Below are 41120 nucleotides of genomic sequence, written 5' to 3' on the forward strand. Positions count from 1 at the left end.
CAAGACCGGCACCCTCTACGACGAGGCAACCGCCTGGTCGCGTCACACCGAGTCGCTTGCTGCTTGACAACTAAAGCTCCTGGGATGTCTTTCCTCGCTACGTCTCCAGAAAACCTCACAGGTTGAAAAATTGCAACGAGTGTAAAAAATAACCGGGTGCACTATAGTGCCGCCATGGCTGAGGGACTGCGAGAGCGCAAGAAGCAGCGCACGCGCCAGGCGCTGATTCAGGCGGCGATGCGCCTGTTCGAGGAGAAGGGCTTCGAGGAGACGACGCTCGCGGAGATCGCCGCGGAGGCCGACGTGTCCACGCGCACGTTCTTCAGCTACTTCGCCGGCAAAGAGGACGTGCTCTTCTACGACGCCGGCGCCCGCCTCGAAAGGGCGCTGGCACGGCTGTCGGCCAGACGGCCCGGCGACACGGTGGCCGACCTGCTGCTGCAGCTCATCGACGACAGCATCGGGCAGGCCATCGCGGGCGCCGGCACGTTCGACGCCGCCGCGGTGCGCGTGCGGCTCGTGCTGACCGTGCCGTCCCTTCAGGCGCGGGCGCTGCACGTGCTGCTGGACAGCCAGCTCACGCTGGCCAAGGCGCTGCACGAGGCGTTCCGCGACCGGCTCACCCTCTCCGAGGCGGGCGCGACGGTCGGCGCGCTGATCGGCGCGATCATGGTGGCGGTGATGACGGACGTCGACGAGGACCGGTCCGTGGAGGAGATCATGGCCACCGTACGCCGGGCGGGCGAGATCGCGCTGGCCGGGCTGCGCGCGCTCGGCTAGCACCGGCATCCGGTGAGAGGCTGTCTCCAAGAACCCCGAACGAGCGGAGAGGAGCGCGCATGGCGCGCATCGGGCGACCGGCCGGGCTCGTGCTGCTGGCCCTGGGCCCCGTGCTGGCGGCGGCGTACGCGGGCGCCGGCCACCTGGGCGTCCGCGCGGCGGTGCGGGCGCAGATCGCCGACCCCAAGTGGGAGGGCGGCACGATCGACGACTCGGGCATGACGTCCACGGGCACGGACGCCTGGCAGATGATCCTGCTCACGGCGCTGCTCGCCGGGCTGGTGGCGCTCGCCTACCTGGTCATCGGCCTGCTGCTGCGCCGCCCGCGCAGGGGCCGCACGGCGCTGCTGGTGGTCTCGGGCGTGCTGGTCCTGCCGTACACGCTGGCCTTCGCCGTCGCGCTGATCAACCCGGCCAGGGCGCTGGCGGGCCTGACCGGGCAGTCCGGGTTCGTGGCGGGCCTGCCCGGCTGGCAGTCGTACGCGGCGTACCTCATCCTGATCGGCGGGCTGGCGCAGGCCGCCGGCATGGTGATGGCCGCCGCCGACGGCAGGCGCGCGGCGGCGGCCGGGAAGGGCCAGGAGAGCCCGCAGAGCTCAGCGGCCGAGGCGCGGAGCTAGCCGCGGAACCTGCCCCTGACGTGCACCGGCATGCCCTTGCCGAGCAGGCCGGGCAGCTCCTCCGCGACGTTCATCGGCATGCGGACGCAGCCGTGCGAGGCGGGATGGAGGGGCACCGACAGCGCGCCGTGGAAGGCGATGCCACCGTTGAAGAAGATGGGGTTGTAGAGCTGGCCGAGGTAGGACTTGTGCCACCCGCTCACCCGCCACGTCGTCCGGTAGTCGCCGGTGGGGGTGCTGGCCGAGCCGCAGAAGCGCTGCTTCCTGCCCTGCCAGGTGGTGGTCTCGCAATAGGGGATGTTGCTGCCCGACGACACGTGGGTGATCAGCTTCACCTTGCCGCGCACGTACAGGACCATGACCTGCTTGGTGAGGTCGACCTCCGCGCGGGTGGGCCGGCCGTTGCGGGCCAGCACCCGCGGCGCCTTCGGCGTCTCCAGCGCCTGCCAGGTGCGGCGGGCGATGGTGCTGGTCGGCTTGATGCCGTTGACCTTCTGGAACGCCCACACGGCGGCCAGCGTGGTGCCGCCGTAACGGCCGTCGGCCTTGCCCGGCCGGTAGCCGAGCTCGGTCAGCCGCTTCTGCAGCCACTTGACCGCCGATCCCTTGGCGCCCAGCCGTAATGTCTTGCGGGGCGCCTCTGCCGCGGGCTCGGGCTCGGCGGAAGGGGCGCTCTTCGCCGCCGCGGGAGGCGCGACGGAGGCGGCGGAGCCGCTCGGGGGCGGGGCGGCCGTACGCGACGCGATCTGCGTTCCGCACCCCGAGACGACGACGGCGCCGGCCGTCAGGAGGGCAGCCACCCCGGGCAGCCGTGGAAACCCCACAGGTACCACCTCTCACATTCCGTACATAACTGATCACGGGACCCTACACCAGGACCCTTGTGGGAGTAATCGGGCGGCCAATCTGTTTAGAGTGTCCCCATGCCTGAGAAGTTGCCGTCGAACGCCGTCGTCGTCGAGTCCGCGCTGCGCGAACGCGGAGCAGACGGCGAGATCGTGGTCCTGCCGGAGAAGGCCCCCACCGCCGCGGCGGCCGCGGCCCAGCTGGGTTGCGACGTGGGCGCCATCGCCAACAGCCTGATCTTCGACGCCGACGGCGCGCCGCTGCTCGTCCTGACCAGCGGCGCCCACCGCGTGGACGTCGAGCTGATCGCCCGTACGGCGGGCGCCGAGCGGGTACGCCGGGCCACGCCGGAGTTCGTCAGGGCGGCGACCGGCCAGCCCATCGGCGGGGTGGCCCCGGTCGGGCATCCCGCTCCGGTGCGGACGCTGGTGGACAACTGGCTGAGCAAGCACGAGGTGGTGTGGGCGGCCGGCGGCCACCCGCACACGGTCTTTCCGACGACGTTCGACGAGCTGGTGCGGATCACCGGGGGTACGCCGGTGGACGTCGAGTAGTGTGCGACGGGTGATCGAGTTTCGCGGAGCCGGTCCGGCCCAGTTCACCGAACGGCTGGACACGGTGATCGACATTTACACGGCGGCCATGAACCCGCCTCTTGACCAGATCACCGGCCGCCAGACCATCATGCGCAATCACGCGACATATCCCCATTTTCAGTGCTATTTCGCGGAATTGCGTGATTCATCCCCAGATTTGGCAGCTCCGGAACCCCGGATCGTGGGCTTCGCCTACGGTTTCAGGGGTGCGCCGGGCCAGTGGTGGCACGACGTCGTCGTCCGCGGCCTGGCCGACCGCATCGGCCAGGAGGCCGCGCACGCCTGGATGGGCCACGCCTTCGAGCTGGCCGAGATCCATGTGCACCCCGACTACCAGAGCAAGGGCATCGGCCGCCAGATGATCAGGACGCTGTGCGCCGGGCGTCGCGAGCGTACGGCCATCCTGTCGACCCACGACCAGCCCACGGCGGCCCGCCACCTTTACGCCGGCATGGGCTTCATGGACCTGCTCACCAGGTTCGTCTTCCCCGGCGGCCACGAGGAATACGCGATCGCGGGCCGCCGCCTCCCCCTGACCTGAGCAGCCGGGCGAGCTGAAGACGGCGTGACCCCAGGTTTACCGGCGATGACGCACGGGCACCATTCATGACAGAAAGTAGCCGACCCTTTACCCACCGTCTAGTGTCCCCTGCCCGTCACCCGCCCGGTCCCCCTGCGGGCGGGTGGCGGGCCATTTCTACGCGGGCCATTTTTACGCGGCGCAGGTTCTACGCGGGGCAGGCTCTACGCGGGCAGGCTCGCGAGCTCCAGCCGCTGGAACACCTCACGCGACGCGCTCGACCGGTTGAACGTGATGAAGTGGATGCCGGGCGCGCCCTCGTCGAGCAGCCGCTGGCACAGCTCCACCCCGTGGTCGATGCCCAGCCGCCGCACCGCCGCCGGGTCGTCCTTGACCGCCTCGAAGCGGGCCGCCACGTCGGGCGGGAACGGCGCCCCCGACAACTGCTCGGAGCGGGCGATGGTGCTCATCTGGGTGACCGGCATGATGCACGGGATGATCGGCGTGTCACATCCCCTGGCCGCCACCCGGTCGCGCAGCCGCAGGTAGTCGTCGGCCTGGAAGAACATCTGCGTGATCGCGTAGTCGGCGCCCGCCTGGCACTTACGGACGAAGTATTCGGTGTCGGACTCGATGGACGGCGAACGCGGATGCTTGTAGGGGAAGGCCGCCACGCCCACGCAGAAGTCGCCGGACTGCCGGATCAGCCGCACGAGGTCCTCGGCGTAGACGACGCCCTCGGGGTGGGGCACCCAGTCGGCGGTGGGGTCGCCGGGCGGGTCACCGCGTACGGCGAGGATGTTGCGCACGCCGGCGTCGGCGAAGCGGCCGACGAGGTGGCGCAGCTCGCGCACGGAGTGATTGACGGCCGTGAAGTGGGCGACCGGGGTGAGGGTGGTGTCGTGGGCGATGCGCTCGACGATGTCGACCGTGCGGTCGCGGGTGGAGCCGCCCGCGCCGTAGGTCACCGAGACGAACGTGGGCCGCAGCGACTCGAGCTCCCTGATCGCGCGCCACAGCTGCCGCTCGCCCTCGTCGGTCTTGGGCGGGAAGAACTCGAACGAGAACGACCGGGCACCGGAGGCCAGCATGTCGCGGACCGTGGGGACGCGATCGGGCCGGATGGAGGGTCGACCAAGAGCCATGCCGACAAGGCTACCCCGACAACCTCCGCGCGCACCGGCCAGAGCGGCACCTGGAGATCGAAGCCGAGATCGAAGCCCGCTCCCCCGGCCACTAGTCTCAAGGCATGACCACTGACGCCGCCGGCATGGAGATCCTGCGCGCCCAGGTGGAGCGCGCGCTCGCCGAGTTCGTCCAACGGAAGCTCCCCGCCGGGGGCGAGCCCGAGTTCGCGCCGTTGCGCACGGCCGCCGACGCGTTGCTGTCGGGAGGCAAGCGGCTGCGGCCCGCGTTCTGCTACTGGGGGTGGCGGGGCGCAGGGGGCACCGACGTGCCCGCCGTCTTCACCGCCGCCGCCTCCCTTGAGCTGCTGCAGGCCAGCGCGCTGGTGCACGACGACGTGATGGACAAGAGCGACCTGCGCAGGGGCATGCCGTCGGCGCACCGCCGCTTCCAGGCGATGCACGAGGAGGCGGGCTGGCACGGCTCGTCCGGGCAGTTCGGCGAGGGCGCGGCGATCCTGCTGGGCAACCTGCTGCTGCTCTGGTCGGGCGAGATGTGGCGGACGTCCGGGCTGCCGCGCGAGGCGCTGGACGCGGCCCGGCCCGTCCACGACCACATGCGCAGCGAGCTGATGTGCGGCCAATACCTCGACCTGCTGGAGCAGGCCACCGGGGAGAACACGTTCGACTCGGCGCTGCGCGTGGCGCTGTTCAAGAGCGGCAGATATTCGGTGGAGCAGCCGCTGCGGCTCGGCCTGGTGCTCGCCGCCCGCGAGGAGGCGCCGTGGATGGACGAGCTGTGCACCGGCTACGGCCAGCGCGTCGGCATCGCCTTCCAGCTGCGCGACGACATCCTGGGCGTCTTCGGCGACCCGGCGCGGACGGGCAAGCCGGCCGGTGACGACCTGCGCGAGGGCAAGCGCACGATGCTCGTGGCCCGCACCCTCGCCGCCGCCTCCCCCGCCGCCGCGGCCACCGTACGCCGGCTGCTCGGCGACCCCGGCCTGGACGAGGAGGGTGTGGCGGAGCTGCGCGGCATCATCGAGGGCACCGGGGCGCTGCAGGAGTGCGAGGACCTCATCTCCGGCTATCTCGGCCAGGCGCTGGCCACGCTCGACGCGGCGCCGGTCACGCCTGAGGCGCGCGAGGCGCTGACCGAGCTGGCGATCGCGGCGACGTCCCGCAAGACCTGACCCCGCCGAGCCCGCGGATAAGCCGAGCCCGCGGATAAGCCGGGTCCGCGGATAAGCCGAGTCCGCGGATAAGGAGGCGCCCGCGCGGGGAAGCGCGGGCGCCTCGCAGGCTCAGCGGGCCGGCCCCGCGGCCAGCCGCTTGGCGAACTCGGCGGCGGCCGCGCCCGGGTCGTCGGCGTCGGTGATCGCGCGGACGACCACCACGCGGCTCACGCCGTACGCCATCACCTCGTCGAGGTTGCCCAGGTCGATGCCGCCGATGCCGAACCACGGCCGCGAGGTGCCGAGCGCCGCCGCGTGCCGCAGCAGCGGCGGCCCAGGCGCCGGGCGGCCCGGCTTGGTCGGCGTCGGCCAGATCGGGCCGCAGCAGAAGTAGTCGACGCCCTCCTCCACGGCCGCGGCGGACGCCTCGGCTGCGGAGTGGGTGGACCGTCCGATGACGACGTCGTCGCCGAGTATCTCTCGCGCGACAGTCAAGGGAAGGTCGTCCTGCCCCAGGTGGAGCACGTCGGGCCGGGCGGCGTAAGCGATGTCCGCCCGGTCGTTGACAGCGAGCAGTTTTCCGTGCCGGTCACAGGCGTCGCGGAAGACGTCGAGGAGGGCGAGTTCTTCGCGTGCCTCCAGGCCCTTCTCCCGCAGCTGGATGATGTCCACACCGCCGGCCAGCACCGCGTCGAGGAACTCCGCCAGATCGCCGCGGTCGCGGCGGCCGTCTGTGCAGAGATAGAGGCGGGCTTCAGAAAGCGAGGGCTTGGGCACGCCGCTTGACCTCTGTGTGACGGCCCGCCCTGATCGCCTCGATGGGCGAGCCTGGCAGTGACTCGTCGGGGGTGAAGAGCCAGCGCAGCGCCTCGACGTCGTCGTAGCCGGCGTCCTGGAGCACGGTGAGCGTGCCTGGCAGGCCCTTCATCACGTCCTTTCCGTCGAGGAACACCGCGGGCACCTGTGGCCCGCCGCTGCCACGGCGCACGCCGAGCAGCTTGTGGTCCTTCAGGAGTTGCTTGGCCCGCCCGATCGAGAGATCGAGGCGTGAGGCCACTTCGGGGAGGGTGAGCCACTCGTCGACGAGCTGGTCGGTCTCCCGGTCGATCTGTGCAACAGAAAGCGTCACGAAACCACAACTACCACATGCCGTCCTTGCTCAAACAACACAATCTCGTAGGGCCACTTGTGGATCTACCAGGCGTTCCGTGTCCAGCCGGTGACCCGCCTCGATGATGCGCCGGCCCTGCACGAGATCGCGCGGCCGGTCCACGGCCAGCACCGCGGCAAGCCTATCGTCCGCCGTGAGCCAGACGGCCGACCACTTGCCCTCGGGCTCGCCCCGGTGCACGATCCGCTCGCCCGACGCGTGGTGGCCGGCGTATTGGAGCATGTGGCCGAACTGCTCCGACCAGAAGTACGGCACCGGGTCGTAGACCGCCTCCTCCCCCATCAGCGTCGCGGCGGCGACCTCGGGGGCGTTGATCGCGGTGTCCCAGTGCTCGACCCTGAGGCGGGCGCCCCAGCGGCGCGACCACCAGGCGGCGCAGTCGCCCACCGCGACCACGCCGGGCAGCGAGGTGCGCAGGTGCTCGTCGGTGACGACGCCGTTGTGCAGGTCGATGTCGGCGTCGGCCAGCCACTCGACGGCCGGGCGCACGCCGATGCCGGTGACGACGACGTGGGACTCGACGAACTCGCCGCCCACCAGGCGGACGCCGCCCTCGTCGACCGACTCGACCATGGTGCCGAGGCGCAGGTCGATGCCGTCGTACCAGGGGATCGTGCGGGCGCCGAGCTCCGTGCCAATCGCGCTGGCGAGCGGGGCCTGGGCGGCCTCGATGACCGTCACCGCGCAGCCCGCGCGGCGGGCCGCCGTCGCCACCTCGGCGCCGATCCAGCCCGCGCCGATGACCGTGACCCGCGCGCCCGGGACGAGCATCACGCGCAGCTCGTGGGCGTCGTCGAGGGTGCGCAGGACGTGCTGAGGGCCGTCGCCCGGCAGCCTGATCGGGTCGGCGCCGGTCGCGATGACCAGGCCGTCGTAGTCGAGCTCGCCCTCGGTGGTCTCCACGACGCCCGCGCGCAGCGACTTCGCCGCGACCCCTGGACGGAAGTCGACCTGGAGCCGCTCGAGGTCGGTGTCGATGAAGCTGGTGTCGGCGTCGCCCTTGAGCACCGCCTTCGACAGCGGCGGGCGGTCGTAGGGGCGATGGCGCTCCTGGCCCAGCAGCGTCAGGCGACCGGCATAGCCGCGCCCGCGCAGGGCCTCCACCGTGCGCACTCCCGACAGTCCCGCTCCCACCACCACGACATGCTCCACGGTCATGACCATAACGGGGGCGGTGCGTGGACCCGGCACCGAGGCCGTAGGCTGTGGACGGAAAGACGCGCGGGAGTCCGGCCGTGACCGGGCTGAGAGGAAGGCTGCAGCGGGCCTTCGACCGCAAGACACCTGATCCGGATCATGCCGGCGAAGGGAGCGGATCATGGATGTGATCGTGGGCGGCGGGGTCGTCGGGCTGTCCGTGGCCTGGCGGCTGGCGCGCGAGGGGCGGCCGGTCACCGTCGTCGACCCGGCACCCGCCTCCGGGGCCTCCCACGCGGCCGCCGGGATGCTGGCGCCGGTCAGCGAGGTCACCTACACCGAGGCGCCGCTGCTGCGGCTGGGCGTCGCGGCCCTGCGCCGCTGGCCCGCCTTCGCCAGCGCCCTGGCCGAGGACGCCGCCCTTCCACCCGCTGGGCCCGAAGAGGTGGGCGGGCTGGATCTGCGGGCCGAGGGGACGCTGGACGTGGCGTTCGGGGCCGATGACATGGCGGCGCTCGATGAGCTGGCCGCGTTCATGGAGAAGCTGGACCTGCCGGTCGAGCGGCTGACCGGGCGCGAGTGCCGGCGGCTTGAGCCGATGCTGGCCCCGTCGGTGCGCGGCGGGCTGCTGGCGCCGGGCGACGCGTGGGTGAACCCGCGCCGGGTGACGGCGGCGCTGCTGGCCGCCCTGGAGCGGCGCGGCGTCCCCGTCGTGCGGGCCCGCGTGAGCGAGCTGGTCCGCACGGACGGCGCCGTCACCGGTGTCCGCCTCGCCGAGCCGCCCGCCGTACCCGGTGAAGGCCGCGGTTCCGCACCCCTCGCCGCCACGGGCGGACGAGCCGGAGGTGAGGTGCTGGCGGCCGGGCGGGTGGTGCTGGCGGCCGGGGCGTGGAGCGGTGAGCTGGCGGAGGTGCCGGTGCGGCCGGTCAAGGGCCAGATCATGCGCCTGCGCTCGCCGCAGCCGCTGCTCACCCGCTGCGTACGCGGCACCGTCCACGGCTCGCCGGTCTACCTCGTCCCCCGGGGCGACGGCGAGCTGGTGGTCGGCGCCACCCAGGAGGAGCTGGGCTACGACACGAGGGTGACCGCGGGCGGCCTGTACGAGCTGCTGCGCGACGCCAGGGAGCTGGTGCCCGGCGTCACCGAGCTGGAGGTCGCCGACGTGGTGGCGGGGCTGCGTCCCGGCACGCCCGACAACCTGCCGGTGATCGGTCCCGGCAGGACGCCGGGGCTGACGTACGCGACGGGACACCACCGGGGCGGGGTGCTGATGGCCCCGCTGACGGCGGCCATCCTGATGGGCGAGGAGAGCGAGCTGGCGGCCCTGTGCTCGCCGGGGAGGTTTCAGGAAATTTCATGATTATTACCATCAACGGGTCCGCGCACGAGCTGGCCGACGGCACCACCGTGGCGCAGGCCGTGCGTACGCTGACGACGGCCACCACCGGAGTGGCCGTGGCCGTGAACGACGAGGTGGTCACCCGCGGCGCCTGGGAGACGACGGCGCTCAGCGACCGTGACCGCGTGGAGGTGCTGACGGCGGTGCAAGGTGGATGAGCTGATCATCGCCGGCGAGAAGTTCTCCTCCCGGCTCATCATGGGCACCGGCGGCGCCCCTTCGCTGGAGGTGCTGGACCAGGCGCTGGCGGCGTCCGGCACCGAGCTGACCACGGTGGCGATGCGGCGGCTCGACCCCGCGGCCCGGGGTTCGGTGCTCGACGTGCTGCGTGCGCGCGGCATCAAGGTGCTGCCCAACACGGCGGGCTGCTTCACCGCGGGCGACGCCGTGCTGACGGCCCGGCTGGCCAGGGAGGCCCTGGGCACGAACTGGGTCAAGCTCGAAGTGATCGCCGACGAGCGCACGCTGCTGCCCGACCCGATCGAGACGTTCGACGCGGCGGAGCGGCTGGTGGCCGACGGGTTCGTGGTGCTGCCGTACATCGGGGACGACCCGGCGCTGGCCCGGCGGCTGGAGCAGGCCGGGTGCGCGGCCGTGATGCCGCTCGGCGCGCCGATCGGCTCGGGGCTCGGCATCCGCAACCCGCACAACATCGAGCTGATCGTGGAGGCCGCGTCCGTCCCGGTGATCCTCGACGCGGGCATCGGTACGGCGAGTGACGCCGCGCTGGCGATGGAGCTGGGCTGCGACGCCGTGCTGCTGGCCACGGCCGTGACGCGGGCGCAGCGGCCCGACCTGATGGCGGCGGCCATGAAGGGGGCGGTGGTGGCCGGGCGGCTGGCGGCACAGGCGGGCCGCATCCCGCGCCGCCGCTACGCCGAGGCCTCCTCACCGATGACCCCCTGAGCCGCCCGCCCGGCCTCGTGAACGGACGCCGACGAAGCCTCCACCGGAGAGTGGGCGTCTGAGCCGTGACCAGAACCGGGCGGCGGAGGCCCGGCCCCTGGTCCCGACCGCCGGGAGGGGCATCGACGGCACCATGCGCCCCGGCGACACGCCGGGGCCACTGCCGCATCGCCGTGACACACGGGACGAGAACGTCTCCGCATCGGTTTCGGGCGCTAGGGCCATGCCGGTGGCAAAACGCCCGTAAACTCAGCGGGGTGGACACGACGACTGCGGACCCCCTGGTCGGGCGGCTCCTCGATGGGCGTTACCGCATCGAGGGCCGGATCGCCCGGGGCGGTATGGCGACCGTCTACCTCGCGCTGGACGTCCGGCTCGACCGGACCGTCGCGCTGAAGGTCATGCACCGCTCGCTCGCCGAGGACCCGGCGTTCGTCAGGAGGTTCATCGGCGAGGCGAAGTCGGTCGCCAGCCTGTCACACCCCAACGTGGTGCACGTCTTCGACCAGGGCACCGACAACGACGTCGTCTACCTGTCGATGGAATACGTCCCTGGCCGCACCCTGCGCGACATCCTGCGCGAGCGCGGCCGGCTGCCGGCCCGTGAGGCGCTGGAGATCCTCATCCCGGTGCTGGCCGCCCTGGGCGCGGCCCACCAGGCCGGCATGGTGCACCGCGACGTCAAGCCGGAAAATGTCCTGATGACCGACGACGGCCGGGTCAAGGTCGTCGACTTCGGCCTGGCCAGGGCGATCGAGGCGACCAACCAGACCCGCACCGGCGTGCTGATCGGCACGATCGGCTACATGGCGCCCGAGCAGGTGATGACCGGCGCCGCCGACGTGCGCAGCGACGTCTACGCCGCCGGCATCATGCTGTTCGAGCTGGTGACCGGCCAGCAGCCCTACGACGGCGAGACCCCGATGTCGGTGGCCTACCGCCACGTCCACGACACCGTGCCCGCGCCGTCCTCGGTCTATCCCGACGTGCCGCCGCTGATCGACACGCTGGTGGCGAGCGCGACCGCCCGCGAGCCGCACGACCGTCCCGCCGACGCGACCGCGATGCTGGTGGCGGCGGTGGAGGCCCACCGCGTGCTGCCGCGCATGACCAACCCGCCGGGCACGGGCCCGGGGATGGGCACGGCGGTCTATAACGCGCAGCCGGCGTCAGGGCCCATCCCGTTCGCCGCGTCGGCCCCGTCGGTGCCGCAGGCGGCGCCGGCCCACACGATGATCCAGCCGCGGACCGAGCTGCCGGCGAAGCGCCGGCTCCGGCCGAGCTGGTTCCTGGCGGTCCTGGCCGTGGTGATGGTCGTCGCGGTGGGCCTGACCGGGTGGTACTTCTCGCTGCCCGAGCAGGTGAAGGTGCCCGACCTGGTCGGCAAGGACCTGGAGCTGGCCGAGAAGGACCTCGTCGGCGCCGGGCTGAAGGTGCGCAAGGGCGAGAGCCAGTACGACGAGAAGATGGCCGAGGGCCTGGTGCTGAGCAGCGACCCGGTGGCCGACACCGAGCTCGACAAGGGCTCGACGGTCACGCTGACCCTCTCGCTCGGCCCCGAGCGCATCGTGGTGCCCAACGTCACCGGCATGAACGGCAACGACGCCCGCGCCGCCATCGCCAGGGCCGGGCTGACCGTCGGCAGCGTCAAGCGGCAGCCCAACCAGCAGGTCGAGCGCGACAAGGTGATCCGCACCTCGCCGCAGGTGGGCGAGAAGATCAAGAAGAGCGCGAAGGTCAACATCTTCGTCAGCGCCGGGCTCACCATGCCCGACGTCAACGGCATGCCGAAGGACGAGGCGGCCGGCTTCCTCAGCTCGCAGGGCTTCCAGGTGCAGGTCAACGAGGTCGACGACGACGCCGAGCCGTGCACGGTCATCGCCCAGACCCCGAAGGCCAAGTCCGAGGTCGACAAGGGCACGCCCGCGATGATCACGGTGGCGCGCTGCCAGACGCCGTTCCTCGACTGGTTCAGGGGCGACAACGAGGCGCGCGACGACCAGCAGTTCTCGATGGTGCCCGGGGTGATCGGCAAGAACGTCAACGACGCCAAGTCGGAGCTGGAGGCGCTGGGGTTCCGGGTGCGGGTGCAGCGGCTGGGCAACGGCGGCGTGGTGCAGTTCCAGCGGCCGCTGCCCAACAGCGAGCGCCCGCCGGGCAGCACGGTCATCCTCTGGCAGTGAGCGCCGATCCCCCCGGCGGGGATCGGCGCTCAGCGCACATGAGCGGGCCACGAAGGGCCCTGAGGGGTCAGACCAGGTGGCCGTGCAGGCGGACGCGGGCCAGGCCGCCGTCCGGGTAGATGTCCACGCGCACGTGCGTGACGGGTGTGTCGGCGCCGAGGCGGAAGCGGTGCGGCGTGTCGGGCTGCAGGCGCGTCCTCGGCAGCAGCTCCACCTCGCGGTCGCCGTCGAGCCCGGTGAGCGCGACCGCGCCGGGCGCGTTGAACAGCAGGTTGGTGGTGTCGATCTCGGCGAGCCTGACGACGCCGCGCCCGGCCAGCCTGATGACGATCCAGTCGTTGCCGCCGTCGCGGCGCCGCGCGGTCTCCCAGCCCTCCGCCTGGTGGCGGGCCAGGCCGGGGGCGATGACGTTGTTGGGCGCGGAGTAGAACTCGTCGGAGCACGCGGTGACCAGGCCGCCGTTGGCCAGCGCCGCCAGGTCGATGCCGAGGCCGTCGTGGAGGGACAGGTCAGGACGTACCTCGCCGTGCACGCGCAGCCGGGCGACGCCGCCGTCGGGGTGGATGTTCAGCCGTACGTGGGTGTAGCGGGCGTCGTCGGTCACCGGGAAGAGGTGCTCGGCGTCGCCCTTGAGGTCGGACAGCGGCACGATCTCGGTCCAGGGCGCGGCGAGCACCTCGGCCGGCGACGGATGCCCCGCCACCGACGTGGCCTCGACGGACGCCCGGGGCGGATAGTTGCCCTTGAACCAGGCCGTGTCGATCACCACGCCGCGGATCACGCCGGGCAGCCCGAGGCGGACCAGCGCCCAGTCGTGGCCGGGCTCGCGGCGGCGGCGGGTCTCCCAGCCGTCGTACACCTGCCCCTTGTTCCCGAACGTCTCCGGCATGAAGCCGGGGCGTCCTGGCTTGATCAGGCTCTCCTTCTCGGCGAACGACTCGTCGCTCGCGGCCACCACCGAGCCGCCGTACGTGCGCAGGGCCAGGTCGGGCAGGCGGGTGAAGCCGTCCATCTATCGCGCTCCCAGCAGGAATCGTCCGTGCGGCGCGCCGTCCACCGGCCGGCCGCGCAGCCAGGTGGTCAGGACGGCGCCCTTGAGTGTGCGGCCGTGGTAGGGGGTGACGGGGTTCTTGTGGTGCAGGCGGGCGGCGTCGATCAGGGTGTCGGCCTCGGGGTCGAACGCCACGAGGTCGGCGTCGTGCCCGGCCGCGATCGCGCCCTTGCCGGGCAGCGCGGCCAGCTCGGCGGGGGCGGCCGACATCCAGCGGGTCACGTCCGAGAGCGTGTGGCCCCTGCGCGCGGCCTCGGTCCAGACGGCGGCCAGCCCGAGCTGCAGGGAGGCGATGCCGCCCCACGCGGCGGCGAAGTCGGGCACCTTGAGGTCGGCGGTGGACGGCGAGTGGTCGGACACCACGCAGCTCAGCACGCCCCTGGCCAGGCCGTCCCAGAGCAGGTCGCGGTTGTGCCCGGAGCGGATGGGCGGGCAGCACTTGTACGCCGTCTCCCCCTCGGGCACCTGCTCGGCCGCCAGCGTCAGGTAGTGGGGGCAGGTCTCCGCCGAGACCGGGACCCCCTCGGCCCTGGCCGCCTCCAGCACGTCGAGGCACTCGGCGCTGGAGACGTGCAGGACGTGCACCCGGCAGCCGGTCTCGGCGGCCAGCCGCACGACGCGCTCGACGGCGCTGCGCTCGGCCGCGCCGGGCCGGGAGTCGAGGAACGCGCGGTAGCCGGGCCCGTCGGGCTCGCCCAGCAGCGCGGGGTCCTCGGCGTGCACCACCATCAGCCCGCCGAACCCGGCGACCTCCGTCAGCGCCGCGCGCAGCTCGCCCGCGCCCAGCGGCGGGAACTCGTCGACCCCCGACGGCGACAGGAAGCACTTGAACCCGCGCACCCCGCGCTCGTGCAGCGGCCGCAGGTCCTTGAGGTTGCCCGGCACGGCGCCGCCCCAGAACGCGGTGTCCACGTGGCACTGCCCCTCGGCGGCCCGCAGCTTGACCTCCAGCGCCTCGGTGCTGACCGTGGGCGGCAGGCTGTTGAGCGGCATGTCCACGATCGTGGTGACGCCTCCCGCGGCGGCGGCCCTGGTGGCCGAGTCGAAGCCCTCCCAGTGGGTGCGGCCCGGCTCGTTGACGTGGACGTGGCTGTCGACCAGGCCGGGCAGCAGCGCCAGGTCGCGCAGGTCGACGTCCTCGGCGGCCTCCAGCGGCGCGGTGTAGTCGTGCAGGGCGGCGATCCGCTCGCCGCGCACGGCGACGGCCGCGGCCCGCTCGCCCTCGGGCGTGACGGTCCTGCGGGATCGGACGACCAGGTCGAACGGTGTCATTCGCCCTCCGGGAACCGCTCGGCGGCGATCCTGGCCGCGAGGCGTTCGAGCAGCGGGCCCGCCTCGGCCATGCAGCGGCCGGTGTCGGGCTCGAGGTCGGTCAGCGCGTACGCGGCCTCGATGCCCGCGCTCTTGAGGTCGGCCTCGGAGAGCGTGGTGCGCCCGCAGACGGCCACCACCGGCACCCCCGCCCGCGCGGCCGCCCGCGCGACGCCCGCCGGGGCCTTGCCGCGCAGGGTCTGCTCGTCTAGCGAGCCCTCCCCCGTGATCACCAGGCGAGCGCCCTCGACGTGCCCGGCGAACCCGAGCAGGTCGAGCAGGTAGTCGATGCCCGGCCGCAGCTCGGCGTGCAGGAAGGCGAGCGCCGCGAACCCGACCCCGCCGGCCGCGCCCGCCCCCGGCGCGCCCGCGACGCCCATCGCGCGCGGGACGTCGTCGTGCTCGACCGCGCCCATCAGGCCGTGGGTGGCGGTGGCGACGGCGGCCAGGCGGGCCAGCCCCGCCTCCAGGGTCGCGACGTCGCCGGGCGTGGCGCCCTTCTGGGGGCCGTAGACGGCGGCGGCGCCGTGCGGGCCGAGCAGCGGGTTGTCCACGTCGCTCGCGACCACGAACTCCACGCCGGAGACGTCGAGGAAGCCGGACATGTCGATGCGGTCGAGCCGCTTGAGCGCGGCGCCGCCGGGCGGCAGGTCATCGCCCGCAGCGTCGATGAGGCGGGCGCCGAGTGCCTGGGCCAGTCCGGCGCCGCCGTCGGTGCAGGCGCTGCCGCCGAGGCCGAGCACGACGCGCTTGGCGCCGCGGCGTACGGCGTCGGCGATCAGCTCGCCGGTGCCGCGGCTGGTGGCGGTCAGCGGTTCGAGGCCGCCCGGCAGGCGGCGCAGCCCGGACGCCTCGGCCAGCTCGACCACGGCGGTGCCGGTGGGCCGCCAGGCGTACGAGGCGGGCACCCGCTGCCCCGTCGGGCCCGTGACCTCGATCGTGATCCGGCTGTAGCCGCCGGCCACGGCGGCGTCCACGGTGCCGTCGCCGCCGTCGGCGACCGGCAGCTCGACCGTCGGCACGCCCAGCCCCGCCGAGACGTGAGAGGCGACCTCGGCGGCCGTCAGTGACCCCTTGAACTTGTCGGGGGCTACTAGAACGTGCTGAACCACTACGAACTCCCGCCTGATGATGAACAATGTGCTGACACGCCTTCCTGCCCGGTGCGAGCGGGCAGGAAGGCGTGACTCATCATCACATCCCGCCCTGCCCGCCTCACGCGCCGGGGGAAGCCGGTTCCATCAGGGCCTGCCGCCCGTGCCCAGGCACGCCGGCCGGGCGGGCGGGAGCCGTCCGTCAGGAGAGGGTGCCGTCCGTCAGGAGAGGGTGCCGTCCGTCAGGAGAGGGTGCCGTCCGTCAGGAGAGGGTGCGGATGAACTCCTCCAGGGAGTAGCGGCCGTCCTGGTCGTAGTCGGCCTCCTGGCTCATCGCCCCGAGCGCCTCCGCGGGCAGGTCGGGGAAGTGCCGCTTCAGCTCGGCCTCGGTGATGTAGCCGTCGCCGTCGGTGTCGATGGCCGCGAAGGTGCTTTTGAGCTGCGCCAGCCGCTCGTCTGGGGATTCCGCCGACACGGGACCGCCTTTCCTGTTCGTCCGGATATCTCCACACTAGTCCCCGTGCACCCGCCGGGCGGCGGTGACACCGCGCTCCCCGGCCAGCCGCAGCAGCCGCCGGTGCGCATCGGCGCCCGCCCGTCCCGCCGCGTCCTGCGCCACCGTGCGCAGCTCGCCGCCGGCGACCACCGTACGCCCGCCCACCAGCACCAGCTCCACCGGCGGCGGAGGCCCGAAGACGAGCGCGCAGACCGGGTCGGTGACGGCTGCGTGGAACGGCCCGCCGGCCCGCCACAGCACCACGTCGGCCAGCTTGCCCGGCTCCAGCGTGCCCAGCTCGTCCTGCCTGCCGAGGTTGCGCGCGCCGCCCAGCGTGGCCAGCTCCAGCGCCTGCCGCGCGGTCAGGGCCTGCGGCCCGTAGCGGGCCCGCTGGAACAGCAGCGCCTGGCGCATCTCCCCGGCCATCGGGGTCAGCTCGGACGAGGCGCTGCCGTCCACGCCGAGTCCGACGTTCGCGCCCTGCCGGAGCATCTCGGAGACGCGCGCGACGCCCGCGCCGAGCCGCCCGTTGGACGAGGGGCAGTGGGCCGTCCCGGTACGGGTGGCGGCGAGCTTGGCGATGTCGGTGTCGCTCAGGTGCACGGCGTGCGCGAGCCACACGTCGGGCCCGAGCCAGCCCAGCTTCTCCATGTAGTCGACGGGCCGCAGCCCGAACTGCTCCAGGCAGTGCTCGTCCTCGTCGAGGGTCTCGGCGAGGTGGGTGTGCAGGCGTACTCCTTTGTCCCTGGCCAGCGCGGCGGACTCGGTCATCAGCGCGCCGCTGGCGGAGAACGGCGAGCACGGCGCGACCGCCACCCGCAGCATGGAGGAGCGCGACGGGTCGTGGTAGGCGTCAACGGCCTCGGCGGTGGCGGCCAGGATGTCGTCCAGCTCCTCGACCACGACGTCCGGCGGCAGCCCGCCCTGCGAGCGTCCCCGGTCCATGGAGCCGCGCGCCGGGTGGAAGCGCAGCCCGATCGCGCGGGCGGCCTCGATCTCGGCGGCGAGCAGGTCGCCCCTGCCCTTGGGGAAGATGTAGTGGTGGTCGCTGGAGGTGGTGCAGCCCGACAGCGCCAGCCAGCCGAGCGCGGCGGTGGCGGCGCCCTCGACGACCTCGGCGTCCATCGCGGCCCACACCTCATAGAGCGCCACGAGCCACTCGAACAGGGTGGCGTCCTGCGCCAGGCCCTGCGAGGCCCACTGGTAGAGGTGGTGGTGGGTGTTGACCAGGCCGGGGGTGGCCAGGCAGCCCGCGCCGTCGACGCGCTCGGCGCCGGGCACGTCGGGGGCCTGACCGGGGCCCAGCTCGGTGATCGTGTCGCCGTCGATCCTGAGGAAGCCCGACGGGATCTCGGGGCCGGAGACGGGGGCGATGTGGACGTTCTCGATGATCAGCGTCACGGCGCCGCCTTGCGCTCGGCGGCCAGGCGTACCGCGTCGAGGATCTTCTCGTAGCCCGTGCACCGGCACAGGTTGCCCGCCAGCGCCTCCCTGATCTCCGCGTCGGACGGGCGCCGGACACGTTCGAGCAGGTCGTGGGCCTGGACGATGAGCCCGGGCGTGCAGAAGCCGCACTGCACCGCCCCGCTCTCCGCGAACGCCTCCTGCACCGGGTCGAGCCGGTCGCCGTCGGCCAGGCCCTCCACCGTACGGACCTGCCGCCCCTCCGCCTGACCGGCCGCGACCAGGCAGGAGCAGACCGGCACGCCGTCGAGGTAGACCGTGCAGGAGCCGCACTCGCCCTGCTCGCAGGCGTTCTTGGAGCCGGGCAGGCCGAGGCGCTCGCGCAGCACGTACAGCAGGCTCTCGCCCTCCCAGACGTCCTCGGCGATCTCCTCGCGGCCGTTGACGGTGAACGTGACGCGCATCACGCGGCCCTCTTTCCCAGATGGTCGGTCCACGCCCAGGCGAGCGTGCGGCGGGCCAGCACGCCGATGGCGTGCACCCGGTAGGCGGCGGTACCGCGGACGTCGTCGATCGGGGCGGCGGCCCGCGCGCACAGCTCGCCGAACCGCCTGGCCAGCGCCGGATCGAGCGGCGACTCCCAGTCCAGCTCGGCGGCCAGCAGCTCCTCGGCCTCCAGCGCCCGGCGCGGGGTGGGCGCGGCCGAGCCGAGCCCGGTGCCGACCCGCCGCTCCCCCGGGTGCAGCGCGATCGCGAACGAGCACACCGCGATCACCATCGCGTTGCGGGTGCCGACCTTGGAGAAGTACTGGGGTCCCGTGGCGGGCGGCACGTGCACGGCCCTGATCAGCTCGTCCTGCTCCAGCGCGCTGCGCTTGACGCCCAGGTAGAACTCGGTGGCCGGGATCATCCGCACGCCGCGGTCGCGCGACTCCACCTCGACCACCGCGCCCGCGGCCAGCAGCGGCGGATGGCTGTCGCCCGCCGGCGAGGCCGCGCCCAGGTTCCCGCCGACCGAGCCGCGGTTGCGGATCTGCGGCGAGCCCACCGTGCGCGCGGCCTGCGCGAGCCCCGGCAGCACGTCGCCGAGCCGGTCGACGACCACCGCGTACGGCACCCCGGCCCCCAGCCGGCACATGCCCCCGGTCATCGACCAGTCCCGCAGCTCGGCCACGCCGGTGAGGTCGAGCAGCGCGGGCGGCCTGCGCACGCCGAAGTTGATCTCCACCATCACGTCGGTGCCGCCCTGGATGGGCACCGCGTCGGGCCGGTCCGCCTTGGCGGCCAGCGCCTCCTCCCACGTCGTGGGGCGCAAGAAGTCCATCGGTGTCTACTCCCAGGCGAATCCGGCGTCGGGTGCGTCCGCACGCAGCACACTGCCCTCGATGAGTCCGTAAGGACGGTCGGCGGCGTGGAAGACCTCGTTGTCGTTGTCCAGGCCGAACGGCGACAGGTCCACCGCGAAGTGATGCTTGTTGGGCAGGGCCAGGCGGACCTCGCAGATCCCCTCGCAGGTGGTGATCGCGCGCTCGCCCATGGCGTACAGGGTCTGCTGCAGCGAGCGGCTGTGGGTGTGCGCGAAGGCGTCCAGCAGGGCCTGCCTGACCTGGCCGTACGACGTCGCGTACGAGGGGGTGTCGCCGTCGTGCCGCCACCGGGCGGTGACGGCGGTGGCGAGGACGCGGTCGGTGGTCGGCGGCAGCGTGGTGTACTCGTCGACGGCGTAGCCGTGGAACTCCGAGCCGGTCGTGTTGAGCACCACCAGGTCCTTCAGGCCCGACACGACCGTGGTGCGGCCGTCCTCGTCGTGGTGGACCAGGCAGGTGCGCACCTCGGTGCCGTCGCGGACGAACGAGTGGGGGCCCTGCCGCCGCCAGGCGTACTCCTCGATCTCCACCCTGGCGTGCCTGACGGCCGGCTGGGACGCCACGAAGTGCCTGGCCAGCCGCTGCGCGAACGCCTCGATCTGGCCCACCCCGTGCTTCCTGGCGAAGGCGTAGACGGTGTTCTTCTGCGTGTCGGTGGGCAGCACGGCGGCATTGTCGCCGGTCAGGTGCACGGCCTCCATGTCACCCGACAGGGACATGCTGACGTTGACGTCCTTGAGGTGGTGGACGGGGCCGTCCCTCACCACGTGGACGAGCCTCGTCTCCGCCTTTCCGTAGCGGTTGGCGCCAAGCTTGACGGCCATCTAACTCCCTCGGTACGTGCTGTAGGCATACGGGCTGAGCAGCAGCGGCACGTGGTGGTGCGCGGCCGGGTCCTTGACGGTGAAGGTGACGACGACCTCGGGGTAGAACGTGTCCTCCAGGTACGACCCGGTGTCGAAGACGATCCGGTGCACCCCGGCGCCCGGGTTCCAGCCCTTGATGCGGCCGTCGTCGTCGGTGCGGCCCTCGGCCAGCACCCGGCCGTCCTGTTCGAGACGTACGCGCAGGCCCGCGGCGGGCCGGCCGGTGACCGCGTCGAGCACATGGGTGGACAGGCTCATGCCCCCTCCTTCATCAGCTTGGCCAGCCGCAGCCGGGCGATCGCGGCCAGCTCGGCGCGGACGACCTCGCGCTCGCGTTCCTCGTCGTTGGCCAGCCGCTCCTCCAGCCTGGCCAGCAGCTGCGCACCGGTCAGGCCGGTGGCGCAGACCAGGTAGACGTGGCCGAAGCGGCGCTCGTAGGCGCGGTTGGCGTCGGCCAGCGCCGCGCGCATGGCGTCGGGAACGCCCGACTGCTCCTGCCGCGACCAGGACGCCTCCCTCCCCTCCCCCTTCGGCCGCTCGCCGATGCGGGGGTGGGCGCTCAGCGCCCGCAGCACCTCGTCCCAGCCGAGGTCCCGCACGGCCGTGCTCGCGGTGTCCAGCAGTTCGTCGAGGTCCCCGTACGGCCTGCGCCCCGCCACCTCGCCGGCGAAGACCGGGGAGGCGCAGCAGGTGAGCAGGTCGGCCACGGCCTCGGCCCTGGGCCGGGCGTTGAAGCTCGCGAGTCGGTCGGCCATAGCAGAAGTACACACAGCGGTTCCGTGCCCGGTCCATCCGCCAGAACTCCCAACTCACGGCCACGAACCCGGGCACTTTTCGTGTCATGCTCCAATCGCGCGGAGCGCGGTCGTGCGCGGCGGCGCTGATCTGCGGAAGTGTCGGCCGGCGGCCCTAAACTGGGTGCCATCATGACCCCAACATCCCTGATCGGCGGGCACGTGTCCGTCACGGGCGGCCTGGCCAAAGGCGGGCTGTCCTACATGGCCGAGATCGGCGCCGAGATGATCCAGGTGTTCGTCACCAACCCGCGTGGCTGGGCGCTCACCGAGGGCAAGCCCGACCAGGACGCGGCGCTCGCCGCCTCCGGCGTGCCCACGTTCATCCACCTGCCCTATCTCGTCAACTTCGGCTCGCCCAGCCCCGAGACGCTGGCCAACTCCGTCGCGATCGTGCGCCACACGTTGCGGCGCGGGGTCGAGACCGGCGCGCGCGGCGTGGTCGTGCACACCGGCTCGGCGGTCACGCAGTCGCGCGACGACGCGATGCGCCAGCTCCATGAGCATCTTCTGCCGCTGCTCGACGAGATCCCCGAGGGCGGGCCCGACCTGCTGCTCGAGCCGATGGCCGGCCAGGGCGCCATGTTGTGCGCCACGGTCCAGGACCTCGAGCCCTATCTCGCCACCCTCGACTGGCATCCCCGGGCCGGAATCTGCCTCGACACCTGCCACGCCTTCGCCGCCGGACACGACCTCGCCGCCGAGGGCGGGGTGCAGGAGACGTTCGACGCGCTCCACGCGATCGCGCCCGGCCGGCTCAAGCTCGTCCACGCCAACGACTCGAAGGACGTGTGCGGCTCGAAGAAGGACCGCCACGAGAACATCGGCGCCGGCCACATCGGCGCCCAGCCCTTCGCCGACCTGATGCGCCACCCGGCGGTCGCCGGCGTCCCGATCTGCATCGAGACTCCGGGCAAGGCCCCGAAACACGCCGAGGACATCGCCCTGCTGAAGAAACTCCGCGACGGCTGACCTCTTCTGCCGGAGCTCGGAGAGTACGAGCGGCCGGAGGGCGCGACGCCGCAGAAGAGGCTGCCCGTCGCCCGGGTCGGCCGCTGTCCGGCGTGCGGTGGTGGGAAGGCCCGGGAGTGTGAGGGGCCGACTCAGGGTGTGGGGTGGTGTAACGGGATGAGGCGCCCGGGAGAGCGGTGGCCGTGACAGGGGCGCCCGTTCGCGCGATGCGGCCGCCCCCGCGTGCCGGATCGCGGGGCCCAGAATCGCGGCCACGCGGGCGCCCCTTCACGGATCGGCGTGTCGGGCCCTACCCCCCGGTCAAGGGCCCGGCCGCCGCGGCGACCTGCGCGTCGCCGGTGAAGCCGGCGCATCGAGCCTGTCGTGAGCCCCCCGGCTCGTCCCTCCCGATGCGCCGGGATGGCTTCCGATGCCGAAACACTACGGTTGCGATCTTGTGGGGGATACCCTGTTCACGTACAGCTCGTTGAGCGGTCTGTAGTCATCGCCATACGGAGAGTGGCCACACGGCCAGCGGTCATCCGGGCGCGACGAACGGTAGCAAGGGGGGCCCGCAAGTCACCCGGGGAGATGCATCCTGACAATCGCCCAGCCCGCCCCCCGCGCGGCCGACCCATGGTGACCAGGGAAATCATTACCATCACCGCGCAGGCTTCGCACGCCGCAACGCCCACGGGACACGATGCGGGCACCCCCGGCTTCACGCCCGCCCGCTCCCCCGAAACGACCGCCCCCATCACACCCCACCGGCGATCACGCCCACCGCGACCGCTCCGCCCGCCGAGTCGACGGACCCCTTACGGCAGCGTGCCGCGGTGGTGGCGGACGAGCTGGTCGCGGACCTGGCGGCTGTGACGTCTGCTGACCTGGAGGGTCTCGGTGCCCACGGTGAGCGTCACCCGGCCGCCCTCGAAGCGCAGCTCGCTGACGTGCCGCCCCGAGACGAGCGTGCTGCGGTGGATGCGGATGAACCCGGCGTCCGACCAGCGCCGCTCCAGAGCGGCCAGCGACATGCGGACGAGGTAGCTGCCGTCGACGGTGTGCAGGCGTACGTAGTCGCCCTTGGCCTCGGCGAACCAGACCGCCTGCTGCGGCACGAACCGGGTGCGCCCGCCCAGCTCGACCGGGATCACGTCGTCCTGCCCCGGCTCGGGCGCGGGACAGGTGGCCGCCTCCAGCCGCCGCACGGCCTCGGACAGGCGCTCGGCCCTGACCGGTTTGAGGAGGTAGTCGACGGCCTCCAGCTCGAACGCCTGCACCGCGCACTCCTCGTGGGCGGTGACGAAGACCAGCCGGGGCGGGCTGGGGAAGCCGCCGACCAGCCGGGCGAGGTCGAGCCCGTCGAGGCCGGGCATCCGGATGTCGAGGAACACCCCGTCGAGCCGCTCACCGCCGCCGATCATCTGCACCATGTCCTGCAGCGCCGTGACGCCGTCGGCCGCCGTCGTGACGTGCTCGATGCGGTCGTCCTGGCGCAACAGGTAGGCGAGCTCCTCCAGAGCAGGCACTTCATCGTCGACGGCCAGCACTCTCAGCATGTCCACCACGCTGTCGTATGAAAGCAGAGGTCACAAGAGACACGTCAGCATAGCGTAATCATTCGACCACAGAAAGAGACTTGGGGACCCGCAGCCGCACCTTCGTGCCCGCTCCCAGCGCGGTCTCGACGACCAGCCCGTAGCCGTCGCCGTAGATCTGCCGCATGCGCAGGTCCACGTTGGCCAGCCCGATGCCGCTGCCCTCGCGGGCCGGGTCCTCGTCCAGCATGCGGCGGGCGCACTCGGGGTCCATGCCGGCGCCGTCGTCCTCGACCGTGATGTGCGCCTCGGGGCCGGCGTCGCGCACCACCACCCGCACCTCGCCGGGACCGCCGCGGCCGCGCATGCCGTGCTTGATGGCGTTCTCGACCAGCGGTTGCAGGCACAGGAACGGCACCGGCACCGGCAGCACCTCGGGCGCGACCTGCATGCTGAAGCGCAGCTTGTCGCCGAAGCGGGCGCGCTCCAGCAGCAGGTAGCGGTCGACGCAGGTCAGCTCGTCGGCCAGGGTGGTGAAGTCGTGGGCGCGGCGCAGCGCGTAACGGGAGAAGTCGGCGAAGTCGAGCAGCAGCTCGCGGGCCCGCCGCGGGTTCGTCCGCACGAACGAGGCGATCGTGGTGAGCGCGTTGTAGACGAAGTGCGGCGAGATCTGGGCGCGCAGGGCCCGCATCTCGGCCTCCATCGCGCGCTGCCGTGAGGCGGCCAGTTCGGCGAGCTCCAGCTGGCCGGACACCCACCCGGCGACCTCGGTGACGGTACGCACGAGCGCCGCGCTGACCTCGTCGTCGAAGGCGGCCAGCGTGCCGACGACCGTGCCGTCCACGGTCAGCGGCACCACGACCGCCGCGTACGGCTCGTCGGGGAAGACCTGGGCCCGTCCGGCGGCCAGCGCGGCCGTGGCGTGGCCGAGCACGCGGCCGGCGCCCGGCCCTTCGACGGCCAGCACGGCGTCCGCCGAGGTGAGGGCGACGGCCCTGGTGCCGAGGAGGGTGTGCAGGTGGCGTACGGCCTTGCCGGCGGAGTCGCGGTCGAGCCCCGCGCGCAGGGCAGGGGCGGCCATCGCGGCGACGTGCAGCGTGGCGAACGTCGCCGCGTCCGTCCTGCGCGGCGGCGCCTGGCGGCGGCGGGCGAACGCGTGGCCCAGGAGGAAGGACAGGCAGGCCAGCGCCACGCACCCGGTGGTCAGCATGCGGGAAACCGTAGCCGCAAACGCACGGTGCACGGGGGCGAACGGAGGGTGAAGTCAGTCGGGGCCTTCGCCGGGTTCTTCCTGATAGGAGTAGCGCTGCTCACGCCACGGGTCGGCGACGTTGTGGTAGCCGCGCTCCTCCCAGAATCCGCGGCGGTCCTCCAGCAGGTATTCGATGCCGCGCACCCATTTGACGCTCTTCCACGCGTACAGGTGGGGCACCACGATGCGTACGGGGAAGCCGCGGTCGGCGCTGAGCGGCTTCTCCTCGAACTCCAGGGCGAACAGCGTGCCCGGCGCGGCGAAGTCGGACATGCGCAGGTTGGCGCTGTAGCCGTACTCGGCCCAGATCATCACGTGGCGGACGCCGGGGTCGGGCGGGGCGGCCGCCATGATCGTGGCCGGGGTGACGCCGCGCCATTCGTTGGCCATGAGCGAGAACTTGGTGACGCAGTGGAAGTCCTCGACCCGCGTGTCACGGGGCAGCCGCTCGAACTCCGGCCAGGTGAAGCAGTGCTCCTCGCCCGACGCGGTCGCGCCGAACACCCGGAAGTCCCAGCTCTCCGGTTTGAACGCGGGCACGCGGCCGTAGTGGATCACGGGCCTGCCGCGTGGGACGTACTGGCCTGGAGGCAGGCGCGACTCCTCCACGAACACTCCCTTCACCGCTCTCGCGTCTCGTGGCCATCCTGCCATCGGCCGTCGCGTGCCTCGGCAGCGGGTGCGGTGCGCTATCGTTTAGGGCTATGCGCGCAGCGTTCCTGTTTTGGTATGGCGACGGACCCGAGTCCGTTCGCCATCTGACGCTGCACTAGCAGACAGGCGAACGAAAGGCCCCGGGTCCTCAAGGACCCGGGGCCTTTCGTGTTTTCCGGAGAAGGAGAGCGGCAACATGGTGATCGTGATGGGCCCTGAGGCCACCGCGGACGATCTCGCGGCGATCGTGTCGGTCGTCGAGGCGGCCGGGGTGGAGGCGTTCGTCAGCAAGGGCGTGCGCAGGACGATCGTCGGCCTGGTGGGCGACGTGACGCAGCTCGACGCCGCCGCCCTGCGCGGCATGGGCGGGGTGCGGGACGTCATGCGGGTCTCGACGCCGTACAAGCTGGTCAGCAGGGAGAATCATCCGGAACGTTCCACCGTGCACGTGGGCGGCGTGCCCATCGGCCCCGACACCGTGACGCTGATCGCGGGGCCATGCGCGGTGGAGACGCACCGGCAGACGCTCGACGCGGCGCGGATGGCGCAGGCGGCCGGCGCGGTGCTGCTGCGCGGCGGCGCGTTCAAGCCGCGCACCTCCCCGTACGCCTTCCAGGGCCTCGGCGAGAAGGGCCTGCGCATCCTGGCGGACGTGCGGGAGGAGACGGGGCTGCCGATCGTCACGGAGGTCGTGGACGTCCGCGACGTCGAGCTGGTGGCCTCCTACGCCGACATGCTGCAGGTCGGCACCCGCAACATGCAGAACTTCGCGCTGCTGCAGGCGGTCGGCGCCACCGGGCGGCCGGTGATGCTCAAGCGTGGCATGACGGCCACCATCGAGGAGTGGCTGATGGCCGCCGAGTACATCGCGCAGCGCGGCAACCTCGACATCGTGCTGTGCGAGCGGGGCGTCAGGACGTTCGAGACGGCCACCCGCAACACGCTCGACGTCTCGGCGGTGCCGGTGGCGCAGCGGCTGTCGCACCTGCCGGTCATCGTCGACCCGTCGCACTCGGGCGGGCGGCGCGACCTGGTGCTGCCGCTGACCAGGGCGGCCGTCGCCGTGGGCGCGGACGGCGTGATCATCGACGTGCATCCGCAGCCCGAGCAGGCGCTCTGCGACGGCCCGCAGGCGCTCGTGGACACCGACCTGGGCGAGCTCGCGCAGATCATGACGGACTTCCCGCCGCTGCTCGGCAGGACGGCCGCCACCACCGCCACCCCGGTCACCGCCTGACGTTCACCGCCTGATGTTCACCGCCTGACCGTCACCGCCTGACCGTTACTGGCGCCACCTCCGCCCAGCCATCGCCTGACGCCAGGCAGGGCAACGGCCACCGCCTGACGCCTCGCCGAAGCGATCCCCGGCCCCGCCGCCGCGGGGTCCGGGGAGCGGCTCACAGGCATGTGCTCCTGAATCTCAGAGCGTGTACTCCTGGATGGAGTCGGCGAGCTGGACGCACAGCTCCTCGGCGTCGAGCCGCTTCTCGATCTGCTTGAGGTCCTCGATCTTGGCCCGCGTCTCGGCCCGCTTGGGCGCGAGCAGCGAGCAGCAGTCCTCGTCGGGCAGCTCGGAGATCTCGAGCGTGCCGATGCGCCGGGCCTCGGCCATGATCTCCGTCTTGTCCCACCCGACGAGGGGCCGCAGGATCGGCAGGTCGACGGCGTTGTCCTGGGCGGTGATGTTGGCCAGCGTCTGGGACGACACCTGGCCGAGCGCGTCGCCGGTGATCAGCGCGGAGGCGCGGATGCGGTGGGCGACCTCTTCGGCGGTCTTGAGCATGAGCCGCCGCTGCGCGATCACGGCCAGGCGGTCCTGGCCGGAGGTGCGGATCGACTGCTGCGCCTTGCCGAACGGCACCACCCACAGGCGCGACTTGCCCTGGAACCGGTCGAGCTTCTTGACCAGCGCGTACGCCTTGTAGATCGACTCGGAGGTGGTGAAGGGGATGCCGGAGAAGTGCAGGAAGTCGACGTGGAGCCCGCGCCGCATCATGCGGTAGGCGGCCACCGGCGAGTCGATGCCGCCCGACATGAGCACGAGCGCCCGCCCGCTGCTGCCGACGGGCAGGCCGCCCTGGCCGGGGATGCCGCCGGTGAAGACGAACACCTCGTCCCTGTCGACCTCGATGAAGATGGTCAGCTCGGGGTTCTTGAGGTCGACGGGCAGGTTGTACTCGTCGTTGATGGCGCCGCCGACGAACCGGTCGAGCTCGTTGGAGCTGAGCGGGAAGCGCTTGTCGCGGCGGCGGGAGCGGACCGCGAAGGGGGCGCCGCGCTTGGCCGCCTCGCTCTCGCCGGCCAGCTCGAGACCGGCCTTGAGCACGGTGTCGGGGTCTTTGGCGACCCGCCAGGCGCGGTGGATCCAGACCAGTCCTGGCACGTCGGCGACCCGCTCCGCGACGGCGTCGGCCTGCTCGGCGGTGGCGCCCTTGGGCAGGAAGATCGCGACCACGCCGTGCCGCCTGCGGACGTCGACCTGGATGCCGACGCTCTGGAGCGCGTCACGGATGTTGCCGATGAGGCGGCGTTCGAACAGCTCGCGATTCTTGCCCTTGAGGACGATCTCGCCCAGCTTGAGCAGAACGCACGGCTCGCCCAGGGCGGACATCGTCATGGTGGAACCTCCGGGGAAGATGGGGAACGCGGCCGTTGATGGCAACGTCGCGACCCATCGAGTTTAGTCCGCGCCGCGCCCTCCTCACCGTCCTCACTCTGCCCTCACTCTGCCCTCACTCTGCCCTCACTCTGCGCGGCACCCGCACCCCGGAGAGTTATGAGGATGTCTCATGTTTCCGACAGTGCGATTTGACAGATAGTTGCAATATCCATGCGAATGGGACATCCGGGATGGCAAAATCCGGGAACCCCTAAATCGCAAGGACCGATAGATGACCTCCGCTGTGGATCACTTCACCTACGGACTGCTCACACCGCTGCTCGCCTACGTCATGTCCTGCATGGGCTCCATGCTCGGGCTGCGGCTGACCGCGCAGGCGCACGCTTCGCGCGGCGGAGCACGCGTGCGCTGGCTGCTGGGCGCGGCCGTCTCCATCGGCGGCACGGGTATCTGGGTCATGCACTTCATCGCCATGATGGGCTTCCAGGTGGAGGGCACCCAGATCAAGTACGACGTCTGGCTGACCGCGGCCTCCGCCCTGGTCGCCATCGTGGTCGTCGGCACCGGCCTGTTCCTCGTCTCCTACGGCGGCGGCCGGTGGCCTGCGCTGCTGGGCGGCGGCCTGCTCACGGGGCTCGGCGTGGCCTCCATGCACTACCTCGGCATGTACGCGATGAAGATGTCCGCCCACGTCTCCTACGACCGCGTGCTCGTCGGCGTCTCCGTCGCGATCGCGGTGGTGGCGGCCACGGTCGCGCTCTGGTTCACCACCCGGGTCAGGAAGCCCATCTGGATCACCGGCGCCGCGCTCGTCATGGGCCTCGCGGTGGCCGGCATGCACTACACCGGCATGTACGCCATGCACGTCACGGTCGACCCGGTGATCGGCGACGTCGCCGGCGCCGACGCGCTGGACTTCCTCGTCCCGCTCATGACCGTCATCAGCCTGATCACCCTGACCATGCTCCTCATGGTGATCCTGTCCCCGTCGGAGGAGGAGCTCACCGAGGACGCGGAGCTGCTCGCCAAGCTGGAGCTGCGCCGGCGCAACTCCGAGCAACAGCAGCAGCTGGCCGCCTACCCGGCGCCGCTGGCCGCTCCCGTGCCCGGCCGGCCGCAGCCGATGCAGGGCCGCCAGCAGCCGATGCAGCCGATGCCGCCCACGCAGCCGGCCCAACCGCAGCCGGTCCAGCCGCAGCCGGCCCCGTCGCCGCGCCAGCAGCCCGCGCGATCCAGGGGCAGGCGCCGCTAGGAAGAAACGCAGGAGGCGTGAGCAGGCGCGGCTGAAGGCCGTGCCTGCTGATACTTGCGCGAAGAGCTGAGCCCCACTCATACTCCCCTCATCGATGCGGTAAGGGGATGGGTGGGGCATGTCGCCGATCGAGCATTTCTCGCACGGGCTGCTGACGCCCCTGCTCGCGTACGCCGTCTCCAGCGTGGGCTCGATGCTGGGGCTGCTGCTGACCGCGCGGGCACGGCTCACCGGCGGCCGTGAGGCCAAGTACTGGCTGGCCGGCGCGGCCGTCGCGATCGGCGGCACCGGCATCTGGACCATGCACTTCGTCGCCATGCTGGGCTTCTCCGTGCCCGGCTCGGTGATCCGCTACGACGTGCCGCTCACCGTGGCGTCGGCGCTGCTCGCGATCGTCGTCGTGGGCGCCGGCCTGTTCCTCGCCTCGCACGGCGGCGAGCGGCCGAGCCGCCTGATCGCGGGCGGCGTGCTGACCGGCGCAGGCGTGGCCGGCATGCACTACCTGGGCATGGCCGCGATGAACATGTCAGGCCACGTCTCCTACGACCCGCCCGTCGTCGCGCTGTCGGTGCTCATCGCGGTGGCGGCGGCGACGGCCGCGCTGTGGTTCGCGCTGCGGGTGACCGGCGCGCTGAAGATCGGCGGCGCCGCGCTCGTCATGGGCATCGCGGTGGCCGGCATGCACTACACCGGCATGGCGTCGATGTCGGTGCGGACCCACTCGGACATGGTGCCGGTGGCCGGCGCTCAGGGCATCGACTTCCTGCTGCCGCTCATCGTCGGCATCAGCCTGGTCACGGTGGGGCTCCTGCTCGCCGTCGTCCTGTCGCCGTCGGAGAAGGAGCTGCGCAGCGAGGCGGAGTTCAAGGAGCGGCTGCGCCGCGGAAACGCCGAGGGCGCGCCGGAGGTGGATCTCTTCGGCACGCCCCGCGGTTGAGCTATGTCATGGGTACGGCTTGCGGCGCACAGGTGGGCCGCCGACGTGACGCGGCGCAAGCCGTACCCCGAGGGGGTTGTAGCGGATAACCCCGCTGCTCTCGACGGTACGGCCGCCCGCTTGCAACCGGCTTACAGTCAGCCGAAGAACACCTCGGCCTCGGAGTAGCGCTCGACCGGCACCGTCTTCAGCTCGGCCGTGGCCTCGTCGAGCCCGACGCGGACGATGTCGGTGCCGCGCAGCGCGACCATCTTGCCGAAGTCGCCCTCGTGGGCCGCGTCGATGGCCTGCAGCCCGAATCTGGTGGCCAGCACCCGGTCGTAGGCCGTCGGGGTGCCGCCGCGCTGGATGTGGCCGAGCACGGTGGTGCGGGCCTCCTTGCCGGTGCGCTTCTCGATCTCCTTGGCCAGCACCTCGCCGATGCCGCCCAGCCGGACGTGCCCGAACGCGTCGAGCGTGCCCGCCTGCAGCTCCATCTGCCCCTCGACGGGGTGGGCGCCCTCGGCGACCACGATGATCGGCGAGTAGCGGGTGCGGAAGCGGGACTCGACGTATTCGCAGACCCGGTCGATGTCGAACGGCTTCTCCGGGATGAGGATGACGTTGGCGCCGCCCGCCATGCCCGCGTGCAGCGCGATCCAGCCGGCGTGGCGGCCCATGACCTCGCAGATGAGCGCCCTGTGGTGGGACTCGGCGGTGGTGTGCAGCCGGTCGATGGCCTCCGTCGCGATGTTGACGGCGGTGTCGAAGCCGAAGGTGTAGTCGGTGCCGGACAGGTCGTTGTCGATGGTCTTGGGCACGCCCACCACGTGGACGTCACGGTCGTAGAGCTGCTTGGCGACGCCAAGGGTGTCCTCGCCGCCGATGGCGATCAGCGCGTCGACGCCGGTCGCGGCGAGATTCTCCTTGATCCGGTCGACACCGCCCTCGATCTTGATCGGATTGGTGCGGGAAGAGCCCAGAATGGTGCCGCCGCGCGGCAGGATGCCGCGTACGGCTTGAATGTCGAGTGGCATCGTGTCGCCTTCCAGGGGGCCGCGCCAGCCGTCACGGAAGCCGACGAACTCGTGCCCGTAGACGCTCACCCCCTTACGCACCACTGCCCTGATGACGGCGTTGAGCCCGGGGCAGTCGCCGCCTCCGGTGAGCACTCCAATACGCATGGCGGGTTCCTCCCGATAGGGGTCACGAACCAGACCTGATGTCAGACTCGCATTGTGCCCGGCATCACACGCAGTGGTCTAGACCAAACGCGAGGCTGCGGAATTAAACCTGGGCGCCCGGTCGTGTCGTGATCGTTAGAGGAGGAATGTCCGTGACCGTGTTGGCCATTGACGCCGGGACGACGGGAGTGACGGCGCTCGTCGTCACGGAGGACGGAAGCGTCGCGAGCAAGGGGTACGAGGAGTTCGCCCAGCACTTCCCCGAGCCGGGCCAGGTCGAGCACAACCCCGAGGACATCTGGCAGGCCACGCTGTCGGCCTGCGCCGCCGCGCTGCGCGGCACCTCGCTGCGGCCGTCCTGCGTCGGCATCACCAACCAGCGTGAGACCGCCGTGCTGTGGGACCGCCGCACGCTGGCCGCGCCGCGCCGCGCCATCGTCTGGCAGGACCGCCGCACCGCGGGGCTGTGCGGGCGGCTGCGCGACGCCGGGCACGAGCCGCGGGTGAGCGAGCTGACCGGGTTGCGGCTCGACCCCTACTTCACCGCCACCAAGCTCACCTGGCTGGCCGAGCACGACCCCGGGGTGTGGGCGGGCGTCACGTCGGGGGCCGTCGCCGTGGGGACGGTGGACTCGTACCTCATCGCCCGGCTGACGGCGGGCGCGCGGCACGTCACCGACCCGTCCAACGCCTCGCGCACCCCCTGTACGGGCTCGCGTCCGGCGGGTGGGAGCCGGAGCTGTGCGAGCTGTTCGGCGTGCCCGAGCCGGCGCTGCCGGAGATCGTGCCCAACTTCGGGCCGCTCGGCCGGACCGACCCGTCCTCCTTCCTCGGGCTCGACCTGCCGATCAGCGGGGTCGCCGGTGACCAGCAGGCGGCGCTGTTCGGGCAGACGTGCTTCGATGTGGGCGACGTGAAGTGCACCTACGGCACCGGCTCGTTCGTGCTGGCGAACCTCGGCGAGAAGATCGCCAGGCCGGAGAACGGGCTGCTGACCACGGTGGCCTGGCAGACGCCCGCCGGTGAGCGCACGTTCGCGCTGGAGGGGTCGATCTTCGTCACCGGCGCGGCGGTGCAGTGGCTGCGCGACGGGCTGGGGCTGATCGGGTCGGCGCCGGAGTCGGAGGCGCTGGCGCGTACGGTGGCCGACAGCGGCGGGGTGGTGTTCGTGCCCGCGCTGACCGGGCTCGGCGCGCCGCACTGGGAGCCCGAGGCGCGCGGGCTGATCACCGGCATCACGCGCGGCACGACCCGGGCGCACCTGGTCAGGGCGACGCTGGAGGCCATCGCGTTCGAGGTGCGCGACGTGGTCGAGTCGATGACGGCCGGGTCGGTGCAGGTGCTCAAGGCCGACGGCGGGGCCAGCGCCAACGACCTGCTCATGCAGGTCCAGGCCGACCAGCTCGGCACCGCCGTCGAGCGCCCCGCGATCCAGGAGACCACGGCGCTGGGCGCGGCCTTCCTGGCCGGCCTGGGGGCGGGCGTGTGGGGCTCGCAGGCCGAGCTGCGCGAGACCTGGCGCCTCGACCGCCGCTTCGAGCCTGGCGAGCGCGACGATGCCGCCTACGCCCGCTGGCAGGCCGCGGTGACCCTGACCCGCACCGCCGCCCGCCCCACCTGACCCGCCCCTCCGAGCGCCCGGCAGATATGGGGCTGGGGCTCGCGGGGGCAGCCTGCGCAGGCGTGGCCCACCCCACCCCCCTGACAAAGAGCCCTGCCGGGGCCCGGGGGGCGCGCTCGCGGGATCAGGTCATGCCGACGGGCCACCCGGGGGTGTGGGATCAGGGTTTGGCGGCGGGGCCCTGGGCGAAGCGGGTGAGGAGGTTCAAGGTGGCGCGGCGGGTGAAGGCGGCGGCGGAGTCGGTGACGCCGTGGCCGCAGCGCTTGCCGCGCAGCCCGCACACCCACCGCATCGTGCCCGAGGCGAACACCCCGGCCCCGCTCGGCGCCGTGTAGTAGGTGCTGTGCGTGACGCTGCGCCGCCCGCCGCACGAGAACGGCGACTCGGCCAGCACCTGCACCCCGTCGGGCGAGCCGCGCGACACCCGGTCGGTCTCCACGCCGACGAGCCCGGGGAAGCTGCGCCCCTTGGTCCCGGCGAAGATCCAGTGGTCGGGCCTGCTGACCCGGTAGACGCCCTCGGCGGGGAAGCAGTCGTACATCTGCCCCACCAGCGCGCTCTCCGGCCGGGTGTCGCGCCAGAGCCGGCAGTCGCGCTCCTTGTCACAGGCGACCGTCCTGCCGTGCACGGCGATGCGCCAGTAGACGGCGTTCGCGCCGAGGAAGGCGAGGTTGGTGCCGCTGTCCCTGGCCCGGGTGACGACCTGGCGCATGCCGGGCGACCAGTACTCGTCGTGGCCGAGCGAGATCACCGCGCGGGCGCCGTCGAGCGCGCCGGGGACGAGGTCGAGGTTCGTCAGGTACGCCAGCGGCACGCCGCTCTGCTCGGCCACCGCCAGCGCCTCACTCTCGAAGTCGAGGAAGAGGCGGGCGCCACTGTGGTCGTACGGCCGGTCGAAGGTGACGGCGCGGGAGCGGTCGGCGTACCCGCCGGGGCCCTGGTAGAGGCTGCGCCCGCCCCACAGGTTGTACGCCTGCCAGGTGGTGACCGCGTTCACCAGGACGACACGGCCGGCGGTGGAGGCCGAGCGCACGGTGACGGGCACGTAGCGCTGTGCGCCGGTGGAGGCGTCGAGCCTGATGAGGTACGAGCCTTCGGGCCAGCCGTCGGTGTCCACGGTCAGCGACGGCGTCCAGTGGGCGGCGGTGACCGTGCCGTCCACGACCTTGGCGGGCGTCTGGCGCACCCCCTTGACCGGGTCGGACTCCCACACCTTCGCCGGGTTGGCGCCCATGCGGAAGGCGCGGGCGGTGAAGCGCGGCGCGGTCGTGGAGACGTGCAGCCGCAGCCGCTCGCCGGGCAGCACGCTCACCCGGTCGGCGTACCCCTCGATCTCGTGCTCGGCGCCCTGCTTGTGGATCCGCCAGGACTCCTGCACGTCCGCCCCCACGATCGGAGCGGGCGGCGCGACGGGTCGCGGCGCGGCCGGAGGAGGCTCGCCGCAGCCGGCGGCGAGCAGGAGGACGACGAGGAGCACCTTGCGCACGCGCCCATGGTCGGCGTGGCGTGCCTCCTCTGGCCGCGACTTGGTGAAGTCCTTACATGACCAGGACGCAGGCCGGGCTGTCCACCTCGTACGCCACCCCGTCCGGCGCGGGCACCCCGTCGCGCAGGGTGAAGCGGGTGACCGTGTTCGCGTACTGGTTGGCCACGTACATGTGCTCGCCGTCGATGGCGAAGTGCCGGGGCCAGTCGCCGCCGGTCGGCACCTCGGCCACGTGGGACAGGTCGCCGGCGCGCAGCACCGAGACGGTGTTGGGGCCGCGGTTGGCGACGTAGACGAAGTCGCCGTCGAGCTGGAGGTGGGAGGGCGCGTTGGCCCCCTCCTGCCGGGAGGCGGGCACGCTGGTGCGGCGCTCGCCGTCGATGAGCGTGACGGTGCCGTCGAGCTCGCCCGCGACGTAGAGGCGGTCGCCGGCGAACGCGAAGTGGCGCGGGCCCGTGCCGGGGCTCAGCGTGATCGGCTCCAGCCGGGTGCCGTCGGGGCGGTAGCGGCGGATCTCGTCGGTGCCGAGGTCGGAGACGTGCAGCAGGCCGTCGTGGAAGACGCACTGGTGGGCGTGCGGGCCCTCCTGGCGCTCCGTGTGGGGCCCCGAGCCCTCGTTGCGCAGCACGAGCGGCTCGCCCGTGAAGGCGCCGCGCTCGTCCAGGTGGTACACGACCGCCGTGCCGTCGCCGTAGTTGGCCGCCGCGAGCAGTGTGCCGGTGGGGTCGACGGCGACGTGGCAGGGGCTGTGGCCCTCGCTCGGGCGCTCGTCGAAGGGGGTCAGCTCGCTGGTGACCTCGAAGGCGGTGAGCCAGCCGCGTTCGAGCTCGCCCGCGGCGTACAGCACCGGGAGCGTGGGGTGGGCGGCGAGGAAGGACGGCGCCGTCACCCGCGCGAGGCCGTGCTCCTTTCCGTCATCGATCGTGACGATGCCCGGGCCGTATCCGCCTATGCGCAGGTGCTTCACAGCGGGGATCCTCCTATGGTTGACTGAAGCAATGAGTTCGTTGACAGAAGCAAGGGTTACTGAGATCAGGGCCTTCAACCGGTTCTATACGAAGATGATCGGCGTGCTCCAGGCGGGTATGCACGACTCGCCGTACTCACTGACCGAGGCACGCGTGCTGTTCGAGCTGGCGCAGACCGACCGGGTCGAGACCGGGGAGCTGCGCGGCCTGCTCGGCCTCGACGCCGGCTACCTCAGCCGCATCCTGACCCGCTTCGAGAACGACGGGCTCGTGGAGCGCGAGCGCTCGGCCTCCGACGCACGCAAGCAGCTCGTCCGGCTCACCCCCGGCGGGGCCGAGGTCTTCGCGGCGCTCGACCGGCGCTCGGGCGAGGAGATCGCGCAGCTGCTCGGCGAGCTGGCCGAGGAGGACCAGGCGCGGCTGGTCGGCGGCATGGCGGCGATCAGGCAGGTGCTCGACGGGGCGCGCGAGCCCCGCTCGTACGTGATCAGGCCCCCGCGCACCGGCGACCTCGGCTGGGTCGCCTACCGGCACGGCGTGCTCTACAGCGCCGAGTACGGCTGGGGCACCGCGTTCGAGCAGCTCGTCGCCGGCATCGTGGCCGGTTTCGACCCCGCCCGCGACGCCGGGTGGATCGCCGAGGTGAACGGCGAGCGGGCCGGCTGCGTCTTCTGCATGCGGCAGGACGACGAGACCGCGAAACTGCGGCTGCTGCTGGTCGAGCCGTCCGCGCGCGGCCTCGGCATCGGGCGGCGGCTGGTCGAGGAGTGCGTACGGCACGCCCGCGACGAGGGCTGCCGGCGCGTCACGCTGTGGACCCGCGACTGCCTGACCAGCGCGCGGCGCATCTACCGGGCGGCCGGGTTCGAGCTGGAGTCGGCGGAGAAGGGCTCGGAGAACGGGGTCGAGCTGGTCGAGGAGATGTGGACCCTCGACCTCGCCTGAGCGCTCAGGGACGGAAGGGGCCCGTCACCTCGAAGGTGTGGCCCTCGGTGCGGCCGCGCCTGGCCGAGAAGTAGAGGCGCTCTCCGCTGGGCGAGAACGCGAGCCCGGTCAGCTCGGCCCCGTGGTGGCCCTCCAGGCGCAGGAACGGGGTGACCGCCCGGTCGGGCGCGATCACGTCGATCTCGGCGCGCTCTCTGGCGACGTAGAGGTCACCGGAGGGCGCGGCGGTGATGGCCCGCACGCCCTCGCACAGCCGGTCGAGCGTGGCGGTCTGCGCGTCGTACGCCCACAGCCCGGTGTCGCCCTTCGTCGTGAAATAACACACCCCGCCGGCGTAGTGGCAGCCGTCGCCGCCGTCGAAGTGGCGGGCGCCCTCGACCTGGTGGCGGGCCTCCTTGAGCAGCGCGGCCGGCGACGGCACCGCCTGCCAGCGGCCCGACGAGCACAGCACCTCGAGCGTGCCCTCCGTCAGGTCGCCCCAGTCGCCCGGCCTGAACCGGTAGAAGCAGCCGTCGGGCTCGTCCTCGGTCATGTAGATGACCCGCCGCTCCGGGTCGCAGGCGGCGGCCTCGTGCTTGAAGCGGCCCATCGCCAGCCGGGGACGCGCGGCGCGGGCGCCGTAGGGGTCGCATTCGAAGACGCGGCCGCGGTGGCCGAGCTCGCACGACAGCCACGTGTGCCACGGCGTGGCGCCGCCCGCGCAGTTGAGGTCGGTGCCCGACAGGATGCGGTAGGCGTCGCCGATGCTGCCGTCGGCCCTGAACCGCAGCGCCGACGCGCCGCCGAGCAGGGGCAGCTCGGAGTTGGAGACGTAGATCCAGCCGGCGCCGTCGGGGAAACAGGCGCCGCCGTCGGGGGCCGCGTGCCAGGTCAGGCCGGCGACCTTGTGACCGCTGCGGGCCACCACCCGGCCGGCGAACCCAGGGGGCAGCGCCAGGCCGTCGGGGCCCGGAAGTCCGAGCGGACCGTACGGGCTGATGCCGCCCGGCAAGAGCGGGCCCGTGCGGAGGAGAGTCTTGTGCGACATCGTGGGGCCTCCCTCTAGGTGCCACGCTAGTCGACCGCACCGACATGAATGACAGGGACTCGCGAAACCAAACTCTCCGCAAACCTCGCCACCGCCCCCGGCACGGACGGCCCCGGGCACACGAAAGCCCGGGCCGTACGCCCGGGCTCTCCTTCGTCGCGCGCCCTCGGATCAGCGCTGTGCCTGGAACATCCAGTGCTGCTTGTCGACCTCCTGCGCCACGGCGATGAGCAGGTCCTGGCTGACCGGGTCGGCCTCCTCGGTGGCCGCGATGCGCTCGTACATGCGCTTGCTGATGCCGCCCAGGATGTCGGTCATGGTCGCCACGACCTTGCCGTCCTCCTGCCAGCCGCCGTCCGGCTGCTGGAGCTTGGTCTCGCGGGAGACGGTCGCGGCGCGGCCGTCCGGGTTGGCGCCCAGGGCCACCACGCGCTCGGCGATGGTGTCCATGTGGGTCCTGGCGAGGTCGGTGACCTCGTCGAGCTGCAGATGGATGGGGCGGAAGTGGGAGCCGATGAGGTTCCAGTGGGACTGCTTGGCGACCAGGGACAGATCGATGAGATCGACCAGGGCGCCCTGGAGGGCCTCGACGACGGTGTTCTTGGCGTCGCCCGAGAGTGGTCCGGTGATTGTAGCCATGCGTACTTTCCTCCCCGCCGGTCGGCTTTTACACATTTAGAACGGTTTTCGGCCTGCGGTTCTTCCACCACACGAGCACGTTGACACTGTAACAATGACAGTGTCATTGTGGAGGTATGAGCGAGACCTGGACGATCGGCGAGCTGGCCGAGCACGCGGCCCGCGCGCTGCGCGACGGCGCGGCGGCCGCCGGTCACTCCGCGAACGGACGGGTCCGTGATGTGCCAGGGGAGCGGCTGATCAGGTGGTACACGACGATCGGGCTGCTCGACCCGCCGCTCACCCGGCGCGGCAGGATCGCCCGCTACGGCCGCCGCCACCTCCTGCAGCTCGTGGCGGTCAAGCGCATGCAGGCCGCCGGCCACTCGATCGCCGAGATCCAGACCGCCCTGACCGGCGCCACCGACCACACTCTGGAGCAGGCGTCCGGCCTGAACGGGTCGCTCCCCCGCCCCGGCCCCGCCCCGGCCGCCGCAGGGGGCGGGGAGCGGGCGCGCTTCTGGGCTGAGCGGCCGGGTAGCCCACCGGAGGTGTCCGCCGCCGGCGCTGCTGAGCCTGGGCCGGCGGCCGGGGTCGTCACGGGGGTCAGGCTGGGCGATGGGGTGCGGTTGGTGCTCGACGGAAGACGGGCGCTGTCGGATGAGGACGTTCAGGCGGTGCTGGCGGCGGCCGGGCCGCTGCTCGCGGTGCTCGAAGAGAGGAAGCTGACATGAGGATCACTTCGCTGGAGCCCGCGCGGTGCCTGCCGGTGCCGGACGCCGGGTTCGGCGCGCTGCTGACCGAGCGCGGCAACCTGCCGCTGGAGAGCGTGGACGTGACCGCCGCCATCTCGGGCCTGATCACCGGGGTCGAGGTCACGCAGGGGTTCACCAACCCGTACGACGTGACGCTGGAGGCCACCTACGTCTTCCCGCTGCCCGACAGGGCGGCGGTGACCGGCTTCCGCATGGAGGCCGACGACCGGGTCGTCGAGGGCGTGCTCAAGGAGCGCGGCCAGGCCAGGGCCGACTACGACCGGGCGCTGCGCGAGGGCAGGCGGGCGGCGATCGCCGAGGAGGACCGGCCCGACGTGTTCACGATCAGGGTGGGCAACATCCTGCCCGGCGAGCGCGTCTCGGTGCGCCTGAGCATGAGCCAGCCGCTGCCGTACGAGGACGGCGCCGCCACGTTCAGGTTCCCGCTGGTCGTGGCGCCGCGCTACATCCCCGGCCGCCCGATCGACGGCCCGCCGGCCGGCGACGGCGTGGCGCCCGACACCGACGCCGTGCCCGACGCCTCCAGGATCAGCCCGCCGGTGCTGCTGCCCGGCTTCCCCAACCCCGTACGCCTGTCGCTGACGGCCACCGTGGACGCGGCCGGGCTGGAGCTGCGCGAGCTCGCCTCCAGCTTGCACGTGGTCGAGGAGAAGGGCGGCACGGTACGCCTGCGCCCCGGCGAGCGGCTGGACCGCGACTTCGTGCTGCGGCTGACGTTCGCCGCTTCCACGGCTCTCCAGTTGGACGGGCAGGCGGGCGGGCAGGCGGGCGGCAAGGGCACGTTCGCGCTGACCGTGCTGCCGCCGCCGCTGGAGGGCGCCCGCACGCCGCGCGACCTGGTGCTGCTGCTCGACCGCTCGGGCAGCATGGGCGGCTGGAAGATGGTCTGCGCCCGCCGGGCCGCCGCGCGCATCGTCGACACGCTGACCTCGCACGACAGGTTCGCGGTGCTGACGTTCGACTCGGTGGTGGAGGAGGCGTTCGAGGGGCTGGCAGAGGCGTCCGACCGCAACCGCTACCGCGCGGTCGAGCACCTCGCGAGGGTCGACGCCCGGGGCGGCACCGAGCTGCTGGAGCCGCTGCGCCGGGCCGTCGCGCTGCTCGACGGCCGCACGGAGGGCCGCGAGCGGGTCGTCGTGCTCGTCACCGACGGCCAGGTCGGCAACGAGGACCAGATCCTGGAGCAGGCGGGCGGCGCGCTGTCGGCCATGCGCGTGCACGCGGTGGGCATCGACAGGGCGGTGAACGCCGGGTTCCTCGGCCGTCTCGCGGGGCTCGGCGCGGGCCGGTGCGAGCTGGTCGAGTCGGAGGACCGGCTGGACGCGGCCATGGAGCACATCCACCGCAGGATCGGCGCTCCCCTGGTCACCGACCTGGCGCTCAAGGGCCTGGAGGTCGAGCCGGAGACCGTCACCCATCTGGGGTCGATCTTCCCGGGGGTGCCGCTGCGCGCGTACGGGCGCTGTCGCGAGGGCTCGTCGGTGACCGTGCGGGGGCTGACCGCGCGGGGGCCGTGGGAGGAGCGCGTGGACGGCGTCACGGTGGACAATCCGGCCATCACGGCCGTGTGGGCCCGCGCTCACCTGCGCGAGCTGGAGGACCGGTACGCCATGGGCGAGCACGACCTGGAGGAGCGCATCGTGCGCACCTCGCTGGAGTACGGCGTGCTCTGCCGGTTCACCGCGTACGTGGCGGTGGACACCCGGCAGGTCGCCGGCGAGGGGCCGCAGCATCGCGTCATCCAGCCGGTCGAGCCGCCGAGCGGGTGGGAGCCGCCGCAGTCGCCCGGGATGGGCGCCTTCGGGGCGAACGTCATGCTGGCCGCCGCGCCGGCGAGCCCGGCCAGGATGCGGACGCCGCAGCCCGGGCTGAGCAGCGCGGGCGGGATGGAGATGGAGCGGGGCTTCCTCACCGGAGGGCCGCAGGACGGCGGCGCCCTGCCTCCCTCGCCGGCGCCCATGCCGATGGGTCCCGGCGGGCCGCGCCGGGGTCGCGGCCGGGTGGCCGGCGGGCGTCTGGAGTCGGTACGCCCCCAGCTCGTGGCCGAGCTCGACCGCCTCAGGGCCCTGGCCGCACCCGACCTGCTCTACCTGGCCGACCTGGGCACCCGGCTGGCGGCGCTGGCGGCGTACCTCGGGGGGAACGAGCAACTGGAACGCCTGGCGGCCGAGCTGGCGGCGGCCGAGCGTCCTGGCGCGGACGCCCACGCCCTGCACGCCCGCGCCGTCGAGGTCCTCACGGCCCTGACCGGCCCGACTCCCCCGCCACCGGCGGGCGATCCACGCTCGGCGGGCGTGAGACCGGCGGGCGACCCAGGAACTCCGGGCGCCCCCGGCGACGGAGGCAGGCGCGGCCCCTTCTGGAAGCGCACCTGACGGACGCCGCGGCCTGAGCTCGTGGGCCTCGGCGCCGTCCACGGTGAAACGGGCGTCGTCGTCGCCCGCGTCGGAGGCGGGCAGCGCGGCGACGGCC

42 protein-coding genes and 1 riboswitch are annotated in these 41120 nt (G+C 72.5%); of the genes, 18 read left to right on the forward strand and 24 right to left on the reverse strand.

Annotated elements, in window-relative coordinates; genetic code table 11:
• The first annotated feature begins 174 nt into the window (after positions 1 to 174).
• Positions 175 to 780 carry a helix-turn-helix domain-containing protein gene (locus tag AB0K28_RS49255; RefSeq protein WP_345401204.1) on the forward strand — a complete coding sequence of 202 codons (606 nt, stop codon included), beginning with the start codon at positions 175 to 177 and terminating at the stop codon, positions 778 to 780.
• 59 nt (positions 781 to 839) lie between these two features.
• Positions 840 to 1400 carry a hypothetical protein gene (locus AB0K28_RS49260; protein WP_364384919.1) on the forward strand — a complete coding sequence of 187 codons (561 nt, stop codon included), beginning with the start codon at positions 840 to 842 and terminating at the stop codon, positions 1398 to 1400.
• Here AB0K28_RS49260 and AB0K28_RS49265 read toward each other — a convergent pair.
• The gene (locus tag AB0K28_RS49265; RefSeq protein ID WP_364384921.1) at positions 1397 to 2224 is read right to left on the reverse strand and encodes a L,D-transpeptidase family protein; all 828 of its coding nucleotides are present in this window, start codon (positions 2222 to 2224) and stop codon (positions 1397 to 1399) included. The two genes, AB0K28_RS49260 and AB0K28_RS49265, sit on opposite strands and share 4 nt — an antisense overlap.
• A gap of 99 nt (positions 2225 to 2323) precedes the next feature.
• Here AB0K28_RS49265 and AB0K28_RS49270 point away from each other — a divergent pair, with 99 nt between their 5' ends.
• Together AB0K28_RS49270 and AB0K28_RS49275 are read left to right on the forward strand one after the other, a co-directional pair.
• Positions 2324 to 2800, forward strand: coding sequence for a YbaK/EbsC family protein (locus AB0K28_RS49270; RefSeq protein WP_345401198.1), 477 nt, complete (start codon positions 2324 to 2326; stop codon positions 2798 to 2800).
• A gap of 130 nt (positions 2801 to 2930) precedes the next feature.
• Positions 2931 to 3383 carry a GNAT family N-acetyltransferase gene (locus AB0K28_RS49275; RefSeq protein ID WP_364384991.1) on the forward strand — a complete coding sequence of 151 codons (453 nt, stop codon included), beginning with the start codon at positions 2931 to 2933 and terminating at the stop codon, positions 3381 to 3383.
• A 203-nt stretch (positions 3384 to 3586) separates the two neighbouring features.
• On the opposite strand, the gene metF is transcribed toward AB0K28_RS49275, so the two are convergent.
• The gene (gene metF / locus AB0K28_RS49280) at positions 3587 to 4507 is read right to left on the reverse strand and encodes a methylenetetrahydrofolate reductase [NAD(P)H] (RefSeq protein WP_364384925.1); all 921 of its coding nucleotides are present in this window, start codon (positions 4505 to 4507) and stop codon (positions 3587 to 3589) included.
• 104 nt (positions 4508 to 4611) lie between these two features.
• Here metF and AB0K28_RS49285 point away from each other — a divergent pair, with 104 nt between their 5' ends.
• Positions 4612 to 5679, forward strand: coding sequence for a polyprenyl synthetase family protein (locus tag AB0K28_RS49285; RefSeq protein WP_364384928.1), 1068 nt, complete (start codon positions 4612 to 4614; stop codon positions 5677 to 5679).
• A gap of 111 nt (positions 5680 to 5790) precedes the next feature.
• Here the strand turns inward: AB0K28_RS49285 and thiE are convergent, their stop codons facing one another.
• The 3 genes from thiE to AB0K28_RS49300 are packed head-to-tail and all read right to left on the reverse strand — an operon-like array spanning position 5791 to position 7990.
• Entirely contained in the window at positions 5791 to 6438 is a 648-nt protein-coding gene (gene thiE, locus AB0K28_RS49290; RefSeq protein WP_345401192.1) for a thiamine phosphate synthase, read from the reverse strand.
• Positions 6416 to 6790 (reverse strand): Rv2175c family DNA-binding protein, encoded by a 375-nt coding sequence (locus AB0K28_RS49295; RefSeq protein ID WP_345401189.1) that lies wholly within the window; start codon positions 6788 to 6790, stop codon positions 6416 to 6418. The genes thiE and AB0K28_RS49295 overlap by 23 nt, the downstream gene beginning before the upstream one ends.
• 30 nt (positions 6791 to 6820) lie before the next feature.
• Complete coding sequence (locus AB0K28_RS49300; protein WP_364384933.1) at positions 6821 to 7990, reverse strand: FAD-dependent oxidoreductase; 1170 nt, start codon at positions 7988 to 7990, stop codon at positions 6821 to 6823.
• A gap of 53 nt (positions 7991 to 8043) precedes the next feature.
• Positions 8044 to 8160, forward strand: a riboswitch (TPP riboswitch).
• On the opposite strand from AB0K28_RS49300, the gene AB0K28_RS49305 reads away from it, so the two are divergent.
• The 4 genes from AB0K28_RS49305 to pknB all read left to right on the forward strand — a co-directional run bounded on the left by AB0K28_RS49305 (position 8151) and on the right by pknB (position 12457).
• Positions 8151 to 9329, forward strand: a complete 1179-nt coding sequence (locus AB0K28_RS49305) for an FAD-dependent oxidoreductase (RefSeq protein ID WP_364384936.1) — start codon at positions 8151 to 8153, stop codon at positions 9327 to 9329. It overlaps the preceding riboswitch by 10 nt.
• Positions 9326 to 9526, forward strand: a complete 201-nt coding sequence (gene thiS, locus AB0K28_RS49310; RefSeq protein WP_345401180.1) for a sulfur carrier protein ThiS — start codon at positions 9326 to 9328, stop codon at positions 9524 to 9526. The genes AB0K28_RS49305 and thiS overlap by 4 nt, the downstream gene beginning before the upstream one ends.
• A 40-nt stretch (positions 9527 to 9566) precedes the next feature.
• Entirely contained in the window at positions 9567 to 10274 is a 708-nt protein-coding gene (locus AB0K28_RS49315; protein ID WP_345409678.1) for a thiazole synthase, read from the forward strand.
• Between the two features lie 257 nt (positions 10275 to 10531).
• Positions 10532 to 12457: a Stk1 family PASTA domain-containing Ser/Thr kinase gene (pknB, locus tag AB0K28_RS49320; RefSeq protein WP_364384939.1), complete on the forward strand. Its 1926-nt coding sequence runs from the start codon at positions 10532 to 10534 to the stop codon at positions 12455 to 12457.
• 67 nt (positions 12458 to 12524) lie between these two features.
• On the opposite strand, the gene alc is transcribed toward pknB, so the two are convergent.
• From alc to uraD, 10 genes are all read right to left on the reverse strand, one after another.
• Positions 12525 to 13469 carry an allantoicase gene (gene alc / locus AB0K28_RS49325; RefSeq protein ID WP_345401174.1) on the reverse strand — a complete coding sequence of 315 codons (945 nt, stop codon included), beginning with the start codon at positions 13467 to 13469 and terminating at the stop codon, positions 12525 to 12527.
• Entirely contained in the window at positions 13470 to 14780 is a 1311-nt protein-coding gene (allB, locus tag AB0K28_RS49330) for an allantoinase AllB (protein ID WP_364384942.1), read from the reverse strand. It abuts the gene before it with no gap.
• On the reverse strand, positions 14777 to 15931 hold the full coding sequence (locus tag AB0K28_RS49335) for a glycerate kinase (protein WP_364384945.1): 1155 nt from the start codon (positions 15929 to 15931) through the stop codon (positions 14777 to 14779). The genes allB and AB0K28_RS49335 overlap by 4 nt, the downstream gene beginning before the upstream one ends.
• 244 nt (positions 15932 to 16175) lie before the next feature.
• Entirely contained in the window at positions 16176 to 16388 is a 213-nt protein-coding gene (locus AB0K28_RS49340) for an EF-hand domain-containing protein (protein ID WP_345401168.1), read from the reverse strand.
• Positions 16389 to 16424: 36 nt separating this feature from the next.
• Positions 16425 to 17810 carry an 8-oxoguanine deaminase gene (locus AB0K28_RS49345; protein WP_345401165.1) on the reverse strand — a complete coding sequence of 462 codons (1386 nt, stop codon included), beginning with the start codon at positions 17808 to 17810 and terminating at the stop codon, positions 16425 to 16427.
• Positions 17807 to 18277: a (2Fe-2S)-binding protein gene (locus AB0K28_RS49350; protein WP_345401162.1), complete on the reverse strand. Its 471-nt coding sequence runs from the start codon at positions 18275 to 18277 to the stop codon at positions 17807 to 17809. Before AB0K28_RS49350 ends, AB0K28_RS49345 begins: the two co-directional genes overlap by 4 nt.
• The gene (locus AB0K28_RS49355; RefSeq protein ID WP_364384949.1) at positions 18277 to 19137 is read right to left on the reverse strand and encodes an FAD binding domain-containing protein; all 861 of its coding nucleotides are present in this window, start codon (positions 19135 to 19137) and stop codon (positions 18277 to 18279) included. Before AB0K28_RS49355 ends, AB0K28_RS49350 begins: the two co-directional genes overlap by 1 nt.
• Before the next feature lie 6 nt (positions 19138 to 19143).
• Positions 19144 to 20004, reverse strand: coding sequence for a factor-independent urate hydroxylase (gene pucL / locus AB0K28_RS49360; RefSeq protein WP_364384952.1), 861 nt, complete (start codon positions 20002 to 20004; stop codon positions 19144 to 19146).
• The gene (gene uraH / locus AB0K28_RS49365; RefSeq protein ID WP_345409676.1) at positions 20005 to 20304 is read right to left on the reverse strand and encodes a hydroxyisourate hydrolase; all 300 of its coding nucleotides are present in this window, start codon (positions 20302 to 20304) and stop codon (positions 20005 to 20007) included.
• Positions 20301 to 20801, reverse strand: coding sequence for a 2-oxo-4-hydroxy-4-carboxy-5-ureidoimidazoline decarboxylase (gene uraD, locus AB0K28_RS49370; RefSeq protein ID WP_364384956.1), 501 nt, complete (start codon positions 20799 to 20801; stop codon positions 20301 to 20303). Before uraD ends, uraH begins: the two co-directional genes overlap by 4 nt.
• A gap of 171 nt (positions 20802 to 20972) precedes the next feature.
• Here uraD and AB0K28_RS49375 point away from each other — a divergent pair, with 171 nt between their 5' ends.
• Positions 20973 to 21812, forward strand: a complete 840-nt coding sequence (locus tag AB0K28_RS49375) for a deoxyribonuclease IV (protein WP_364384959.1) — start codon at positions 20973 to 20975, stop codon at positions 21810 to 21812.
• Between the two features lie 797 nt (positions 21813 to 22609).
• Here AB0K28_RS49375 and AB0K28_RS49380 read toward each other — a convergent pair.
• From AB0K28_RS49380 to AB0K28_RS49390, 3 genes are read right to left on the reverse strand one after another with little or no spacing between them, the layout of a single operon-like run.
• The gene (locus tag AB0K28_RS49380) at positions 22610 to 23350 is read right to left on the reverse strand and encodes a LytTR family DNA-binding domain-containing protein (protein ID WP_355429422.1); all 741 of its coding nucleotides are present in this window, start codon (positions 23348 to 23350) and stop codon (positions 22610 to 22612) included.
• A 58-nt stretch (positions 23351 to 23408) separates the two neighbouring features.
• Positions 23409 to 24539 (reverse strand): histidine kinase, encoded by a 1131-nt coding sequence (locus AB0K28_RS49385; RefSeq protein WP_345401150.1) that lies wholly within the window; start codon positions 24537 to 24539, stop codon positions 23409 to 23411.
• 54 nt (positions 24540 to 24593) lie between these two features.
• Positions 24594 to 25190, reverse strand: a complete 597-nt coding sequence (locus tag AB0K28_RS49390; protein ID WP_345401147.1) for a molybdopterin-dependent oxidoreductase — start codon at positions 25188 to 25190, stop codon at positions 24594 to 24596.
• 241 nt (positions 25191 to 25431) lie between these two features.
• Between AB0K28_RS49390 and aroF the strand changes: the two genes are divergently transcribed.
• A complete protein-coding gene (gene aroF / locus AB0K28_RS49395; RefSeq protein ID WP_364384964.1) occupies positions 25432 to 26472 on the forward strand; it encodes a 3-deoxy-7-phosphoheptulonate synthase in 1041 nt (346 codons plus the stop codon).
• A 183-nt stretch (positions 26473 to 26655) separates the two neighbouring features.
• On the opposite strand, the gene thiI is transcribed toward aroF, so the two are convergent.
• Complete coding sequence (thiI, locus tag AB0K28_RS49400) at positions 26656 to 27852, reverse strand: tRNA uracil 4-sulfurtransferase ThiI (protein ID WP_345401144.1); 1197 nt, start codon at positions 27850 to 27852, stop codon at positions 26656 to 26658.
• A 274-nt stretch (positions 27853 to 28126) separates the two neighbouring features.
• Between thiI and AB0K28_RS49405 the strand changes: the two genes are divergently transcribed.
• Together AB0K28_RS49405 and AB0K28_RS49410 are read left to right on the forward strand one after the other, a co-directional pair.
• Positions 28127 to 29107: an MHYT domain-containing protein gene (locus tag AB0K28_RS49405; protein WP_345401141.1), complete on the forward strand. Its 981-nt coding sequence runs from the start codon at positions 28127 to 28129 to the stop codon at positions 29105 to 29107.
• A 118-nt stretch (positions 29108 to 29225) separates the two neighbouring features.
• Entirely contained in the window at positions 29226 to 30044 is an 819-nt protein-coding gene (locus AB0K28_RS49410; protein WP_345401138.1) for an MHYT domain-containing protein, read from the forward strand.
• Between the two features lie 137 nt (positions 30045 to 30181).
• Here the strand turns inward: AB0K28_RS49410 and AB0K28_RS49415 are convergent, their stop codons facing one another.
• The gene (locus AB0K28_RS49415; protein ID WP_364384969.1) at positions 30182 to 31207 is read right to left on the reverse strand and encodes a 6-phosphofructokinase; all 1026 of its coding nucleotides are present in this window, start codon (positions 31205 to 31207) and stop codon (positions 30182 to 30184) included.
• Between the two features lie 152 nt (positions 31208 to 31359).
• On the opposite strand from AB0K28_RS49415, the gene AB0K28_RS49420 reads away from it, so the two are divergent.
• A complete protein-coding gene (locus AB0K28_RS49420) occupies positions 31360 to 32124 on the forward strand; it encodes an FGGY family carbohydrate kinase (RefSeq protein ID WP_364384972.1) in 765 nt (254 codons plus the stop codon).
• A 26-nt stretch (positions 32125 to 32150) separates the two neighbouring features.
• The gene (locus tag AB0K28_RS49425; protein ID WP_364384995.1) at positions 32151 to 32828 is read left to right on the forward strand and encodes an FGGY-family carbohydrate kinase; all 678 of its coding nucleotides are present in this window, start codon (positions 32151 to 32153) and stop codon (positions 32826 to 32828) included.
• 160 nt (positions 32829 to 32988) lie between these two features.
• Here the strand turns inward: AB0K28_RS49425 and AB0K28_RS49430 are convergent, their stop codons facing one another.
• Together AB0K28_RS49430 and AB0K28_RS49435 are read right to left on the reverse strand one after the other, a co-directional pair.
• A complete protein-coding gene (locus AB0K28_RS49430) occupies positions 32989 to 34314 on the reverse strand; it encodes a N,N-dimethylformamidase beta subunit family domain-containing protein (protein ID WP_364384975.1) in 1326 nt (441 codons plus the stop codon).
• Positions 34315 to 34366: 52 nt separating this feature from the next.
• Complete coding sequence (locus AB0K28_RS49435; RefSeq protein ID WP_364384978.1) at positions 34367 to 35281, reverse strand: beta-propeller fold lactonase family protein; 915 nt, start codon at positions 35279 to 35281, stop codon at positions 34367 to 34369.
• Between the two features lie 94 nt (positions 35282 to 35375).
• Between AB0K28_RS49435 and AB0K28_RS49440 the strand changes: the two genes are divergently transcribed.
• Positions 35376 to 36227 carry a helix-turn-helix domain-containing GNAT family N-acetyltransferase gene (locus tag AB0K28_RS49440; protein WP_364384981.1) on the forward strand — a complete coding sequence of 284 codons (852 nt, stop codon included), beginning with the start codon at positions 35376 to 35378 and terminating at the stop codon, positions 36225 to 36227.
• A gap of 4 nt (positions 36228 to 36231) precedes the next feature.
• On the opposite strand, the gene AB0K28_RS49445 is transcribed toward AB0K28_RS49440, so the two are convergent.
• On the reverse strand, positions 36232 to 37254 hold the full coding sequence (locus AB0K28_RS49445) for an alkaline phosphatase PhoX (protein WP_364384984.1): 1023 nt from the start codon (positions 37252 to 37254) through the stop codon (positions 36232 to 36234).
• 171 nt (positions 37255 to 37425) lie between these two features.
• Positions 37426 to 37893 (reverse strand): DNA starvation/stationary phase protection protein, encoded by a 468-nt coding sequence (locus AB0K28_RS49450; protein WP_345401122.1) that lies wholly within the window; start codon positions 37891 to 37893, stop codon positions 37426 to 37428.
• 116 nt (positions 37894 to 38009) lie between these two features.
• On the opposite strand from AB0K28_RS49450, the gene AB0K28_RS49455 reads away from it, so the two are divergent.
• Positions 38010 to 38606, forward strand: a complete 597-nt coding sequence (locus tag AB0K28_RS49455) for a helix-turn-helix domain-containing protein (RefSeq protein WP_345401119.1) — start codon at positions 38010 to 38012, stop codon at positions 38604 to 38606.
• Positions 38603 to 41023, forward strand: coding sequence for a VIT domain-containing protein (locus AB0K28_RS49460; protein ID WP_364384988.1), 2421 nt, complete (start codon positions 38603 to 38605; stop codon positions 41021 to 41023). The genes AB0K28_RS49455 and AB0K28_RS49460 overlap by 4 nt, the downstream gene beginning before the upstream one ends.
• Positions 41024 to 41120: the final 97 nt, after the last annotated feature.

Origin of the sequence: Nonomuraea sp. NPDC049504 (genome assembly GCF_040676845.1) — a bacterium.
GTDB lineage: Bacteria > Actinomycetota > Actinomycetes > Streptosporangiales > Streptosporangiaceae > Nonomuraea > Nonomuraea salmonea.

Excerpts from the sequence above, each read along its gene's own strand:
- AB0K28_RS49255 (WP_345401204.1), top strand. The coding sequence starts at position 175 with ATGGCTGAGGGACTGCGAGAGCGCAAGAAGCAGCGCACGCGCCAGGCG.
- AB0K28_RS49260 (WP_364384919.1), top strand. The coding sequence starts at position 840 with ATGGCGCGCATCGGGCGACCGGCCGGGCTCGTGCTGCTGGCCCTGGGC.
- AB0K28_RS49270 (WP_345401198.1), top strand. The coding sequence starts at position 2,324 with ATGCCTGAGAAGTTGCCGTCGAACGCCGTCGTCGTCGAGTCCGCGCTG.
- AB0K28_RS49275 (WP_364384991.1), top strand. The coding sequence starts at position 2,931 with ATGCGCAATCACGCGACATATCCCCATTTTCAGTGCTATTTCGCGGAA.
- metF (WP_364384925.1), bottom strand. The coding sequence starts at position 4,507 with ATGGCTCTTGGTCGACCCTCCATCCGGCCCGATCGCGTCCCCACGGTC.
- AB0K28_RS49285 (WP_364384928.1), top strand. The coding sequence starts at position 4,612 with ATGACCACTGACGCCGCCGGCATGGAGATCCTGCGCGCCCAGGTGGAG.
- AB0K28_RS49300 (WP_364384933.1), bottom strand. The coding sequence starts at position 7,990 with ATGACCGTGGAGCATGTCGTGGTGGTGGGAGCGGGACTGTCGGGAGTG.
- AB0K28_RS49305 (WP_364384936.1), top strand. The coding sequence starts at position 8,151 with ATGGATGTGATCGTGGGCGGCGGGGTCGTCGGGCTGTCCGTGGCCTGG.
- thiS (WP_345401180.1), top strand. The coding sequence starts at position 9,326 with ATGATTATTACCATCAACGGGTCCGCGCACGAGCTGGCCGACGGCACC.
- AB0K28_RS49315 (WP_345409678.1), top strand. The coding sequence starts at position 9,567 with ATGGGCACCGGCGGCGCCCCTTCGCTGGAGGTGCTGGACCAGGCGCTG.
- alc (WP_345401174.1), bottom strand. The coding sequence starts at position 13,469 with ATGGACGGCTTCACCCGCCTGCCCGACCTGGCCCTGCGCACGTACGGC.
- allB (WP_364384942.1), bottom strand. The coding sequence starts at position 14,780 with ATGACACCGTTCGACCTGGTCGTCCGATCCCGCAGGACCGTCACGCCC.
- AB0K28_RS49350 (WP_345401162.1), bottom strand. The coding sequence starts at position 18,277 with ATGCGCGTCACGTTCACCGTCAACGGCCGCGAGGAGATCGCCGAGGAC.
- AB0K28_RS49355 (WP_364384949.1), bottom strand. The coding sequence starts at position 19,137 with ATGGACTTCTTGCGCCCCACGACGTGGGAGGAGGCGCTGGCCGCCAAG.
- pucL (WP_364384952.1), bottom strand. The coding sequence starts at position 20,004 with ATGGCCGTCAAGCTTGGCGCCAACCGCTACGGAAAGGCGGAGACGAGG.
- uraH (WP_345409676.1), bottom strand. The coding sequence starts at position 20,304 with ATGAGCCTGTCCACCCATGTGCTCGACGCGGTCACCGGCCGGCCCGCC.
- uraD (WP_364384956.1), bottom strand. The coding sequence starts at position 20,801 with ATGGCCGACCGACTCGCGAGCTTCAACGCCCGGCCCAGGGCCGAGGCC.
- AB0K28_RS49375 (WP_364384959.1), top strand. The coding sequence starts at position 20,973 with ATGACCCCAACATCCCTGATCGGCGGGCACGTGTCCGTCACGGGCGGC.
- AB0K28_RS49380 (WP_355429422.1), bottom strand. The coding sequence starts at position 23,350 with ATGCTGAGAGTGCTGGCCGTCGACGATGAAGTGCCTGCTCTGGAGGAG.
- AB0K28_RS49385 (WP_345401150.1), bottom strand. The coding sequence starts at position 24,539 with ATGCTGACCACCGGGTGCGTGGCGCTGGCCTGCCTGTCCTTCCTCCTG.
- aroF (WP_364384964.1), top strand. The coding sequence starts at position 25,432 with ATGGTGATCGTGATGGGCCCTGAGGCCACCGCGGACGATCTCGCGGCG.
- thiI (WP_345401144.1), bottom strand. The coding sequence starts at position 27,852 with ATGACGATGTCCGCCCTGGGCGAGCCGTGCGTTCTGCTCAAGCTGGGC.
- AB0K28_RS49405 (WP_345401141.1), top strand. The coding sequence starts at position 28,127 with ATGACCTCCGCTGTGGATCACTTCACCTACGGACTGCTCACACCGCTG.
- AB0K28_RS49410 (WP_345401138.1), top strand. The coding sequence starts at position 29,226 with ATGTCGCCGATCGAGCATTTCTCGCACGGGCTGCTGACGCCCCTGCTC.
- AB0K28_RS49415 (WP_364384969.1), bottom strand. The coding sequence starts at position 31,207 with ATGCGTATTGGAGTGCTCACCGGAGGCGGCGACTGCCCCGGGCTCAAC.
- AB0K28_RS49440 (WP_364384981.1), top strand. The coding sequence starts at position 35,376 with ATGATCGGCGTGCTCCAGGCGGGTATGCACGACTCGCCGTACTCACTG.
- AB0K28_RS49445 (WP_364384984.1), bottom strand. The coding sequence starts at position 37,254 with ATGTCGCACAAGACTCTCCTCCGCACGGGCCCGCTCTTGCCGGGCGGC.
- AB0K28_RS49450 (WP_345401122.1), bottom strand. The coding sequence starts at position 37,893 with ATGGCTACAATCACCGGACCACTCTCGGGCGACGCCAAGAACACCGTC.
- AB0K28_RS49455 (WP_345401119.1), top strand. The coding sequence starts at position 38,010 with ATGAGCGAGACCTGGACGATCGGCGAGCTGGCCGAGCACGCGGCCCGC.
- AB0K28_RS49460 (WP_364384988.1), top strand. The coding sequence starts at position 38,603 with ATGAGGATCACTTCGCTGGAGCCCGCGCGGTGCCTGCCGGTGCCGGAC.